Origin of the sequence: Chryseobacterium soldanellicola (assembly GCF_900100115.1) — a bacterium.
Taxonomy (GTDB): Bacteria; Bacteroidota; Bacteroidia; order Flavobacteriales; family Weeksellaceae; genus Chryseobacterium; species Chryseobacterium soldanellicola.
On the sequence record NZ_FNKL01000001.1, the window covers coordinates 1 to 57671 of the forward strand.

Below are 57671 nucleotides of genomic sequence, written 5' to 3' on the forward strand. Positions count from 1 at the left end.
GTTGCAATTTCTCCCAGTCTTTTAGTTTCCCATTTTTCAATCCCAAATTCAGTAAATCTGAGCTTTGGAATCCCTAAGTCACCTGAATTAGGAAAATTCTTTACACTTTTATTTTCTTCTGTCATCTTGATAATTTATTTGTTAAAATTCTAAACCTTGAGGATTTTACTAAGTCAAAAAAAATTAGCTTACTAATCCCAATTCTTTTAAATAAATTTCAATTTCAGAATCCAGTTGAGAACGCTTAGCTTCAAGTTCCTTAATTTCAGCCATTACCGCCTGAATATCAATTTCCTCTTCTTCCTCAAAAGTGTCAACGTAGCGAGGAATATTTAAGTTGTAATCATTATCTGCGACTTCCTGCAACGTCGCTTTATGACTGAACTTTTCAATAACAGTGCGGTTTTGGTAAGTATCAACAATTTTATTGATATGAGTGTTGAGCAAGACATTTTGGTTTTTCTGCTTTTCAAACTCTTTGCTCGCATCAACAAACAAAATATCTTCATCCGCTTCACGACATTTTTTAAATATTAAAATACAGGTCGGAATGCTTGTTCCGAAGAAAATATTGGCAGGCAATCCAATTACAGCATCTAAATAATTCTTCTCTTTAATCAGATATTTTCGGATGACTAGTTCAGCTGCTCCACGGAACAGAACACCATGAGGCATTACGACAGCCATAATTCCGTTTTCATCCAAATGATGAATCATATGCTGGATAAAAGCAAAATCTGCTTTTGAAGAAGGAGCTAATTTTCCGTATTGTGAAAATCTTTCATCCAATAAAAGAAGTTCATTAGAGCTCCATTTCGCTGAGAAAGGAGGATTGGCAACAATGGCATCGAATGTCTTGTCAAGATGTTGGGGCTTCTCAAGCGTATCTTCCTGACGAATATCAAAATTACTGTAATTGACCCCGTGAAGAATCATATTCATTCTTGCTAAGTTGTAAGTAGTACGGTTCATTTCCTGGCCGTAGAAATCGTTTACTTTCGCTTCTCTCGCTACACGCAAAAGTAAAGATCCGCTTCCGCACGTGGGATCATATACGGACTTTAATTGAGATTTTCGGCTGGTTACAATTCTCGCCAAAATAGTAGAAACCTGTTGCGGCGTATAGAATTCTCCGGCTTTTTTTCCTGCTCCACTGGCAAACTGTGCAATCAGATATTCATAGGCATCTCCCAGAACATCAGCATTGGTATCTGATAAATTGAAATCAATATCATCCAGATGGTACAGAACTTTTGAGATCAATGTATTTTTTTCATCTTCTGTTCGTCCTAGTTTGGAAGAAGTAAGATCCAGATCGTCAAAAAGACCTTCGAAATCATCTTCACTGTTTGTTCCTAATGTAGATTGCTCAATATTATTAAGGATTTTTGTAAGTTCAGCTAAGATAAAATTGGATTTACCTTCCTGTTTCTGATGTCCTTTTTTAGCAATATTACTGAAAAGTTCCGAAGGTTTCAGGAAATATCCTAAATCTTCAACAACTTCCTCATAAATGGCTTCTACAATTTCTTTTCCTTCTTCAGTATTTTCATCAACATCATTGTAATCAACATCTTCCCCTGAATCTAATAAAATTTTGTTAGCCGTAAAATGTATTTTCTCTGAAAGGTATTTATAGAAAATAAATCCTAGGATATAATCACGGAATTCATCCGCATCCATTTTACCACGTAAAGTATTTGCTATATTCCAAAGTTGCTGTTGCAACTGACGTTTCTGTTCTTCTGACATTTAATTATCCTTAAGGTTAATTCCCAAAGATAAAAAATGTTAAATGTATAGACCCTAAAAATAGCTGTAAATATTAAATTAAATGTTAGAAAACTAATAAAGATTATTTTTTTCTTATTTGTTTAGCGACAGGCTCCAATTCCCAGCAAAATCCAATATAAAAACCGACTTAAATCTAAACTGCTTGGGACCGATATTTACACACGAAGGCTCATCCTTATTTTTCAAGATCACAATGACAGGGTGGAAATACTATTAACACAAAAAAAACGCTGTAAATATCAATGTTTACAGCGTTTTAGCTTATTTTGGTTTCCCAACTGGCGGAGAGTGAGGGATTCGAACCCCCGGACCTGTTACAGTCAACAGTTTTCAAGACTGCCGCAATCGACCACTCTGCCAACTCTCCTGAGCTCGACGTTGCCGTCGTTTTCAGTGGTGCAAATATAGAAAGTTTTTTGTTTCCGGCAAAATGTTTTTTTACCTAGCTTAATTTTTTTAAATTTTATTAGATTTAAATTTCTTCAATAACTTCTTCTTCATAAACTACAGGATCAACAATTTCCTGATAATGTTCCCATTCTGCCTCAAGCTGTTTATTGTTTTTCATCTCTTCTTCAAGTTTTAAAGTTTCACGATACTGTCTTGCTTCTGCTATCATTGTCCATTTGCATTCTATTTCCATTGATTCCATATAATTTTTAACATCATTTATTTTTAATCTGAAAAATTCTTTTCTAGGATTAATTTTATTAAGCTGATTCTTTAAAAACCTTTTATGAAGTTGTCTTTCCAAGGCAGGAGCATCGGCAGAATAAATCATTGCATGTACGTCAAATTCAAACGGAACACTCGCATCTCCTAACTCACGAACACGATCTAAGGGCTCCAAACGTCTTGTCATGCCAATTTTATAAACATCTTCACCGAATGATCCTATATTTGAAATGACATAGACATTACCGGTTCTGGTTTGCTGTGCCATAGAAATTGCACGTTGATTTTTTTCTTCTGCCTGTTCAAGTTTCCCTTGTAATTCTTCCAATTTTTGTTGGAAAATCAATTTTTGTTCTTCAGTTGCTCTTGCAACCTGGGATTCTGCCTTTTCAATTAGCTTTTTTAAAGTTTGTTCCTCTTTTTCGGCTTCCTTGATAGCTCTTTCAAATTCTCTTCGAGCCTTTTCTTCTTCTCTAATCTGTTCTCTGATTTGCCTTTGCTCTTCCTGTTCTTGTGATCTTAATTCTTGTGCTACAACTGCCCATTTCAGTTCTTCTAATCTTGCATTATGATACACTTCAGAAATTCTTGCATTTCTAAATGCTTTTCCATTAAAATTCACCAATTGAAAAGCGTCTTCCATTTTCTGCTTTAAAATTCCATAATTATCTTTCTTAACGGTAGATAAAATAGAATCTACTTTGCCATTATAGGCGTCAATGACGAAATCAACAGCGGTAACTCTTCTCTGCTCATCCATATATTCACAAATTCCTGCCTGCCTGTTAACAATCATTATTTTATTATTCTGACGAAGCTTTTTAAGATTTTCTCCAGCTTCTTTATGACTGAAATCTTCCGCAAGACTGTCCAGCAAGGTATAACTTGGTATTAAATATTCATTACCATATCCTTTGATAACATTTTTCATAGCCTTAATTCTTTCTGCAATCTCATCAGCCTCTCTTAAGCTTCTATAAGCGTCCCCTCCTATTGTTTCGGCTTTATTTTCTGCGTTTTCTAGGATTCTTCTTGACTCGTTTAAGGCATTCTCATAAAGCAATTCTATTTCTCTCTGTTTCTTTTCGACAAATTCTTTTATATTTTTTCGGGATTCTCTTGCATTTTCCTGTGCATTGATCAGTTCTTGGTTAGCTTTTTCTCTTAATTTCAGACCGTCTCTTTCAGCCTTTTTCAAAAGATATTCGCATTCTATCTGCACATTAAGAATATCCTGGTATTTGCTTAATGCATCATTGTGATTTTTTAATTGGAGTATTTTATCGTCTGAGGTTCTTTTATCGATTTGAAGATTAGACAATTCACTTCTCAATTTTTGAATTTTATCGTTTAAAGATTTTTTATCAGACTGATAATTAAGTAATTCAGATTTTAATTGATTGATTTCTTGATTTAAACTGATGATCTGGGCATTTTTTTGAGCCAGCTCTTTTTTGATTTTGTTTAATTTAATAAAAGCATAAAGCGTCAAACAAATCAATAAAATAATTAATAAAGATTGCATGGTATGTTTTAAATTAGTTTTAAAGTTAAAGTACACAATATTATTTAAAAGCATACATATTTCTTTATGGGAAACCATAATTATAATAAATATTTATTTTCCACTAATCAATTCTTGTTAATAATTCCTTAAAGCAATCGTAACCTTCACTTCAAGTAATTTTCTTCTTAAGCCTTTAATTTTGTTCGAATTTAAATCTAAGAAAAGAAAGTGAAGAAAATTTTTACATCCGTTTTGCTTTGTGCATCAATTTATTTTTATGCTCAATCAGGTACCGTTTCAGGAAATATCAATGATGATTCTAAAATTGCATTGCCCGGAGCGAAAATTTCTCTGGCACCGGGAAATATTTATACAACTTCTGATGAACACGGAAATTTTGTTTTCCTCAATGTTCCTGCTGGAAGTTACACCATGAAAATAGATTATTTAGGTTATGGAACCCATGAATATGCCGTTTCTGTAGAACCTGATAAAAACACCAGGCAAAATATCGTTTTTGCAAGAAAAGAAACAACCATTGAAGAAGTTGTGGTTGCAGGAGCAACGCTCAGAAATCAGGCAAGAGCTTTAAATAAACAAAAGAATAACGCGAATATTACCAACGTCATTTCATCCGATCAGATCGGGCGTTTTCCGGATGCCAATATCGGCGATGCCTTGAAGCGCGTTCCCGGAATTACCATTCAAAATGATCAGGGTGAAGCGAGAAATTTAATCATTCGTGGTCTTGCTCCAAACTTAAATTCTGTAACATTGAACGGCGACAGAATTCCATCCGCTGAGGGTGATAACCGTAATGTTCAGATGGACTTGATTCCTTCCGATATGATCTCTACGATTGAGGTAAACAAAACGTTGACACCCGATATGGATGCTGATGCCATCGGAGGTTCCGTGAATTTGATTACAAGAGCTTCCCCGAACGGACAAAGAATTTCTGCTACTTTGGCAGGAGGTTACAGTCCGATCCGTGAAAAAGGAAATTATACAGCAGGATTGGTCTATGGAGACCGTTTTTTAAACAAAAAATTGGGTGCTGTATTCAGTTTTTCATATAACAACAACAATTTTGGTTCGGATAATATCGAGCCGACATGGGAAATTGCCGATGATGCCGCAAAAACTGCTTACATCAGCAAAATGGGAATCCGTTATTACAACGAGCACCGTATCAGACATAGTTTTGACTTGAATTTGGATTATGAATTTAATTCTAAAAACAAAATCTACGCTTCTGCAATGTACAATTTCAGAAATGATAAGGAAAACCGCTATGCTTTAGGTTACAAAATAAAGCCCGTTTACAGTGATGATGAAAGCGAAATTACAGGTTGGGAAGGCAACATCACAAGACAGAACAAAGGGGGAGATTTCAACAACGACAATACCCGTCTTGAAAGACAAAAAGTGCAGAATTATGCTTTAAGAGGTGAACATCTTCTGGGAACTAAAATTGATTTGGACTGGTCAATGAACTACGCAACAGCGAGCGAAAAAAAGCCTCACGAGCGTTACATCGAATTTGAAAATGAAGATCTTGCTTTTTCTTCCAATTTCAGCGATCCGAGAAGACCGATGATTACGCCGCTTACACCTGATAATCTTGGAAATTATGAATTAAGTGATCTTTCTGATGCGAATAGTTTTACTCAGGAAAAGGAATTTGGAGCTAAAGTTAATCTGCGTTTCCCGTTTTCTGTAATTGATGATCAAAAAGGGAGAATCCGTGTGGGAGCGCGTTTGCGTCTGAAGGAAAAAGAAAGAGAAAATGATTATTTTGCTTTTGAACCGATCAATGACATGGGAAGCTTGCTTTCTGTTCCGACGACTTATTTTGACGGACACAACTTCCAGCCGGGAAATTATGTCCCTGGAACCTTTGCAGCAGCTCCGTTTTTGGGTGGATTAGATTTATTTAATCCAAATTTATTTAATTCAGAATCAAAACCTGAAGAATTTCTTTCCGGAAATTACAAGGCAAAAGAAAATATTTACGCAGGATATATCCGTTGGGATCAGGATTTTAGTGACAAATTTTCAATGATCGTCGGAGCCCGTATCGAAAGCACAAAAATCGATTACACAGGAAATTACGTGATGGATGAGGAAGATTTGGTAGGAAAAATCAACAATACCAATACGTACACGAATATTCTTCCGAATTTGTCTTTTAAATATGTTCCCGTTCAGAATTTGGTGCTTCGTGCAGCATTTACAACCGCTTTGGCGCGTCCGAATTATTACGCTTTGGTTCCTTATTTAAATGTAATTTCTGGTGATGAAGCCGTTTCTGCAGGAAATCCGAATCTGAAGGCAACATACGCTTACAATTTCGATTTTATGGCAGAAAAATATTTTAAATCTGTCGGAATCCTTTCCGGAGGTGTATTTTACAAGAATTTAAAGGATTTTATATACACATATTCAAGAAGAAATTATTCTGCAAATGATTTTGCCAATGACTTTGCAGGACAAAACAACCCGATTCCTGCGGGAGAAAATAACTGGACCTTCACTCAACAAAGAAATGGAGATAATGTAGATATTTACGGTTTTGAAGTTGCTTTACAAAGACAATTAGACTTCATTCCGGGAGCGTTTTGGAAAGGTTTGGGAGTATATATAAATTACACTTACACGCATTCAAAAGCCAAAGGTATCACCAATGAAGACGGTGTTGAAAGAACCGATGTCGGACTTCCGGGAACGGCCCCAAATATGTTTAACGGATCGCTTTCCTGGGAAAATAAGCGTTTTTCGGCAAGAGTTTCCATGAATTATGCTTCTCATTATATTGATGAATTGGGCGGAAATGCTTTTGAAGACCGTTATTACGATAATCAATTATTCCTTGATGCCAATGCTTCTTATAAAATTACAAGTCAGTTGAGAATTTTTGCTGAAGCGAATAATTTAACGAATCAGCCGTTGAGATATTATCAGGGAATTTCGGACAGAACTGCGCAGGTTGAATACTACAGGCCGAAATTTAACCTGGGTGTGAAGTTTGATTTTTAATTAAACTTAAAGAAAAATATATCCATTATTTAAATGAAAAAAATAAAGTATATCATAGCTCTTTCCATTTTGCCGTTTGTGGTAAATTGTGTCGGGCAACACCAATTAGGAAAAAAATTACAGCCGACTGCAATTACAGAACCGGTTTTGCATGATACCGACGATCCCGCCATCTGGATCAATCCTCAGGATGCTTCCAAAAGCATCATCATCGGAACAGATAAAGATACGGATGGCGGTTTGTATGCTTTCGATTTGGACGGAAAAATCATTAATAAAGTTTTAGGGTTAAAACGCCCGAATAATGTTGATCTGGAATATGGATTTAATTTAAACGGAAAGAAAATCGACTTTGCAGCTGTGACTGAAAGGGAAACCAACAAGATAAAATTATATTCGCTTCCCGATTTAAAAGAAGTGGGAGAATTTACCGTTTTTGATGGCGAAACTGAGCGCGGACCGATGGGAATTTCAATCTATAAAAATCCGCAAACAGAAGAAATTTTCGTGATTGCAGGAAGAAAATCCGGACCGAGTGACGGCTATCTCTGGCAGTATAAATTATCTGAAAAAGATGGAAAAATTACTGGTAAAGTTGTCCGTAAATTCGGAAAATACAGTGGTTTGAAAGAAATTGAAAGCATTGCTGTAGATGATGAAATGGGCTATATTTATTATTCTGATGAAATGTTTGGTGTCCATCAATATTATGCAGATCCGGCAAAAGGAAATGAAGAGCTTTCAGTTTTCGGAAAAGGCGAATTTAAATCTGATGTGGAAGGTATTTCCATCTACCCTACGTCTGTAAACACCGGATATATCTTTGTTTCCAATCAGCAGAAAGATACCTTTAATGTGTATTTAAGAGAAAATCCGGCAAAAGGAAAAATTGCTGAAATTCCTGTTTCCACAAAGGAAAGTGACGGCTCGGAAGTCACCAACGCTAATCTCGGACCAAAATTTCCCAAAGGAATATTTGTAGCCATGAGCAACGGCAGGGTTTTCCATATCTATGATTGGCGGGCAGTTGAAGAAAAAATTAAAGCAAATATGAAATAACAAAAATACAGGATGCCTACACGTCCTGTTTTTTTATCTTTAAAATTTTCGTTAAAAAGTAAAAAAAGGGGTAATTCATTTCATATAATTAAAAAATGATAACAGTAAAAATTGTTCAGCAATAGCAGCTCTAGTTAAAATATAATTCATTACTAAAAGAATTTTATTTATTTTTATTAAAGGTTTTGCATATACTGCCTCAACACATTTATGAAGATCAATAAAATTTCAAAAATCATTAAACAGGTCGGCTGGAAAGAAGTTTTAGCCGTTATTATTTTACTGTTGGCATTTGTATTTTTCAGGAGCGAAAGACATGAAATGGCTTCCATTGGTCCGGAACTCAAAAATGCTGATGTATGGTGGATAATATCAGGAGTTGCATTAACATTTATATATGTTGCATTGCAGGGATTAATGTATGTAACAAGCTTTCGAAGCACAGGACTGGATATAAAATTACCCGACTCCATCGGATTATTTTTAAAGCGAAATTTTTTAAGCATTTTTCTCCCGGCCGGCGGTGTGAGCTCTCTGGCGTATCTTCCGAGAAATATAAGAACAAAAGGCTATAAATCATCTAAAATTCATCAGGCAAGTGCAGTGTATGGCTTTGTGGGATTGTTAACGGTGCTCATTGTAGGAATTCCGCTTATCGCTTATGCTGTATTTATCAATAAAAATTTTGGTGACAGCTGGATCAGTATTGCGGTGTTGACGGGCGTTCTTCTGCTTTGCTATTTTATTTTTATTTCATTCCGAAGAAAAAACGCTGTTTATCGGTTTTTTGAGAAAAAATTCCCTAAAATCATTCGTTCTGCTGAAGAAATTTTTAACAGTGAAATTGACAAAAAATATTTCTGGCTCACCGTTCTTGTTTCAATTGCTATTGAATGTTGCGGTGTTTTTCACCTTTTGATTGCGATGTACGCGTTTGGTGTCCCGGCTTCATTTTCTGCGGCGGCGATTTCGTATGTTGTTTCTGTTTTGCTTATGATTGTTTCTCCATTTCTCCGTGGCTTGGGAGCGGTAGAATTTTCCCTTACTTTTATTCTGGCTAATTTCGGATACAGTCATTCCAGCGGGTTGGGTGTTACGCTGGTCTATCGTTTTTTTGAGTTCTGGCTTCCTCTTGTATTAGGAATTCTTTCCTATCTCTGGAGCGGCAGAAAGCTTTTTGCGAGGGTGTTGCCTGTTTTTATGATCTTTTTATTAGGCATTATTAATATCCTTTCTGTGATCACTCCCGCGCTTGCCGACAGGATTCATATTTTAAAAAATTATCTGCCGCTGGAAGCGATTCATCTTTCTAAAATATTGACGCTAATTTCCGGCATCCTGCTTTTGGTAACTTCTGCAAACCTTTTCCGGGGTTCTAAAAGAGCCTGGTATTTTGCTGTTATTCTTACCATTACCTCTATTATTTTCAACCTTACAAAAGCTCTGGATTATGAAGAGGCTTTATTTGCAGTGTTTACGTTGGGGCTTTTGTTATACAGCAGAAAGGAATATATTTTAAGAGCAAAAAAAATGTCAATTCACAGAGGTTTCAGCAGATTTTTAGGAATTTTTGCCATTATTTTTATCTTTGACTGTCTCGCATTTTATTTTATCAGTGAAAATCATTTTGGAATTAATTTTACCAAAGAACAGGCGGTTTATTATACTTTGCATACTTTTTTGTTATTTAAAGATTCAGGGCTTATTTCAAATACTCCATTTGCCAGAGATTTTCAAAATCTTAATTATATTTTAGGTGCGGCTTTCTGGCTTGTCCTTATTTTTTCATTTTACAGAATGAATATTCATAAAGAAAAAGGCGATGCCGAAAACTCCATTAATGCAGAAAATCTCGTTAAAGAATACGGAAACTCTTCGCTGGATTATTTTAAGCTTACTCAGGAAAAGCAGTTTTATTTTTCGGAAGATTTCCAGGGTTTTGTGTCTTTCAGAACTGCCAACGGATTTGCAGTTGTGCTGGAAGAGCCAGTAGGTCCCGAAAATGATAAAACAGACCTCATCAAAGAATTTGATCTTTATTGTCAGAAAAATAATTTGAAAACCTGCTATTATCGTGTTGATGAAAGCGGATTGGTGCATTTTAATCCTTTAAAAAAACAAAAGCTTTTTATCGGGCAGGATGCGATATTGGATACTGAAAAATTCAGTCTGACCGGGAAAGACAGAAAGTCAATACGAAACAGCATCAACAGCTTGGAGAAATCAGGATATAAAGCCGAAATATTGTATGCACCACATTCAGAGGATATTATTGAGCAGATCAAAAAAGTATCTGATCTGTGGCTGACAGAATCTGATAAAAAAGAAATCGTTTTTGCAGAAGGAATGTTCGACCCCGAAACGGTAAAATCTCAGGATCTTATCCTTATTTTTGATGCTGATCGTAAGTGCGTGGCTTTCCTCAACATCATACCTTACTGTGCGCCAGACGAATGCAGTTATGACATGATCCGGAAAACAGAAGATGCTCCAGGCGGCAGCATAGATCTGCTTATCGTAAAATTAGTGGAATATGCCAAAGCCAAAGATCTGAAATATATTAATCTGGGAATGACCCCGATGGCTGGAATGCAGGAACCGAGCAATACAGCGGAAGACGTCTTACAATTTGTTTACCAGAGAGTTGGAAGCTTCAAATCGTATCAAACCCTGAGAAATTTCAAGGAAAAATATGCCGATACGTGGGAAAACAAATATTTGGTGTACAACAGTGATTTTGATTTAATACAAATTCCTGCTTCTCTTAATAAAGTTATGAAACCATGAAAGATTCATTCAAATTCATTTTGAAAATACTTTCTTTAACGGTATTTTTTCAATTTAATTCCTGTACATCATCCAAAGATGATTTCAACATCACTTCTTGGAATTCGAATACAGATAAGCCTATTATCTTTTATCTCAGCGGTGACGCGGGCTTTAATTCGTTCTCAAAAGGGCTTGCCAATGATTTTCATGCCATGGGTTATGATGTTTTCGGTTTAAATACAAAAAATTATTTCTGGAATAAAAAAACGCCGGAACAGACTTCTGCAGCGATTGAGAATTATATCAATAAACAGCTTCAGGGACGAAAAAATCAAAAAGTTATTCTGATCGGCTATTCTTTTGGGGCTGATGTCACGCCTTTTATTTACAATCATTTTACGGATGATCTTAAAAATAAAATTCAGCATGTTTTTATCATCGGGCCTTCAAAAACGACTGATTTTAAAATCCATCTTAATGAATATTTCGGGATGGAGCCAAAAGGCAGCTTATTGGTAACTCCTGAGATCAACAAAATGAATGGTGTTCCGGTAACATTGATTTTAAGTGATTTTGAATATGCTCATTTTCCATACAAAGAAATCAGTTTGCACCATAATTATCAGATGAAACATATTCCTGGAAACCATCATTACAGCGGAAATACGAAAATATTGTCCGGGTATATTCTGCAGGTTCTTAAAAAGTAAAAATTCAACTCAACAAACAAATTGTAAGAAATAAAATCTTACTTCACAAACAAATAATCAAATAGAAAACAAAAAGAAATACATCAGCATTCTTTATTATTTTAATAATATCTGGAAAATATTTAAATATTTTTCTATAAATACCAGTCTTTATATCTTTTTAATGCTTCTAAAAAATAATAATCGGCGTAGATCAACGGAACATCAATTTCAGAATTCAATGGAAGCCCGCCCGTGCTGTGCATCAATATAAAACCTCCGTTTTCACCCAATTTTGCATGATATTTTTCTCCGGACAGGTTGATTAACATTTGTTGGGCCGTTTCTACATAATTTTTCTTTTCATCACCTTTTGTGTATTGACCCAATTCCAGTAAAGCGGAAGAAATAATGGCTGCTGCCGAAGCATCTCTCGGAACATTCGGAATTTTAGGATCATTAAAATCCCAATACGGAATTTTATCTTCCGGTAAAGTAGGATTATTGAGAATAAATTTCGCTATATTTCGAGCCTGATTTAAATATTTTTCATCTTTCGTGAATCGATACATCATTGTGTAACCGTACAAAGCCCACCCCTGACCTCTCGCCCAAGCCGAAGAATCAGCATATCCCTGAAAGGTCTTTTTTCCTAAAACTTTGCCCGTATTTACATCATAATCAATTACATGATACGAACTGTAATCTGGTCTAAAATGATTTTTAATCGTTGTATTGGCGTGAGCAATGGCGATTTCTTCTGTCTTTTTGTTTCCTCCGTTTTGTGACGCCCAAACCAGCATTTCAAGATTCATCATGTTATCAATAATAACCGGACCTTTGAAATCTGCCATTTTATCCCAAGACAAAATCGCCTGCATTCCCGGACGAAATCTTGTGGAAAGCGACTCCGCAGAAGTAAGAATAATCTCTTTGTATTTTGGATCTTTCGTGATTCTGTACGCATTTCCAAAGCTGCAAAACATCATAAAACCTAAGTCGTGATCTCTTGTAAAAGTCTTGTTGGGTTCTATTAAACTCAAAGTTCGTTCCGCTTCTTTTCTGATGTCCGGATCTTTGGTCTGTTCATAAATCATCCACAACGAACCCGGATAAAAACCTGAGCACCACCAACTTATATCTTTCGTAATGACCTTTCCTTCCGAGGCTTTATATGATTGTGGCATTTTGTCTTCCGGAATGGCTTTCATTAAATATTTATATTGATTTTCAGCAAATTGAAACTCATTCTGAATCAATTCTGACATTTTTTTTTCGCTGTTTTGAGCATTAAATCCAATACTTAAAACCGTAAAACCGACAATGATTAGTTGTTGTAAAGCCATGTGAATTAAATTATAAACAATTTAACAAAATTTCTTGAAATCCTAATGTAGAGAAATATTATTTAGTCTAAAATAAAAAATTAATCAATATAAATTTTTTCCCATATTAGTGATAAAATATGTAAATTTAAAAGAGAAAAATTCATCTCAGCCATTATCTAGATTCATTTTAAATAACATTAAAGAAGCATAATTAAGTATAAATACTGAAATTAAAATAATTCCGTCTAATTACTTTTGAATAAACAAAAAACCGATAATTATGGGCAATTAATATAAATGATAATCTCATTTTAAAAACTTTAACCATCAAACTTAAACGATATGATTATTAACAAAATCCTCAACGTCGATGATTATTATTACGACGTGTTTATGTCGATTTCAGAATCACTTACGGGTTTTTCTGTAAACGAACTGCAATCTACCGGCCTGGCAGATATCTATTACAAACACATTTTAGGTCAGATAGAAGCCGCCACTTTCATTGAATTTCTGAATACTTCAAAAACGATCCTTGAAAATTCTTACAGTCAGGATCAGTTGAATAATGCAATTAATGCAGAGATCATAGCCGATCCCGGAATGCAGGATATGGCCAATAACATCATCACCATGTGGTATCTCGGCACTTGGGAAGGCGCCTATGTAAACGATTTATCGTACAAAGAAGGTCTTGTCTGGAACATCATGCATGCTCATCCACCAGGAGCAAAACAGCCAGGCTTCAAATCGTGGGGCGTTAAACCTGTAAACAGCAACTCATGAGCCAGCAAAACAACAGCCTACCGAAAAAAGACGTGATCATTGTAGGAACGGGGATCGCAGGATCATTGATCGCCAAACTTTTGACCGATCATGTATTTGATACAAAAAAAGGTAAAATGGTTTATCGCGCGGAAGTCGATCAACCTGAAGATGCCAAAGAATTGTCTGTTTTAATGTTTGAAGCTGGCCTGGAAGCTGGATTGGAACTGGATTCAGCGTCATCATTGACGACTTACAACGAATACATCCGTAAATTTTATATGGAGGAAGCCAAAGTCCCGAATTCTCCTTACCCGAACCTGAAACAGGCTCCATCACCGGACGTTTTGGATATGACGCCGATTATCCCGCCGTTTCCGGATAAAAAAGGATATTTGGTGCAGTTTGGCCCGATGCCGTTTGCAAGTGATGCAATCAGAATCGGTGGCGGAACTACCCTTCACTGGCTGGGAACAACGCCGAGAATGCTTCCCAATGACTTTTATTTAAAGGAAAAATACGGAAGAGCGATGGATTGGCCCATCAATTACGACATTTTAAAACCGTATTATGAAATGGCTGAATTTGAAATCGGTGTTTCAGGAAATGTTGCAGCACAGGAATATCCGATCTCGGAAAGCATGGAAGAATATTATGGCAAAGATTATGTTTTTCCGATGGAAGAAATTCCGCAAAGTTATATGGATCAAAGGATTATTGACGGACTTGCAGGAACCAGTGTTCAGTTAAATTTTGAAAACTTTCCTTTAACGATGGTTCCTTCTCCTCAGGGAAGAAATTCTACGCCAAATCCTCTTTATGGCAAATCAAAAATAATTAAGGCTGAAAATACAGATTCAGGTTATAAGTTATCATTGAAAAACATTGAAAAAGAAGAATATAAAGCGCTGGGCTCTATCTGGAATCCTTATATGGGAGAACGTTGCGAAGGAAATGCTTCCTGCGTTCCGATCTGTCCGGTTCAGGCGAAATATAACGCTTTGAAAACGCTGAAAAAAGCACTTTATAAAGTTAATAAAAACGATAATCTTCAGAGAAATCCGCATATTCAGGTTCAGGCACAAAGTGTGGTGTACAAACTGAGTGTTGATCAGGCAGATCAGGAGAAAATTTCAAAAGTTCATTTAAGAAGATATATTTCCAAAGAAAGCACAGACTTTATTGAAGAAGTTATTGATACGTCAGATTCTATCGTCATTCTTGCAGCCAATGCTTTTGAAAATCCAAAGATTTTATTGAATTCAAAATATTCGGTTATCGAAAACGGACAAAAAGTAGAAAAAACCGTTGCCAACCGAAGCGATCAGGTAGGAAGAAACCTAATGGATCACATGGTGATGCTGACTTGGGGATTGTTCCCGGAACCGATCTATTCGTACAGAGGTCCGGGTTCTACGACCAATATTTCGTCTTTCCGTGACGGGAATTTCAGAAGTGAATTTTCTGCATGGATCTCTCCGCTTGATAATTGGGGATGGAGCTGGCCGGCATTTTCTCCGGGATCAGATATTTCGGAATTTTTGGGACAAGGCTATTTCGGAGCAGAATTAAAAGAAGCGTTACAGGAAAGACTGACCAGACAGGTTTTATTCCATTTTGAAATTGAACAATTGCCCAATCCGAACAACAGAGTAACGATCAATGATCAATATCTGGACGCCTTGGGAATTCCTCGTCCTGTCATTAATTATGAACTGACAGAATACGAAATGAGAGCCATGGAACAAGCAAAAATGGCTTCCGATCAGATGTTTGCAAGGCTTGGCGTTGAAGATTTTACAACCTACAATGCTACAGACAACAATACATTTGTGTACAACAACGTAAGATATTCCTACAACGGAGCCGGACACATCGTCGGAACCCATAGAATGGGCACAACGCCGGATGATTCTGTGACCAACAGCTATTGTAAATCCTGGGATCACCCTAATTTATACATCGTCGGTGCAGGAAATATGACGACTTTGGGAACTTCAAACCCTACTTTAACCCTATCAGCATTCACGATCCGTTCGGTAGAATCTATTTTGGCTGATCTGGAAACTAAATTAAAAAACTAAACCATGAGACAAAGATTAATCAATAAAACAGAGCCTCAAGCTTTATTACAAGGCAAAAATACCATCGTTGCAGAAGCCATTTCATTACAATCCTTATTATTTGATTCAAAAATCAGCAAAGAAGATTGGCTGGAAGGTGTAAAATACCATAGTAAAACGCTGACCAGCTTATTATTAAACAATCAGATTCAAGAATTTAATCAATATCTGAGCTCGCAGTTTGGTTCTGAAGTCGTGCAGCCAGCCAGTCTTGAAAAAATTGATGCAAAATCTTCTCCGTCAGTTGCAAAAAAAGGTTTAGTTGATCTGGATTATCGCCCTATTTTACAGGATCTTTTGCAAACGGCAATTCTTATCGAGCATTCTACAATTCCGCCTTATCTGACAGCTTTGTATTCAATTAAAGACGGCACAAATGCATCAGCTTCACAAATTATCCGAAGCGTTGCCGTTGAAGAAATGCTACACATGATCATGGTTTGCAACGTGATGAATGCCGTAAGTATTCAGCCTTCTGTCAACAGACCGCAAAACTACCCTACTTACCCGATGAAATTACCGATGAATGTTGATTTCTTCGTAGGTCTTGAAACTTTTTCGACGAACAGTATCGCGACATTTATCGCTATTGAAAGTCCGAGCAGCCCTTTGGTAAAAGCTCCGAAATCTGATTATATCGAAGAAAATCCTTCATTACTTTCAAAAAATACTGCAGAGCAAAATAATTTCTGGACGTTGGAGAATATGAAAGATTTTATCATGAAAAATGTTCATACGATTGGTGAATATTATGACGTTTTATTCTTTTATATCGTTGTTTTTCAAATTATTGCTTATTACAAAGCCAACGGAAAATTGCCACAAACTTTTGAAGAGTTAAATACGGGCGGAATTTTCACAGGAGATCCTGCAAAACAGATCCGTCCGGAACAATATTACGGAAGCGGCGGGAAATTATATCCGGTTGAAGCTTTGATTGGAGTGATCGAGGTTTTCCAGGAAATTAAGGGCCAGGGTGAAGGTGCAGATGATTCAATTTTTGATGTTGATCCGTCGCAGTTTGAAGAAGGGGCAGAATTGGCGCATTATTTCAGATTTAAGGAAGTTTTTCATGAGCATTATTATTTAGGTGGAAATTATGCACCTTTTACCGATGAAAACGGAATGATGCCTGTCACGACTCCACCAGTCGGAAAACCATTGCCTGTAGACTGGAACGCGGCTTATCCGATGAAACCAAATCCGAAAATGGCAGATTATCAGTCAAATCCGCAATTATATGCGCAGGGAAAAGCATTTAATCAAACCTATAAAAACTTATTAGATGCGATTCAGGCGGCTGTAGAAGGCAACGCGAAAGAACTGGAAAAATCAATAATGTATATGTATGCGCTGAAAGAACAGGCTATTGGGCTGATGAGCCAACCGTTGGATTCTCAATACAATGCAGGACCAACTTTTGAATATCCTGCCAATTAATTATTAATCATAAAAACGATATACCATGCTTAAAAGAAAAAAAGAAATCATTCAAGATCTTAATGCGAGATTATTAAAAGCTTCTCCTGAAGAAAAGAAAGGTTATTTAGCACAATTGATGGATGGCTATTCAAAGCTTCTGATCGATGATCCCGTAAGACCTTTTAGAGAAGAAAATCTAAACGACATAGCAAACAATGTAGATTATGGCGTTTTGGCCGCATTGAATGGCACATGGGTAAGTTACAATGCCAATTACAATAAAAACATAGACAGACCGTCATTAGGAAGCGGAATCCATACGACGATTATGCCTTCTCCGGGTACTAATCCGGGAACAATTCCCGGGAAATTCAGCTTTGACAGCGAAGAATATATTGAGAAATTAACATTCGAAATCGTTCCCGGCGGTGTCCGTAACCGTGGCGGTGCAACGGAATTATTCTGTGGTGCTGTAAAATATGATCAAACCATTAAAAGTGTAAATAAAGTAGAAGGAAATCCTGATTTACAGTACGCCGGAATTCACGAAGAAAACGGAATGTATCTTTGGTTAAGTGACGTTTACAATTATGCTGCGACTGAAGAAACCATCAAAAAAGACCGCGGAATTCACGCTTTTTCTGATGAAGACTACAAAGATTATGGCTACAAAGGAGAATACAGAAACGAGCCATTGGTGGAAGTAAAAGACGAAAACGGTAATTCTTCATACATCCTTTTAAGCCAATTAAAAGAAGGGCAACAATATTATGAAATTATTCCTGCACAGGAAATAAAACCAATGGATGGCATCACAGGACCTTATTTTATTCCTGATTATTCTATTTCAAGAAGTGGCGTTATTCCTCACGGAAGTACAATTACATTACTGGGAGATATTGCGCCAAGCGGTTCAAATTATTTGATTCCGGGTGCTCCTCAATTCCCTTATGGAAATGCAACCTGGGATCCTCCTTATCTTGCCATTTCACCTACAATGGGCGGCGCAGGGGCAAGTGTTACAAATCCTATCAATCTTGACGAGCCCGCGCCGGCATGGGTTCATGAAACATTAAATGACCAAAACGATCCTGGCTCAAATAAAATCTATACACAGAGAATACTTGCTGATGATTTGTATCCGTATTCCGTACGTCCGGATATGCGATTGAGAGACACATTGAGCGGACAAAATGTTGCCAACTACGTTCTTATTCAAATGTCATCAAAAATGAAAACCGGAGCCCAGGGAGGAATTTTAAATGTTCCTTTTGTGAATCGTTTTGTTCCTACCGTTGAAGTGGATTTCCGTCTGTGGATTGAAACTGTAATTGAAGACGGAAAAGAAATTCTACAGCTGCAATACGAGCAGATTATATTTTTTGAATTTGATTTTGGAAATGACGGTGGTACGACAAGCTGGCCACACATTCAAGTCAATACGCTTCGTAAAATCGAGGATATTCCTGCAGACCAGAGAAAAATAATCGAAGAGCAGTTCTTCAACGCTCCTTCTGCAATGAGCATGACGACGCCTGCTTCCATTACTGACGGCGCTGTAAATCCACCTTCCGGATGCCCTTACCATAAAGGTTAAGATGAATTAAACATGCAGAATTATTAAGCTGAGACAAATAGTATTAAACCTTATAGGTTCCAGAAGCCTGTAAGGTTTTAAAATTCTAAAAACTAAAACCAATTAACCATAAAAACTAATCATTATGAATTTAGAAAGCAAATTAAGAGGCTTAACATTAGGAGCGCAGGTCCTTCCTCTAAGCAAAGTTTCCTCTTCGGATCTTGGCGCTTTGGCACCACTTGTAGGAACCTGGAAGAATGTTGCGGTTCCTGAAACAGCAATTTCAGCGGGATGGAACACCATTTCGGTTCCCGGACAGGATAAAGGATTTGTATTTGAAGTTATTCCTTACACAGAAACACTTACTTTCAATCCGGTTGTGGTACAGGCTGGAAATCGGGGGCCTGTAGTCAACGGACAGCAAGTTGAGCAAATGATTTTCGGATTGCTGTACGAACAGCAAATTGTAAGTGCCTGTACAAGCGATTTTTGCAACGAACGCGGTTTTCCTTCAGGATCTACCATTCACGTGGAGACAGGATTATTTTTAAATTTAGGTCAGCCAAACGGAGGTTACACGATTGCACGTATGTCGACCATTCCTCACGGAAATTCATTACTGGCTCTTGGAAGCTCTGTTGAAGTGGGCAATCCGGGGACCGATTTTTTCAGTCCGGCTTCCTCCATTCCTACTTTATTGAATGGTGACAGAATCAATCAGCTTGGTTATTCGGATCAGATTATCGGAAATCCGCAGTTTGCGCCATTCAATCAGGTAAATCCAAATGCATTTCTTCAATCTACACTGGAAGGTTTAGTCGGAACAGGCGGAGTCAGCAATATGACCGTCATTCAAATGTCTACCGACACACCGGATGCCAACGGAGGAATTTTGAATATTCCGTTTATCCAGACCAATGTAAATGCCACAAAAATGGACGCCACCTTCTGGATTGAAGATATTACAGACAGTGCAGGAAATCCCAGCCAGGTTTTACAGTATTCGCAAACGATCAATCTGGTTTTTCCGGCTACAGGATCTGCACAACCCATTAACTGGCCACACGTTACGATTAATTCCATGGTAAAAATACCCGAAACACAACAGTTTCAACAAGAATTTAAGAGTTTAGATGTGACCGAAGGGCTTACCCCAACTGAATTTTAATTTTTAAATACTAAACCTCCGAATAATTTTGGAGGTTTTTTTATTTAATTAACTTAAATCAAGATAAATTATTACGTGCTTCTTTAATTTTGCTTAAAACTAAACTTTATGATCAATCTGACTGAAGGCAGAAAAGGTTTTGAAACCATCAGCAACTACTCCATTTCTGAAAAGGTTACTCTTGAAAATATTATTATTGCAGATGTTCCGTGCGCCTGGGTAATTCCTGATGAAATTGTTGGAAACGATATTGTCATTTATATTCACGGTGGAGCTTTTATTTATGGTTCGATCAATTCTCATGCGCCAATGGTGAGTTATATTGCCAGTCAGTTAAAGAAAAAAGTCTTGATGATTGATTATCGTCTTGCTCCTGAATATCCGTTTCCGGCAGGAATTGATGATTGTGTTGCGGTGATTAATTTTTTACATAAAAATAACTCTAATTTTAGCTTTGGAATTATTGCCGACAGCGCGGGCGGAAATATTGCGATGTCAACCAATTTACAATTAAATGAAACGAACGGACCAAAACCAATGTATACCGTTGTAATCTCACCTTGGGTTGACCTTGAATGTAAAAATCCGAGCTACGAACGCAACCAATTGACGGATACAATTTTAGCCAAAGAATATTTAATTGAAGCAACGAAGCTTTATGCTCCCGATCAGGATTTGTCTGCTCCGTTTTTATCGCCAGTTCATGGTAGTTTCAAGAATCAATCGCCTATTTTGATATTATGCGGAACCAATGAAATTCTGGAAGATGATTCGATTAATCTGCATCAACAATTATTAAATCAAAACATTGAAGCAGAATTAATTCTTTTTGAAAACGAACTTCACGTCTGGCCTTTCATGGAAATTGATACAGAAGCGTCAAAGAAAGCATTACTTAGAATTGCTGATTTTGTGGAAAAATATTCAGTTTAAGTTATTTAAACATTTGATTTTCAATATACATATAGTTTGTCATTCCGTAGGAATCTCGACTATACAATGAAAAAAAATTGTATAGATTCCTACGGAATGACAAAGATGATATTTTGAAGGCACTATTTCGGTAATTCCGGAGGGATAATTCTCTCCGTTTTCGTTGTCAATGTTCTTAAAAATGCTTCCAATTGGGCGACTTCAATGTCTGATAATTCCAGTAATCTCAACATTTCGGATTTTTGAGAATTTAATGTAATTCCTTCATGAATTGTTGTGCGTTTTGCATACGGCTCAGGATTTCCTTTATTGTAAAACTGGATGATTTCTTCTAATGTTTCAAAGCTTCCGTTGTGCATCCAGGGTTGTGTTCTCGTTACTTCCCGTAAGCTCGGAACACGGAATTTTCCTACATCTTCAGCCTTTTTTGTGATTAAATATCTTCCTAAATCTTCATCTTTCAAACTTAATGAAGCGGTTCCGATATTTTCAAAACGATTATTAGAAAAATACCCTGAATTATGACAATTAATGCATTGCGCTTTCGTCCTAAATAGATGCAATCCCATCACCTCATCATCCGTGTAAATCTCTCGTTTTCCGTCGATAAACTGATCAAATTTACTTTGGGAACTTCTGACAGTTCGTTCAAAAGTCGCTATGGCTTTGGCAATTTTATCTTTCGTCACGGTTTTGTTTCCGAAAGCTTTTTCAAATAAAATTTCATAGCCTTTTATTTTGGCTATTTTTCCGGCTACAATCTCGATGTGCTCGCCCATTTCTCTTTTATCTTCGATCGGCATTTGAGATTGCTGTTCCAGAGATTCGGCGCGGCCATCCCAAAATAAAGGTTTTGCAAAACCGGAATTGAGAATACTCATCGCATTTCTCACGCCGAGCTGCCTGTCGTGACCGAAAGAAAATTTTCTGTTGTCACACCAACCGAGTTCAGGATCATGGCAGGAAGCACATGCAATTTGATTTGAAACCGAAAGACGGGGATCAAAAAAGAGAATTTTTCCGAGATTTGCTTTATCTACAGAATACTGATTATCAGCAGGAAAATCCATTTTGGGTAAATGCCCGATTTCAGAAAAATAAGGTTTTGCTTCAGGATCCAGAAGCGGTTTCGGCCAGCTTGAAGAATCCCCTGAAGAGTATAATTTCCTCAGGTTTGAGATAAAAGACTGTTGGTTAATCTCCTGGTGAATTTTACTGTTTAAACAATTATTTAAAAATAAAACTGCTACAGACAACAAAAAAATCCAGCTTACAGCATTCTTCATGGTTTGGGTGAAGTTTCCGCAAAATTATGGATTCTTACTTTACTTTGCACTGCCTAATACGTATTATTCAGTCCGCCATCCAAAGGAATGCTTGTTCCTGTGATGTAAGCTGCATATTCAGAAGCCAGAAAAGCAACCAGATGACCGTATTCTTCAGGTTTTCCCAATCTTTTCATAGGAATTTTATTTTCTCTTCCTTTTTTAATCTCTTCAATTGATGTATTGCTTTTTTGAGCTTCATTTTCGATCATACTTTTAATTCTTTCCGTATCAAAATATCCGGTCAGAACGTTATTAATCGTAACATTATGTTTTGCAACTTCAATGGAAAGTGTTTTCGACCAGGCAATTACCGCCGAACGGATAGAATTTGAAAGCACCAAATTATTGATCGGTTCTTTCACCGACAAAGAAGAAACATTGATGATGCGTCCTTTTTTCTGATCAATCATATAAGGTAAAGCCAGCATTGTTGTTTCACAAACGGTCTTAAAAAGAAGGTCAAATGCTTTTTGATAGTCTTCAACATCTTTTTCCAAGGCCATTCCCGGTTCCGGGCCGTTGGTGTTATTGACTAAAATATCAACAGAATTATTTTTAAAATATTCAGTAATAATGTTTTTATAATTTTCAAAATCAGAGAAATCAGCCACCAGATACTGATGCTTTTGTTCATCACTAATAACGGGTAAAGAAGCTGCAAAAGCTTTCAGTTTTTCTTCATTTCGGGCCATTACGGTTACATTTGCGCCGCATTTTGCCAATTCGATGGCGATTCCCGCGCCTATTCCCTGTGTGGCGGCTCCTACTAAAGCATTTTTTGAAACCAGCTGAATATTCATATTGTATTTTTTTGATAAATCTTAGGTTAAATTTAGTGAATTAAACAATAGCTCTGTAAAATTCACCATAAGCATTCACAAGATTTTCCAATGTAAAACCACGATTCAAGCCGCTTGTATTGGGTAAAACCCAAACTTTTGCACCACAAAAATCTTCGGATTGCTTGCCCCACGGAATTTCTTTTTTACCGGAAAACGCCTTATAAGCTGCTTTACCAAGAAATCCGATATATTTTGGCTGAAAATAAGTCATTTTAGCGCTAAAAGCATCAAAAGAATTTGCAAATTCTTCCTTTAAAAGTTCGTCGGCGCGTGAAGTTGCCCTTTCTACAGCAGTTGTAAGACCATATCCAAAATCAAGCATCTTGACGGCGTCAGCAGGCTCAATCTGATACGGTGTAAATCCCGACTGATGCATGACCTTCCAAAAACGGTTGCTCCTTCCCGAAAAATGAAGTCCGTCACCGGAAGATTTTAAACCAGGATTAATTCCGCAAAAAATAACGGTGAGATTTTTAGCGATAATATCTGTTAACATTTGTTGAAATTTAAATTAAAATAAGCATTTAAGGTGAAAAAAATTAATCTTGAGGATCAAACTTATTCGGTTTGCTTACATATTTATTTCCTTTCACAAAAAACCGCCATGGCAGAAACGCATCTTCCTGAGCGTAAGCCACACCAACGCGCGGAACTGCTGCAATCTGATTTTCCGGATATCGAATCCCGTGATCTTCAAGCCAGATTTCTTCTCCTGTTAAGTCTTTTTTATTGAATGTACGGTCAATTCCCAGGGCTTTTGCAGCTGAACCCGGGCCGGCTGAAATGGCTGGTTTCGTAAAAGGCATTTTTCTTCTGGCTTCCATAACTTCTTTACCGATTAAAGGCTCTACAGCTCTTACTAAAACTGCGTGCGGCTCGTCTTTCACGGAAGTTACGATATTGAAAAGATGATGAATTCCGTAGCATAAATAGACATAGGAAATGCCGCCTTCGCTGTATAACGTCTCGGTTCGGTCTGTACGCCGGTTTCCGTAGGCGTGGGAAGCTTTATCATGAGCTCCAAAATAAGCTTCGGTTTCTACGATTATTCCTGCGGTTGTTTCGCCTTCTATTTCGGTAAAAAGTACTTTCCCTAAAAGGTCTTTAGCTAAAAAAATGACGTCGGGATTCTGATAATAAGAAAATGGCAGCTTCAACTTGTAAAGTTTATTATTTTATACAAAGTTAACGGAATTTAGAAATTTTATTTTCCGGTAACGATAAACTTTACTCCTCTTTTTCAAATTATACCATTATTTTTTTTCTTTTCTTCTTTTAAGCTCCCGCAATTTTGGAGTTAATATTTTTCGTAAATCGTTGTGATACTGTTTATAATTTTTTATGCTTTTTTCGAGCTGCTTTTTGTTATTTAAATAATCTTCATAAAGCTCAAGCAGCTCTGAGGTGTGGGAAATAATATCAAAACCGTGACTCTGCGGATCATCTGTCGTTTCTTTTAATAAATAACGATAATATTCCATACGTTCGGTGAGGCTGTTGTGAAATTTCGGTTCTATTCCCTGCATCTTTATAATGTATTGAAAAACTTACCTAAATCATTTTCTGATATCAACAAAAGGATTATCACTTTCAAATAAAATTTTCACGTTTTGATCTGAATTCGATGTAAATATTGCAGATTTTGAATAAATTTTATTTAAAGCTGATGAAAGCAAAGTTTCATTAGAATCGCCCAACGGTAAAAGAGGCAACATCATATATTCATTGACTGTAATTTGTGGAGAAATCCCATTGCTGTACCCTCCTTCCCCATTGGCATTTAACACTTTATAAATAACGGGATGAATCTGCCATGAGATTTTTTTTGGTTTCCGCTTATCTTCAATAGGAAATCCTGCCATGTCTTTTCCCAGCGTAGCTTCGCCAATCTGAGTGACCTGCAGATAGGGCTTTAAATTATTTACGACAATTTCTGAAGCTGAAGCGGTGCTTTTTGAAGTAAGAATATAGACTTTATTCAACCCTAAAGCATTGGCATGAAGCGTATTAAAATCAAGCGCATTGGGATCATAATCAATCTGCTGTGCAAATGTTCTTTTCACTTCTCCCCCGTTTTTATTTCCTTTATAGGTAATAAATTGTGAATTGGCTGTAATCCCAGACGGGATCAGCGAGCAAAGCGCGGCGGCAGATGAAACCGAGCCGCCATAATTGTACCGGAGATCAAGAATTAATTCCTGCACTCCGGCAGCTTTAAACTCGATAAACTTCTGATTTAAAGCCTGCGTCATTCCATCCGGAAAATCGTAGATATAAAGATATCCTGTTTTTTTGCCATTTTCCTCAAAAATTTTAGCTGTAACAGATTGTTCGAAAGAATATCCGTAATAAACGGTTATGTTTTTTTCATTAACAATCGTATTATTTTGCCATTCTCCTACTGTAATTTCAAAAACAGTCTGTTCGGGAATAGACGAGGTTAATTGTTGTGCATTCGCTGCTGTGATAAGAGTTCCGTTGATTTTTTTAATCATCATTCCTCTTTGTAATCCGGCATTCATGGCTGGTGAATTATTAAGAACGAGCTTTATGACTGTAACAACTTCGCCGCTGCCCAATTGTAAAACAGCATAATCAAAGCCATACATATTGCGTACAGAACGCGGATAGGTGGAAGAATCCTGTGTATCAACAATATAAGAAAAACGATCCTGGGGTGACAACAAGCTCTGAAAAAAGTCTTTAACGGGAAGATGATAATCCGGTTTTGCAGGCATCTGATCTGCCCAGTAATAATAGCGTCTCATGCTGTCCTGAACCCAGACATTTTTATATTCTGTGCTGCCTTCGGGAAAATCGGGAATGCTCTCATCGGCATCTCTGCATGACACAAAATTAATGCATACTGCCAATATCACCAATATGCGAAATTTAATAAAATTTCTCATTTTTTTCATCGTTTATAAATAATCGGCTACGTCTATATCTCCTTTTACAACCAATACCCCGTTCTCCATTTTTTCCTGAAGGACAATCATATTGGCGCCAATATCCTGCTTTACTTTCACCTGAATAAGACCGGAACCTGAGTAAGGCTCTGTTGTTCCCGGTTTGTATAATTCCAAATACACAGGAGCCGTCGCACTGAAAAAGTTATAAATTTTTACGGTGGTAAAATTATCTTTCCCAATGCTTTCAAATTCTCCCAGAATCACTCCGTTTTCCCTTTTCAGAACTCCTTTAACATCATGTAAAGAAGAGCCTGAAAATTCACCCAGATTCGGGAAGATAAATTCAAATCCTACTTTTCCAAGATTGACCTGAGGCTTCACGGCGTACGTTTTAAGGAAAATCCCGGGAAGATTAAAGAAATTCACATTTTTATAATCATTTATGTTATCGTAAGTTATACTGTATTTTGCGATTTGGGCACCTGTTTCGTTATTATAAACTCCAAGCTCGTCAGTTTCACCTTTATCCAGCACAAACTGAAGCTGAGTTTCGATTTTATCGGTGTAAGAAGTTTTTCCGCTGATTGATATTGGCGATCCATTTAGCCTTAACTGAAGAATATCCGGTTTGGAATATCCTTTAATATTGACTTCCGCAGGTTTTTGGGCTTTATCATATACCTCCAATGCATCATTATCGGTACAGGAAAATAGTAATGTAAATAGTACCAGTGCTATGATCTTTTTCATCTATATTATTTTAAACTTGAAAAATTTAAACTTAAAAAATATTGCCCTTCCCCGAGGAGCAGGGCAATCATTATAAAAAAAACTAAATTGGATGTTTGAATAAATTTTATATATAAGCTGTTTGATATATTATTTTAAAATTTTCATGGTCTTTTTCAAAACATCTTAGCGTTTAAAGGAAAATTGGTTATTTCTTGATAAATTTCAGTTTTTCTGATACGTTTCCATCAGAAACATCAGCAACATAAATACCTGCAGAAAGTGCTGAAACATTGATATTTTCTGAATATTTAGCCATCAAGACTTTTTGCCCGGACATGTTGTAAACAGCAATTGTGGTGTTGTTTTCTTTTAATTTAGGATTAAGCTGTAGCTGAAGAGAATTTGTTACAGGATTTTCCATTATTTTGGTTACGTTTTTAACTTCTTTTACATCTTTTGTGTTTAAAACTGAAGAATAAATAGCAATTTCATCAATATTAATGTTCTGAGAATTAATAGGTGCGGCTACTATTCTGTTTGACCATAAGCCGATGTAAATCTTTTTTCCTGCAAAAGCGGAAATATTGACTAAAGATTCCGCAAACTGGGTAAGATCGGTCGGCAGAGTTGTACTGGCACTGAATTTATAGGTTGCACCACCTGCATTTTGTGCATCTGTTGCCAATTGTTGGAAATCAGACAATTCTGGTACCTGTTTTTGAGGTGTGCTTACGAAAATATAGATATCCCTTCCCACAGTTGTATGGGTAGATCGCTGTCTTCCGATATAACCGGCTAAAGTGATGGTTCCGCCTGCTCCTGTAAGATCTATCTCAGGGGAAATGATCCAGTCGTTTTCGGTTGCAAATCCGGTTGCATTTCCCGTAGGGACCAGGTTGATTGAATGACGCAGAACTCCTGATGTTCCGTACGTTAAAGCGGTGCCGTTGTGATAAATGTTCTGTCCCTGAACCCATCCGTTTCCGTTTCCGTTCAGATCATAGAAAGTCCATCCCTGTAATGAAGCAGGGGTATCGAATGTGTTACTCCAAACAGGATATTGTGCAAATATTGCTTGTGATAACAATAGAATAGATAATAAAATTAATTTTTTCATAATACCAATTAGTAAAGTTTTTTTGTTTTTGTAATAAAAGCAGGGAATGGCAATAATTGCCAACCCTGCATTTTAAGTAAGATTATTCTACAATTGAGAAATCATATTTTGTCCAGATACCCTGGAAGTTTCCACAGTTTCTTGGAGATACGTTCCAGCTGATAGAGAAGAATGGGCTAGACATACCGAAAGCATCTGCAGAAGTTCCGCTAGATAAATTTGCCGCAGGGATTCCCGCTGTACCAGTACCGGTAACAACCGTTGTAAATCCGTGTACTTTGATTGATCCGTAAGTAGATGCAGAAGATAATTCAGAACCTGAACCTTCTACTCTGATCCCTGTAGGATAACCTGTAATTACAGCATCATTTAACGTTAATCTACCGTTTCTTCTGATGTGGATCCCGTTTTCGTAAGCTGATCCTACTCCTGAGATCGGAGAAACCACATTTGTACTTGTTCCTACGATTGTAAGGTTATTAATAACAGGGTGTGTAAGCAACGTAGTAGCTGTACCCGTTGCGTTGTTATCCAACTCGATCCCATTCGTATCAGAAACTCCACCACTTATAGTGTGAGAAGAATTAGCATCTGCCAAAGCCAATGCACAAGTGATAGTTCCTGTATAACCATTGTCAAAGTCGAAGTTATCATCTTCTGCTGCAAAAGATACTAAATTAGTAGCATTTACAGTACCTCCGAAGAATTCGAAAGAATCGTCCTGACCGTAAGAAACCTGGATATGATCTAAAGTAGTACCATTTCCAACACCTCCTAAAGATAACGCATTCACCTCGTTACCAGAGTTAGCCCCTACGAAATCGTAACCTGCAAACTCGATACGAACATATTTCATTGTTCCTGCATTATGAGAAGCATTTGAACCACCAAATTGATAATCAACACCTGTTAAACCTTCGATTGTAGTTGTTGTAGGTACGTTTGTCGGAGCATCTCCTAATAAAACTACCCCACCGAAATCTCCGGGAACTGCAGTTGTATCTTCGTTTCCGTCCAACAATCTGTAGCTTGTGAAGACAATTGGCTGAGATTCTGTACCGGTAGCATTAATATGACCTGTTTTTGTGATTACCAGGATTCCTGAACCTTCTCCGATAGCATTAGGTTTAGCTTTAATGAATGTTCCCGGCTGTATAGTTAATGTAGCCCCGTTTTTAACAGTTACAATACCATCAATTTCTACAACTCCGCTCCAAGTCGTGTTAGAAGTGATCGCACCGCTAACCGTAGTTACAGGAAGAGCTGAAGCCGTGATATACTCAGCAGAAGCTGATTGCATACCAAATGGAGATGAAGAATCTGCTAATGAATCATGTTGACAAGCTGTAAGTGATAAAGCAGCTGCTGCAATTAGAGTTAATTTTTTCATTGTTATAAATTTTTGTGATCAGACCGGTTGTTTATGTTTCGGGCCCGATGTTTTTTATATTAGAAATACCCACCTCTGTATTCCTGCGATTTGGTTAATTTTTTTTAAGCTTCTGCAATACATGAGGTGACATATTGCGAAGTTTTCCGGTTTTTTTTATCTGAATCTTACTGTTGTTGCGCACCAGCAGTATTCATTCTGATTCATCTTCAGGTTACCGAAGCCTGTACGTTGCATGAGCTCTTTTCTTCTATTTTTTTAATGGTTTAAAATGTATAATTCACACTTAAGCCAAATATTCTTCCGCTGTAGGCACGAAACAAGATCTTATCAATATTCTTGTCGTATTTATCGGTAGCGCCGGGCAAAAGCTCCCACATTTCCCTGTCTGTCTGTGAAGCACCGCCACCTTTCGCCACTGAATAAGAATTAAAATTGTTATAATATTCTTTCACCCTGTTAAAAAGGTTTCTGACATTGAATTTTACTTCTAAATTCTTATCTCTTAATAATTTATAGGATATCTGGGCATCTGCCACTGCGTAAGCACGCTGTATTTCTTCTCCGTTGTAGGCATATCCTACTGTGATGTACTGATCGCCTTTGGCATTGTATAAAAAGCTTGCCCCTAAACGTGCTCCGTCATATATTAATCCTACATTATAAGCATAAGGAGTCTGCCCGTAAAGGGGTCTGTCGACTTCATAGGTTTCGTCCGCGTCGGTTGTTTTTTCTCTGTTTTTAAAAGAAATGACTTTGGTATCGTTGTAGGTAAAATTTCCGCTTATAAAAAGCTTTTCAAGGAAAGAATCTATTGCAATGAAGCCTAAATTTTTCCTTACTTCTGCTTCAAACCCTTTCAGTTTTGCATTTTTTGAATTTCCATTATAAAGGAATAAGTTTCCTTCATTTGAAATAAATCCTTCACGCTCAATCGGCCGGTCGATATTTTTATAGTATAACCCCGCTGAAAAAATTTCACCTAACCCCGGAAACCATTCAAATTTAAAATCATAATTATTGACTATAGATGACACCATTTCCGTATTGTATATCAATCCGTTCGCTACCGGATCAAAATAAGGCAACCCTGTTCTTTCATTAAACTGAGGGCGGATTACGGTTTTGCTATACGCCAGTCTTACATTGATTTTGCTGGTCGGACTGTACGTAAAGTTGGCGGAAGGCATAAACTGCCAGGGTTTATCTTCAACTGGCACTTTATTAACATTCTGCGGGTCGCTGGGATCTGTTTGCTGGGAAATCAGCTTATATTTAAAATATTCTGCCCTCAATCCCCAGACTATCCTGAATTTACTTTTCCAACGATTATCAAACATAACATATCCGACATGCTGATCGACCTCGCCTTCATATTTTTCATTTTCATAAAGCGGTCTTGTCTGCCATCCGATTCCGCCGGGTACGTAATGTGAACCATCGAACCAGTCAGCAAGCGCTCCATCCAATGTCAGTATATTATTTCCGGTTGTCTTTTCATCCACTCTCAGCAAAAATTTCTGCTGTACATTCGTGTTAGTCTTTGAGGCACCGGCATACCCTACTTTTATATCATTTTTAAAATTTTCACCATTGATATTCCATTTAAATGATGCTCCGTAGTTGTAATCTGTCTGCCTGTTTTCGATATAACCTCTTGCAAAATCACTCGATGAATTATATATCTGATGATAGGCCTGGATTTCGTTTCCGATAAAATTATAAAGTGTAGGATGCATCGTATAATCTTTGGTGTCGGATGAAACTCCTGTGCGCGCAAAAAACCAATCGATATCTGCGTTTCCTATTTTGTGGTTTCCTTCCAGCTTATTTTGCAAAAGGGTCTGATAAATAGGATAATCCGTATTATCTGTATAAGGTCTGTCTAAAGATTTGATTTGTGAAGGATCATTATTTGGGATAACTCCGTTGTAAAAATAATTGTAAGCCAATTCTGCGTTGCTCGGCAACCCGCTTCCACCTGTATATTCATTCCAGCCTGTAATTCTTGTTAAGGTATTATCATAAATGTGGGTGTAAGAATTCCGGAAAGAGAGTCTGTTTTTTCCCAATTGCAATCCGAAGTTCAACATTCCCGCCAAAGTTGAGTTATAAGTGTAAGAAGCTCCCTGATTTTTAAAATTGTAAAATTTCACGGGTGCTTCACCGGTTGTCTGCCAATCATTAATAAGTTGGGTGGTATCCAGCCAGTTTCCCCTTCCTGTATGGTCGATATCTAATTTATTCTGTTCGTTTCTTATGGTTAAAGCTCCGGCTAACCCCCATTTATTGTTATTTTTAAGCTGAAAAGTCCTTCCAAAAGCCAGCTGCATATTTGAGCCTAAATCTGCTTTTGTGGCATAATTGGTAAAATTATCATTCACAAACTGTTTCGACTGCTCAAAAAACAGAGGATTCTCCCAATTCATTGCTCCAAGACCTTTTGGGAAATCTCTTGTTCCGTCATCATATCCGAAATAATCATATTTTCCGCGCTGACGGGTCAGGAATTCTTTAAAAGTCGAAATATCATTATAAGAAGTCCCGACAGTTACCGTCGTAAAATTTTCATTGGGAATATCTTTCGTTTTTACCTCAACATAACCTCCCGCAAAGCTGGCATTCATGTCCGGTGTAGCAGTTTTGCTTACGATCACGCTTTCCACCATTGCGGTAGGAATAATATCAAATGAGAAATTCTGGTTGTACGCTTCCGTGCTTGGAAGGCTGATTCCGTCCATTGCTGCGGTATTCCAACGCTCTCCCATCGAACGCACCACCACATATTTATTATCAATGGTTGTAATTCCTGTCACTCTTTTCAGGGTTCCTCCAACGTCGCTGTCGGGTGTTTTGGAGATTTGTTCGGCAGAAATACCGTCACTCATTTGCGCGGCTTTTTTCTGCAGAGCGAGTAATCCGGCCTGGGTATCAGCTTTACGAACTCCCGTAATGACCACTTCTTTGATGTCTGTTATTTTATCTGAAATCGGCTTCATCGCAAATGAAACATTATTTGTTTCGTTATTGCTTACCGACAATTTTTCTACTCTTAATGTGTTGAATTTTGGTGCTTTAACCGAAAGCGTATAAATTCCGGAAGGCAAATCAACTGCAAAATCACCATTATTATCTGTCGTAATGGTTTTTCCGGCTACCGTTATTTCTGCGCCAACTACGGGATTTCCCACTTCGTCAACGATTTTTCCGGAAATTCGCCCGTTTCCCATGACAGAAACATTGGACCCTTCATATTTTATTGAAATAAGATCTCCGCGCAAACGAAAAACCACAGGAAGACCTTCTGTAATGTCTTTCAGGCAAGTGCTTACGGGAACATTTTCACATTTTATGCCTTTTACTTTTAATTCTTTAATATCCGCTTTAGAATAGGCGAGCCTTGTGCCTGTTTTTGTGGCAAATTCTTCCAAAACTTCAATCAACGGCTTGCTTGCCGGAACAGAAAATGATACTTTTTGTACTAATTCCTGCGCCTCCACTGCTGTTACAGTAAAAAACATCGCCGCGATTGTAAAACTACATTTCAAACTTTTCATCCTCTTTTTTTAATTAAAATTTTTCTAGTTATTTGTTTTTTGATATAATATTTTGCGGATTTTTATTTTTTCAGAATATACGTACGGTTGTCTTTTTCCACTTCCAGGCCTAGTATAAATGCCAGTGCTTCTATATTTTCATCGGTAGTTCCACCTGTAAAGTCTGCCGTGATTTTTTTATCTGAAACTTCTTTAGGATATCTGATATTGATGTCGTGATTTTTCTGTAAAATCTCAACTACTTCTTTTAAAGAGACATCATTAAAGCTTAAAGACAACAAAGCGGAAACTTTCTTCCCTGAATTTTTCTCAGTTGAAAAAGAAATAACTGCAGCCGTTCTAGGAACTCCGAAATTGGTCCATTTCTGATGAGGTTTAAGAAAAAACACAGGAACTCCGGCTGAGGAAACAGCAACTTTACCTTCATAAAGATCAACCGCCTTATCATTTCCTGATTGTGAGATTTTAAAAACTGTTCCTAATACTTTCGTGCTGAAACCCTCGGCATTAACAATAAACGGATGCTTTTTTGATTTTGCCACGGAAAATATTGCATCTCCTTTTAAAGCCACCACCCTCGTGTCTGCGGGAAAAGATTTTTCTACCGTAAGCTCGGCACCCGGAAATAAGTTCACCAATGAGCCGTCAGCCAAATGGATTTTTTTATTCCCTAAATCTGCAACATACACATCCGACTTAAAGAAAGTCTGATAAGTGAAAATTCCACCTAATGATAATAACAGAATGATGACCGCCGCAGCCTGATAGATATATTTTTTAAAGCTAATTTTATGATTAACAATTGTAGACTCTACAAAATAAGGCTCCAAAGCGAATAAAATTCTTTCCCTCGATTCTTTAATATGATTTTTATCCAGGTCATTTTCAACATGAGCTTTCCATTTTTCCAACACTTCAGTTTCTTTCTGGGAAATCGTTTCTCCAGAAACTTCTCTTTGCCAAAGCCTGAAAACAAAAGCTTCAGCATTTTTATATTTAAGACTCTTCATAAATTGTCAATTCACAAGTATTACTATCTGTAAAACTGTGAAAATGGAAAACTTCCCCAGCCCGCTTTTAATATTGGATTAACATTAAGGCCAACTTGTTAACAGTTTTAGATGATTCTTAATGCTTTCTCAACATTTGCTTGATATTATAAAGGAGTTTTTCAGAAATAATTAATGTTGGATTTGCTAAAGTTCACAAAAAGTTAATTTTGCATTAGGTAATTTTGTCGTGTAATTATGAACCCGACAGACCATACTTTAATAAAGAAAATAAAATCAGGTGACAGACCTTCTTTTATGCTGTTGTACGAACGGTATTTGGACAGTCTGTACCGTTTTGTTTTCGTCAGAACCCGGGATAAGGAGATTTCGGAAGAGCTCCTGCAGAATCTTTGGGTAAAAATACTTGAGGACACAGCCGTGATCCAGACCGATGAATCAGAAAGTGCAAAAGGCTATTTACTGCGCTACCTTCACTATAGAATTATTGATTATTACAACAGCTACAAAAAAATTCCGCCCACGGTAAGCATTGATGAATCTGATTTCCCGATTGAAATAACGGATACGGAATATTTTGAAATTCTTGAAGAAAATGATATTTCGGCCTTATTTATCATGATCGATGAGGTGGTTTCTCAGCTTCCGGTTACCGAACAAAAGGTTTATGACATGAGAATCCGGAAAAATATGTCTGTTGATGAAACTGCTGAAGCTTTAGGACTGAGCAATAAAACCGTGAGCAACAAATTAAGTAAGGCTTTAGGTGAAATCCGCGAACAGCTGAATCCCGATTATCAGTCTTCCAAAAAGCTAATTTCTTTATTAATGCTGATGGAATTACTGGCAGGCTAATTTTAACCATAATGAATTATAATTTTATTTAATTGCATTAAAAGATCACTTTCTGACTGTAATTACCTATGTTGTAAAAAATAATCAACCTGATTTTAAGGGAATTATTATGTTTTACTACAATTTCTATTAAAAATATTTTGGCACCAATGAAAATCTTTCTATATTTGCACCACTGAAAACGACGGTAAGGTCGAGCTCAGGAGAGTTGGCAGAGTGGTCGATTGCGGCAGTCTTGAAAACTGTTGACTGTAATAGGTCCGGGGGTTCGAATCCCTCACTCTCCGCTGAATACGGAAGAGAATTTCTTCAAATCGCATTAAAGCTTAAAGCCTGCATTTTTTAAAAAGTGCAGGCTTTTTCTTTTTGTATAACTTCTCGGGATTCTGGATGTTGAAATACAATGTTTCAGAAAAAAACGACAGAACTTTGATTGATCTACTGTTTTTCGGATTTTGCACATGCCGACAGAATAATGTTTTTCAAGATAATTGCCCAACAGAAACCGTTTTTTTTCAGCAAAACCGGTCAGAATCTAATAAAAAATTAAAAAGCAGCAAATTGACAGTGGTAAAATAAATAAAAATATTATATTTAATTTCAAAAAAAATACTGTTTATGCCGACTGAAAGGTTTCACAAGCTGATTCCGATGACAACTTTTGTTATTGAATACTATTCAAATGAAGGATATGCTGATCTTCAAACATTGCGTTTGATGAATAATTATGCTAATTTCCTGAAACAACCTTTAACTCTCGGTATGTTTGTCCCCGTAGATCCGCAGGGAAATGTTCTCAAAGAACCCAAAAATTATCCAATCTGGAAAACGCTCGAGCATAACGACGGAAAAGAAAATAATGGTGTTGGATTTAATGAATACAAAATATATCAAAAGGCAGAAAAAAATTGTCTTTTTGAAGGTTTTAAGTTGGATTATAATGGCTACTCCCGCGTTAGGATTGTTGCATCATACAATCCTTCTATTGAATTGTCCTTCAACAAAAATGACTTGATGTGTCCCTTATTTAAGGATATTGAAGCATTTACTCATCTTGATGATATATATCTTACATCCAATGCTTTAAAGGTTATTGGAATTGAGAAATAAATGCACCGTAATTTTAAGTTTTAATAATTAATCTGAAATCTGACACATTTTGAGAATTACCCTCTATCACAAAAAATTACCTTCCGGGGCAGTGGAAGGTAATTGTGTAAATTTCAAAATAAAATATATTTATGTGATGGTATATTTTAAATTTCAAATTTTGTGCCAGTCAATTATTTAAATCATTAAATCGTGAGTTTTGTGGTATCTTTTTATTTTATTTAAAGATTTGCAGTTATTAATTTTAATAATGCAGGAATATTAGAATAATTTGGCTTTATTTTAGCTTAAGAAAATCAGGAAAATGCCGAACAGGTTTTCACTGGATCCTGATTTAACAATAATAAACTAATAATAATGACTATAAATAATAATTTCTTTATTGCTGCCTTTTGCTTTATCTCCTTTCCTTTTGTATGTTCCGGACAACAAGCTCAAGATCAGAATTATACATTATTTAATCCTGTTCCGAGAGCACTCATGAGAGAAATGGAAACAGACCGGCCGGATGTCACCGAGTCTCCTTATACCGTGGATGCGGGACATTTTCAGTATGAAACAGATATAATAAGGATCATTCACGAAAAATCTGAATCAAAGCAAACCAATACCTTATTGGTAAACCAGGCTAATCTTAAGATTGGAATTACCCGTACAACCGCCATACAGATTGGTTTCCAGACATTTGGAAGGCAAAAAGAGAAAGAATTGAGCTCAGGAGCCGTGACAACTCAAAGCGGTTTTGGTGATATAAACCTGAGAATTAAGCAAAACTTAATCGGCAATGATCATGGTAATTTTGTTTTGGCATTATTGCCCTATATAAAGTTCCCGACTTCAAAATTTGAGGATGACAGCCGTTTTGAAGGTGGACTGATTGTGCCCATGCTCTATAAATTACCCGGAGAATGGACTCTGGGGCTTCAGGTGGAAGCAGACAGGTTAAAGGATAAAGATGAGCAGGCCATGCACACAGAATTTCTGCAGTCTCTTACTCTCAGCCATCCCATTGTAAAAGGGGTCGACGGTATCGTAGAAACTTATTATACATATGATTTTAAGGCCCACCAATTATCTAATTTTATCAATGCAGCGGTGCAGGTGGATGTAATTAAGGACTTTAAACTCGACGCCGGCCTTAATTACGGAATACAGAATGAAGCAGGAAAACACTATTTCATTGGTGCCTCTTATCGCTATTAAACGATATATATTTCATATAGCATTTCACACGATAAATCTTTTTTTCCATTTTGTAACTGTATTTCTGCTTAATTTAAAATGCCTTGCAAGCTGGCTGTTATTGAGTCTGTTTTTTTTCTGATAATCTAAAATCTGCAAAATAGTAGATTTATTATAAAATCTGTGCTTTTGATTAAAATCTGAAATATCAGAGGAAACGGTTCCGAATATCATCGTATTGATCTGTATCACATCGAGATGAGAGATATTTTTCTTATTCAGTATATCCCGGCACTGTTCCTTTTTATCAGGAAACATTTTATCTAATATATCAGAATAAATTCTTTTGTAATCAGGCTGTTTACTTTCTAAGTTCATTTTTCTTTAAAATTGATGATTCACTTATTATTTTTTATACTTAACGATCCATCTGTGGAGGGTAGATTTGGGAATCCTGTATTGATTCATAACTTCCACCTTTGATTTTTCTTTTTTTTCAATAAGATCCAGAATAAAATCGATCACTTCTTTCGTATAAAGGTTTTTACGGAATTCCGGTAAGACTGATTTTATTGTTTTATTGTAATTCACGCTCGACGGCGGTGCGTACAGAATAAGATGCTGGGAAAAAAAACGGAAGAAATCATACTCTAAAAGCTTGCTCCATCGCAAAAGAATATCTGTATCAAGGCTTTTTGAAGCATACATTTTTTCTATATCTTCTTCCTCCTGCTTCATGAAGCTGCAGATCCGGTCAATATGAATGTCTTTTTCCATCACCCGCGTATAGATAATTTCTCCTATATGTACATCTTTAAAGTTTACTTTCATTGGTATCTTAAGAATATTTAATTATTTGCTCTAAGCTGTTTCGTAGTTTTTTAAGCTGTCCGCGTGTTATGCCCTGTAAATAAACAGAAATATCGGCTGGCCCGCCCTCTTCTTTATTTATAGACAACATCAGCATTGATCCTGTAATCGAGAATCCCTGAAGCGTTACAGCCGGAAATTCGATCAATGTGCCCTGCCAGAATTTCTGAAAAGGATGATAACATTTTATACTTATTATTTCCCTTGAGATTTCAAATTCAATTGCACGGATTGCTGAAAGAGCAATTAAAAACCCGCACAAAAGGACAATTCCCGCAGCCAGCATCATTATTTTGTATTGGAAGGATAAGGTGAGGCAGCCGATGATCATTAATACATCAAAACCGGATAACAGCAAAACAGCATACAAAAACAGCTTCACATACTTTCTGTTATTTAGTTTTACCATATTCCGCTCGATCATTAATGGCTCGATTTGTTTTTGGATCTGCTGTAATAAAAAATAAGGGCAATTGCAATCATAAGTAGCAGAGGGACATAATTATCGATTTCAGCGGTATATACTTCTTTTTCAGGAACTGGAAGATGCTGATTTTCAGCGCTGTTTTCTAATGCTATAACCTTTGCTTTTTTTGACCGGTCTGCTTGTAGGCTGTCTTTCGGCTTATCTTTATCGGCATTATTTTTTTGTACGGTTTTAGGCCCGGCAGCATCAGCAAAACATAGGTTATATTCTTTATTTGCCTTCTCTGAACTACGGATGATGTATGCGGTATTTGAAATAATCACGATGGCAATGAGCAACGTAATTAACTGCGTCATGTTAAATTTATTTTTTTTCATGGTTTTCGGATTTTTGATAAAAATTTTTAATCGTTTTTAAATAATTAATTATCATATTTAATCAAAACATAGTCCTACATAGACTACTTTTAATTTTAACTATTTAAATATCTGAATACCCTGAAAAAAAATTGCTTTATTGCATTACAAATCAGCTCTGCATGCTTTATTCATAATCTTTAAAATCTATCATCTCTCATTAATCTATATATTTGGATAATAATTAATTATAATGTATTTGTTTTTAGATTTAATTTATTTACATTTGCATTAAATAGTAGTCTATGTAGGACTACTTTTTTTGCCTTAAATTCGTTGGATAATAAGCGTTTAAAAATCCAACAATGACAATTCAGTTTTTTCTTTCCAAAAATGGAACTGCAAGAAATATCAATCTAAAACTTACCGATGAATCAGGCTTCAGCAATTTTGTTGCCCATATGCCTTTACGCATCTCAGAAGAGGAATGGGATCATGAAAAACAACGCCCAAAAAATATATACCTTAAAAAATATAAAAACCTTAATAACAAAATAAATCTCCTGAAAATAGAGCTTAGCGAGTATTACGGCCAGATAAAAAACAAAGAAAAAACGATCAGCCAGAGACAGTTTTCAAAAAAAGTAAAAAATGTATGTCTGCAAAAAGATACTTTTTATCCGGAGATGACATTACTGCACTTTATGGAGCAGTACATTCATATAAAGAAGGAAATAATCTGCAATTCTACTTATAAAAGATATAAGGTTTTCTTTAATTTAATACAAAGATTTGAAGGGCATGTATCGGAAAGATTATATGTTGAGCACATCAGCTCAGAATTTATCAGAGATTTTTTAATATTTGGAAAACAGGAAGATTATAGCGAAAATACAATCTACAGAACGATTCATTTTGTAAAAACAATCTTAAATTTTGTAGAAAGAAGAGGAATTAAAACACGCGTCAGGGAACTTGAAATCCGAAGAGAAAAACAGAATAAAGAAATCATAACTTTAAGCGAATCTGAAATATTAAAAATAAAATATACGAACGTTCCCGATCGACTCCAAGACTCCAAAGAATGGCTTCTGATCAGCTGCTACACAGGCCAGAGGGTTTCTGATTTTATGAAATTCACCTCAAGGCAGCTCGTCGAAATAAACAAAAAAAAGTGCCTCAATTTTGTCCAGCAAAAAACACAGAAGGAAATAACAATTCCCCTGCATCCGATTGTACAGAATATCCTCCACAGAAACGGTAAAAATTTTCCTAACGAAATAAGCATACAGCAGTACAATGAAGATATAAAGGAAATAGCCAAACTAGCAGGACTTACAGAAATGATTAATGCGCGAAAAAGATTAGGACACAGAACAAAGCTTTTAAGGATCGAAAAATGGAAGGTAATATCAAGCCATATCGGCAGGCGGAGCTTTGCATCCAACTTTTACGGAAAAATACCCACTCCCCTTTTAATGGAGGCTACCGGGCACAGCACTGAGGTGATGTTCTTAAAATATATCAATTCTTTCGACAAAGACAGAATGGTAAAGCTCAGCAATTATTTTGATAAAATGTACGAGGAAAGATTTCTCAGCGCATAAGCTTAAATTATTTTTTAATTTTTTTAATTTTTTAATTTTTATTAATAAATTATCATATTATTAATATTATGAAGTTTTAAATACTATCAATATTGAAATATATTTGATATATTTAAGTATAAAATGATGGATAAGCTATTTTCACAATATTAAAAAGCGTAAGGAAGGAATATATTATGGTACAAAATACAGAGATTTTACAGCAATTTGATGCCCTGGCTGCAGTGCCCGAAAAACAGCTGCAATGGCTGGAAGAACACAGTAAGATCGTAGATTATGAAGATGGAGAATTTATCAGCATTGAGCACAATAAAATAGACGGCCCTCATTTTATTCTTGACGGCCGCGTTGCCCTTTTTATCAAGCAGGGAAACGAAAACAGGGAAATCGGATTGCTTGCAAAAGGCAGTATTTTCGGATATCTTCCTTATTCAAGAAGCGTCAATGCGGGAGTAAACAGCCAAGCCATCGGAAAGGTAAAAATCATGTCTTTTAATACTGATGAGATCCGGATCATGATACGCGATCATTTTGAGCTTACCCAGGCGTTGGTGCATATTATGAATAACAGAGTCCGTGAATTTACCGCCCTTCAGCAGCAAAATGATAAAATGGCAGCCCTGGGAAAACTGGCGGCAGGCCTGGCTCATGAAATTAACAATCCCGCTGCCGCACTGGTAAGTGATTCCCTGTCGCTCCGGCAACATTTGCAACTAGATCCTGCGTTGTTTAAAGAACTCACTTCCCTGCATTTAGAAGCTTTTCAGATTGATGGCGTACTTGATGAGTTAATGAAAATTTTAGCGGCAACCGATAAGCCAACATTAACTCTTAAAGAAAAATCTAAAAAGGAAGAGCTGATTACCGACTGGCTGGAAACTCAAAATATTGATAACGCAGAAGAAATTGCTGAAGTTTTTGTGGATTTTAATTTCACTTTAGAAAACCTGAAAACATTTGAAGATTTGCTTCCGGTACATGCCAGATCTCCTATTTTTAATTGGTTATTAAATATTTTAGTGACCGAAAAAATGATCCAGGACATACAGGTTTCATCCAAAAGAATCTCCGAGCTCATAAAATCCATCAAAATCTATACACATATGGATCGCGGATCAGAAAAGATGTCTTCCGATATTCACGACAGCATCCGGAATACACTCAGCATTCTGGGTTACAAATTGCGCAAAGGAAATGTTGAGGTAGATGAGAGATATGAGGAAAACCTTCCACAGGTCATGGCCTACACAGGCCAATTAAACCAGGTCTGGACCAATCTGATCGATAATGCCCTTGACAGCATGGAAATCAATCAAAAAGGAAAAATTATCATCACCACAGAAAGAGACCGCGAATTTGTAAAAGTAACCATCAATGATAACGGTCCGGGAATCCCCGAGGATATAAAGCCTAATATATTTGATCCTTTTTTCACCACCAAAGATGTCGGAAAAGGCACCGGAATGGGATTGGAGACCGTTCAGAGGATCATTTTAAAACATAAAGGTTCTGTGAAAGTGCAATCGGTTCCCGGCAGCACAACTTTTACCGTATGCATCCCGATTAACAGCAATAATATCAACAATCTGTAAAATAAAAAACATGGAAAAACCTATTATTTTCTCAATAGACGACGACCAACAGGTATTAAATGCCATTGCCAGAGATCTTAAAGTAAAATATAGCAGCCAATATAAAATTATCAGCACCGCTTCCGCAAAAGAAGCACTTGAAAGAATTACCGAGCTTAAAAATGAATCCCGCGCGATAGCAATGTTCATCTGCGATCAGCGTATGCCCGAAATGCAGGGAATAGAATTTTTTGAAGAAGCTTTAAAAATATACCCTGAAGCAAAACGAGTTCTTCTTACCGCTTACTCCGATACCGAAGCAGCAATAAATGCCATTAATAAAGTACAGCTGGATTATTATCTGATGAAGCCGTGGGATCCCGCAGAAGACAGATTATACCCCGTAATTGATGATCTGCTGACCGACTGGCAAAGCAATTATAAGCCTGATTTTAAAGGGTTACGTGTTATCGGCTATCAATACTCTCCTCTTTCACATAATATTAAAGATTATCTCGCCGGCAACCTCATCCCGTATTTATGGCTCGATATTGAAAAAAATCCTGAAGCACAGCATCTTTTAGAGATCAATAAACTGGATAAAGAACAGCTTCCCGTTGTGCTCCTTGAAGATGGAATGATTCTGAAACGCCCCGATGTTGCAACACTCGCCGACAGCATAGGCTCAAATCCTGAAATTACCGCTGAAATGTATGACGTCGTAATTATCGGCGCCGGACCCGCAGGATTGGCAGCAGCTGTATATGGAGCCTCTGAAGGATTAAGGACATTGGTAATCGAACGAAAAGCGCCCGGCGGACAGGCAGGAACGAGCTCGCGAATTGAAAATTATCTTGGCTTTCCGTCGGGATTAACAGGTGCTGATCTCACGCGTCGCGCCATAAGCCAGGCCCGTCGTCTGGGTGCCGAATTTTTATCGCCCAAAGAAGTAATTGATATCAAACAAGTTGACAATTATAAAGTCATTACATTGGGAGACGGACAGGAAATTAATTGCCGTTCCATAATCATTACAACAGGTGTTGATTACAGAAAGCTTGAGACAAAAGGTATTGAAGATTTTACAGGTGCAGGAATATATTACGGTGCTGCCATCACGGAAGCTTCTGCCTGTAAAGATAAAAGCGTTTACATCGTTGGCGGCGGAAATTCTGCAGGTCAATCAGCCGTTTACCTTTCTAAATTTGCAAACAAAGTATATATTATCGTCCGTAAAGACAGCCTGTCTTATACGATGTCTTCTTATCTGATCCAGCAGATTTCCGATTTGCCTAATATAGAGGTTTTAATTGACACCGAAATCAGGGAGGCCAAAGGAGATACCCATCTGGAAAACCTTATTATTGAACATCTTCCGACCGGTAAAATCACAACCGGAGATGCCGCCGCCTTATACATTTTTATAGGCGCTAAACCTTTTACAGACTGGCTCGGAACTGCCGTGCAAAGGGATCAGAAAGGCTTTATAGAAACCGGAAGAGATCTGACAGCTTATCCAGAATTTACCAAGCAGTGGAAACTCAAAAGGGATCCTTTTTTACTTGAAACAAGCCTTCCCGGGATTTTTGCGGCTGGAGATGTGCGTTCCGGGGCGATGAACAGGGTGGCTTCAGCGGTAGGTGAAGGTTCTATGGCGATCTCTTTCGTGCATAAATACCTTGCAGAAAACTAAAATCAACAATTATTTTAATTATATATGGCACAGGAAAATAAAATATGCGAGCACATAGAAGCAATTAAAGAATTAAAGCTTCCTCTAAAGCACGAATGCTCAGAATGCGTCAAAAACGGCGGTCAATGGGTGCATCTCCGTACTTGTCAAACCTGCGGAGAAACCCTTTGCTGCGATTCTTCGCCAAACCAGCACATGACTAAGCATGCACATAAAACAGGGCATCCTGTTGTTATTTCAGCTGAACCCGGTGAACGCTGGCTTTGGTGTTATAAGGATGAGTCTTTTGCAGAATATTAGAAATTAATAAACTTCAGTTATTCTTCAATAGTAAGAAGTTAGGAAATCAATACATTGAATTTGATTAAGTAATATTAAGCATAATTCACTTAAAATCTTAACTTCTTACTTTTAAAAATTATTTTTCATTAAATTTAAACAGCCTTTTATTATAAAGAAAATTATAATCATTTAGAAGAAGGAATAATAAAATTTTTACCGGACTCCACAAAATGACTGTTTCCCCGATACTGAATTGTTTTAGGATATTTGGGTGATGACGCAACATGGGCTTTTACAATTTCAAAAATAAAGAAATTGTAGCTGTTAACTAGTTTGCTATTATAAAGCCGGCATTCAAAATTAGCATAACAATTCACTAATAATGGTGCTTTTACAATATCCCCGTCTTTTATATCTAAATTGAATGCATCAAATTTATTTATCTCTGAACCGGTACAATTTCCTATGGCAACAACCGTTTTTGCCAGTTCTTTTGTTGGAAGATTGATAACGCATTCTTTACTTTTTCTGATAAGCTCAAAACTGTGATTTCCACTGGAAATCATACATCCTATTAATGAAGGAGTAAACTCCATGATAGTGTACCAGCCCATTGTCATGATGTTTTTTTCTTCCTTGTACGCAGAGGTCACAAGAACTGCAGGACTCGGTTCTAGAAAATGACGGGCATCTTCCACCGGATATGGTTTTTTAGTGTACTTTTTCATGCTTAATTTCATGCTATTATAATACCATTTTTATGATTAGTAAAGAAAAAATCCTTTCAGACAATTGCTGAAAGGATTTCTTTTTAATATGAATGAATTAAAGTGTGCTCTCTATTTTTATTTAACAATAATTTTAAAATTACTGTTCAGATTTTCCCCTGAAACATTAAGTATATAATTTCCTGATACTTTTTTATCGCCAATATTTAAATTAAAAACTCCGTTTCCGTTAGCATTAATTTTTTCTTTAACAATAATTTTTCCCGTCATGTCGAATATTGTCGCTGTTAAACTGGATTTTTTATATTCCGGAAGTTTAATGGAAACCTGATCTTTTACAGGATTCGGATATACAAAACCTACATTTTTGCTGATGCTGAATTCTGCATTACCCAATACTTGCTGGTTATACAAAGCCGCAATTTCCGTTGGAGATAATGCATAATTGTACATTTTCAGCTCATCAAACGCGCCTTTATAAGGAGCCGGCGCATTGGCGGTTGATAAAAACTCAAGCTCACCAATATTCCCGATGATCAGATCGCTTGCTTCACCAATACCGGTAACTGCTGTTTCGTCTCCTTCAGAGCTTAAAACGCCGTTTGTATAAATTCTCATTTTATGTGTAACAACATCTCTCTGAATCACAACGTGTACCCAGTTATTGGTAAAATAATTGGCAATTGGGGATGTAATTTCCTTTTTTGTAACGTCATCATCGATGGCAAATCGGAGCTGACCGCCTTTGATCTCTACATTAAAACGTTTACCGGTAGCGCCTGTTGCCGTATTTTTGGTGAACGAACCTTTACACAATACATAAAGACTGGTTGACGAAGAAGCCGGTATCATGCTTACCGGAGTTTTCATCCAGTAAGAAACCGTAAAAGAATTTGTATTAAATAAAATCTGATCCTGATGCGGGATTCTCGCTATATACATATTGCTTGGCGCGGTGGCCAGGTCAAGAGCATAATTTTCTTTTCCGGGTACTCTTACGCTTGCATTATCATAAGCTACATCTAATATTCCATTATTGGCAAATGATGTGAAATCTGCAATCTGTTCCCCTGAGGAAGGAGCTTCGGCGAATGGCCAGTTTCCTACGAGACTTTGTGTGATCGCTTTGAAATTCCAGACATTTCCTGTTGCAAGGCCGAGAGCATTAGAAGCATCAATTCTCCAATAATAATTCGTTGCCGGATTTAAATTGGTCAGCTGATACGATGGTGTCGCAGAATAAGGTACAGTCGCTATATTGCTTAAATTCTGAGGATTCGTTCCAAAATAAACGGTATAAGTTGTTGTATTTGAACTGCCCGTCCATTTTAAAAGTAAATTCCCGCTGTTCAACTCTACATTAACATTACCATTTGCGGGAGTAGGGTTAGCTGCCTGTGTAGGCGCTGCCGGAATTGGCGGTGTCGTGACAGACGCATTTGCGGTATATACCGAAGAATCTGTTGCATTTACAGCTTTAACCCGATAATAATATTGAGTGTTTGGTGCTAAACCAGCTTCATTATAGCTTGTTGTATTAGCCGGAAGGGTTGCAATAACTGTAAAAGTAGTACCGTCGGTAGAACGTTCTACTACATAATTCGTTTCATTAGAAGCATTATCATCCCAGTTAACCGTTAATGAACTTGCAGGCGTAGCTCCCGCTGTGAGGGCATTAGTAAAATTCAAATTCGATGGCGGAATAATAAAATCCGGTGCAGGTGTATTGGTTAAATTATTAATATAAACCTCAATATTTAAATATGGTACATGTGTTGTGCTTACTGCCAAAGCATCAAAAACATTCGGATTCAGTCCGTTTGCTGTTTCCCATGCATCCGGCATTCCATCATTGTCAGTATCCAGAGGAGCCGGAGCACCGTAAACGTGTCCTGCGCCGCCATTCGTAAAACCAAATTGTGTCGTTAGATCAGTTTGTACATACACATAAGTAGCGGTTGTTCCTTTCGACTGTAAATCTGAAATCATCAATTGATCTACCTGATCCCGTCTCGGATACGATGCGCCGGCGCCGGCAATAATATGATCGAATGCAGTCTGCGCCGTTACGGTTGTGTTTTTCATCGGATAATCATACGGAGTTGACATAATTGCTGCCACATCTCCTACAGGATATCCTGTTAAATTCTGAGGAACTAAAGTGCCGTCTAAAACCCCGTTTCTATTATTATCAAAATAATTTCCGGAACCATATAAATTGAAGTTCGCATTTCCCACGCTAAAAGGTGTGGTAACTGTAGTGCTTGTATTCGGGCCTCCGATAAAATAATTGTTGATGATATTCGCATAGGAAGCTCCTGCCGAATCTCCTCCCATAATGTACGCTTCCCCGGATTGGGTGTGCCCGTAAGTATTTCCATAATTACCCCAATTGTAAACAACGTTGTTTACAAATTCATTAATCCCTTTTATTTTATTATTACGGGTTTTATTACAGATATATAAATTTCCGATCAGGCTTATTTTACCACCCGGTGGCGGCTGCATCAATCCTCCTGCAGAGTGATTATGGCGGTGCATTCCCTGTCCTATAATAGAATTCTGGATCGTTATATTATCGGGGCTTGTCCCATTACCATCCCAGTTCACCGAAAAAACTTCGTCTGTACCCCAGGTAAAAGTCATGTGGTCTAAAATAATATTGGCGCCATTGGCGATCCCTGATGCATCCTGATTTTGAGAAGTTCCGCCATAGCGAAGGCGAAGATACCTCGCAATCGTATTATTGGCCCCTGTAAATGATACCCTCGGCCCCAAAAATACAATCCCTTCCCCAGGAGCGGTCTGCCCCGCAATCGTAGTATTGGCAGCTACCGCAACAACAGACTGTAAATTAACGATACCTCCTACCTTAAAGATGACAAATCTACCAGGCTGGCTCACCGCATCACGGAAGGAACCCGGACCACTATCATTCAAATTGGTTACTAAATAAATTTGAGGATTTACCGCTCCCCTTGCTCCTGTAGTATATCTGCCAAAGCCGGTAGCTTCCGGAAATGCCAATGTCTGAGCATTCAAATCTACAGTGGATAATGTTAATCCACAAAACAATAAAGATTTAAGAGCGTGCTTAAATAGTAAAGTTCTATTTTTCATAAGTATTAATTTTGTGTTAACCAATCTACCTACAAACACAAATATGAGCATCCTGCTCCATCCTGTTTATTTTCTATATATCAGCTCATTACAATGAAATTTTAACAGCAGTACACTTTATTTTATCCCACTTGCGGGAGAATTTACATATCATCTGCATCAGGAAAAGTTTATGGGATGTAATAATGATCCTGAAATCCTTTCCCTGAATTAATTGTATATAAGCCAGAAGATCATTATTTTAAATATAATGTTCTGATAATGATCTATGCTTTTTGTACAACAGCTTATATTCAGTCATGAATATCGAAATTATTCTATGCCCATCTGGAATTCTTTCTATAACTTTTGGTTGTGCCGAATAAAAAGAAAGAATAATTTTGCTCAACAATGTTTTAGAATGAGATGAAGATAAAATTATTGATTTCGAAGCCCTCTTAAAAATTGTTCCCAAACTTTTTTATACATCATGATGAGAAAAAAAGAGGGCTTCTTATCATTGCTTTTCCTGCAGTTTTTGATTAAATTATTGATAATTATTTTGCCACATCAGTCGTCATTTTTTGTTTATTTGGTTTACGTATTAAAAACTTAACAATAAAAATGATTATTAATTAAAATAATTTTCCTTTTTTAGCGTTTGTTAAAATATTTACTCTCTATACACTAACAATTTAATCCTATTAACGCTCCTGTTTTAGTTTACGGTAATTCCTTACACAAATAACAATTGATTACTGCACGGATCGTAAAAAATCAACAACTTATGAAATCATTTTCAGCATTAGAAATCAATACGTTATTAAAGGGCTTTATCGTAGGCAGCACCTCGCATTCTGTTTCCTCACCGGAGCAGATAGAGCTCGCCGGAAATCATCAAATTACATTCATAGGCAATAAAAAGTACGAAAAGCTTTGGGCGGGTAGCAAAGCATCAGTAGCTGTTGTTAATAACGATATATCTATTGAGCCGGGCGAAAACAGGGCATTTATAAAAGTAAATAATGCAGACCTTGCCATGTCTCAGATACTGGAATTGTTTGCGCCCCTTCATCCACAGTTTGACACGGAAATCCACCCGTCTGCCTCAGTACACCTTACCGCTGTGATCGGAGCCGGAACCCGCATTGGTGCAGGCACATACATCGGCCCGAATGTGAAAATAAGCGATAATGTAACAATTTATCCTAATGCTACAATCCTAGATAACAGCACGATAGGTAAAAACAGCACCATTTGGAGCGGCGTCGTTATTCGGGAAAACTGCCATATTGGAAATCATACGATCTTGCATCCCAACGCAACTATCGGTGCCGATGGCTTTGGCTTCAGGCCTTGTCCTGAGAGAGGATTGGCAAAAATCCCGCAAATTGGCAATGTTATCATTGGTGACTGGGTAGAAATTGGTGCCGGAGCGTGTGTAGACCGTGGTAAATTCAGCTCTACCATTATCGGCGACGGGTGCAAGATTGATAATCTTGTGCAAATAGGCCATAACAGTGTATTGGGCAAATTTTGTATAATGGCGGGTAACAGCGGCCTTGCGGGCAGCGTTACTTTGGGTAATGGTGTTATTATCGGCGGAAGTGCTTCCATTAAAGATCACACCACGATTGGTGATGGTGCTATTATTGGTGCTGGCTCTGGCGTTGTGGGCGATGTCCCTGCAGGCAAAACCTATCTTGGCTATCCCGCCGCTGAAGCGCGTACCACCTTAAAACAATGGGCTATTCTTAAAAAGCTTACAAACGGCTAATTATATTTAAATTATATATCCAATTGAATATTATAAACCTTTAGTGGTTAATAATTAAAGGCCGGACCTGAAAACTTTCATCAGTCCGGTTTGCTCTATTATTTCATTTTCTGCAGGCCAGATCAAGAGATGGTTTCCTTATCAAAATACTTTTAAAATAAATTTTCTTATCTTTTTCAACACAAAAGCAGAAAAATTTTAACTTTGTGATATTAAAATATTTAACTAAATATCACCTGCGCATTCGGCGTAACTTTCATGGCTTTTACAATAAAGCCAAAGGTGATTATTTCCCTAAATTTAGATTGTTATTATTTATCATATTGTATATTCAATATTTATTTTTTTCAAAATTTGTCCTACAAGCTGATTTTGACCATTAATTATAAACTTTTAACAAAAAATATTTTTTTTACATGAAAACACCTATTTTATTAATCACACTATTAATATTCAGCTCACTGAGCTTTGGGCAGTCGGTCATTAAACGGCTGGACGGTACAATCATTACTGAAGAAGAACTCACGCAAAAAGTCGATACGCTTATGGCTAAAGCCAAAGTCACCGGCCTTGAAATTGCAGTTTTTAACCAAAGGAACCCTGTTTATCAACGCGCTTTCGGGACATCCAATAATAAAACGGGTAAGCCTTTGCAGATAACAACCAATATGTACGGAGCCTCTTTAAGCAAAGCCATATTTGCTGTTCTTGTCATGAAACTTGTTGAAGAGAATGTCATTAGCCTCGACAAACCCTTACAGGAATATCTTCCGAAACCAATTTATGAATATCCTCATAAAGTATGGCATGAAGATTTTACCCCACTCAAGGATGATCCTCGGTATAAAAAAATTACCGCCCGCATGTGCCTGAGCCATACTGCAGGATTTCCTAACTGGAGATGGTTTGAACCTGATGAAAAGCTTCGCATTAAATACGAGCCCGGTACTCGTTACAGCTATTCCGGGGAAGGGCTCACTTATCTTCAGGTTGTTCTGGAAAAAATTACGGGAAGATCACTTGAAGACCTTGCGCAGGAAAAAATTTTCAAGCCATTGCAGATGTTTTCATCAAGCTACCGATGGCAGACGGCCTTTGAAGCGGATTTTGCCAACGGGCATGACAAGGACGGAAAAATTTATCCAAAAGATAAAGATAATGCACCACGCGGTGCAGGAACATTAGAGACAACATTTGAAGATTACAACCGGTTTATTACCGCTGTATTGAATAAAAAAATCCTAAAAAACAGCTCATATAAAGAAATATTTTCACCCCAGGTCCGAATAAGATCTAAAAATCAATTCGGGCCCGGAGCTACCGTTGACGGAGATTATAATGATACTATTCAGCTGTCTTACGGATTAGGATGGGGACTGTTGAAATCGCCCTATGGCTGGGCGGCTTTTAAAGAAGGAGGCGGTGACGGGTTTCATCATTATGGCATTATTTTCCCGGATAAAGGTATTGGTATGGTGATAATGTCTAATAGTGAACATGCGGAAGGAATCTTCAAATATCTGCTCGAATACGGTATTGGCGATACTTTTACCCCATGGAAATGGGATCAGTATATTCCTTATGACCAGAAATAATTTATGTCATTCAGAGATCTGAATTAAAATTTTTAAGTTATATATTTTAATGTACCAAAAGTTAATTTACTATAATGTGATATATGGTAATTCAGTTTATATTATTTTACTTTATTTTATTTAAAAATTGACTGTATGGTACATTAAAATATAACTAAAGTTTAACTGATTTTTTGTTGCGCCAGACAGGTAATAATGTTAAAGCATCATAGAACCTAATGGCTGAAAGGGTTTACATAATTCATGAAAATTATCAATGTTAAAAGTATTTATATCTGATATTGGATTTGAAGAATTTATCTTTTGCATTATTAATTTTTTTTAACCTTTAAAACAAACTTGGTATTGTAAAACTTTTTTCGAAATCAAGCAAATTAATTTATTAGCTAGTTAAAAATCAACGCTTAAACTTACAACATTTTAACCCGCATTTTCAGCTCTTTCATTGCTTTCCCTTTGCTGTTTCTGAATGCTGCAACTTCACTTTTAGGTCTGCAGGAAGAGGTATGTTTCTCGCTCCAGGCAGCCAATTGCAATAATAAAGGAACAAGATCTATGGCTTTTTCTGTCGGATAATATAAAAATTTTGACTTGTTATCGGGAGAAACTTCTTTGATAATAAATTTTCTTTCTGTTAAATCATTTAATCTGTCCGCCAGAATATTTCTCGCAATTTTCTCATCTGAAACAAGAAATCCGCCAAACGAATTTATATTAAAAAACAGGAGATCCCGCATAATTAGCAGGCTCCATTTGTCACCCAACACATCAAGAGTACAGCTAATCGGGCAATCTGATCTCATAACAGATTTTTCCATAACGCATTGATTTTATTCACATTTATCAAATTAAAAGAAGTTAATCTTATAACTTAATTAAAATTACTGATACAAATTTACTAAAAAAAGTAGTAGCAATTTGCTACCAAATTTATAAATTTGCGTATCTTTTCACAAATAAATTATCAATACCAAAAAAAAGTAAATCATGTATATTGTAGCAGCAAAAAGAACTCCTGTAGGAGGTTTTCTGGGTTCACTTTCCCATTATTCGGCGCCAAAGCTGGGCGCTATAGCCATAGAAGCGGCCATTGAGCAGGCAGCCATTCCTAAAACAGCCATTAATGAGGTTATATTGGGAAATGTGCTTTCTGCAAACATTGGCCAGTCCCCCGCAAGGCAGGCTTCAAAATTTGCGGGAATTCCGGATGAGGTGGATGCCACGACCATCAATAAAGTCTGCTCATCAGGATTGAAATCTGTTGTATTCGCAGCCCAGTCGATTGACGCGAACCAGTTTGATTTTGTTATTGCCGGCGGGATGGAAAGTATGTCAAACGCTCCTTTTTACATAGAAAATCACCGTAAAGGCAACAAATCAGGAAACGGATTATTGATCGACGGAATGATAAAAGACGGTTTGTGGGATCCTTACAATAATTTCCATATGGGATCTGCTGCCGAACTTGTTAACAAAAAATACGGAATTACCCGAGCCGAGCAGGATGAATATGCAATTTCTTCTTATAATAAAGCTAAAGCAGCACATGAATCCGGATTTTTTGACCGCGAAATAGTTGCTGTAAACGGAATTACAAAAGATGAGGATATTGATAAATTAAAAGAAGAAAAAGTTCCGAACCTTAAGCCTATTTTCGAAGAAGACGGATCAATAACTGCCGCCAATGCTTCCAATTTAAATGACGGTGCAGCCGCACTAATTATCGCATCGGAAGAATCCCTCAAAAAATACAACATCCAGCCTCTTGCCAAAATAATCGCTTATGCAGATGCGGCACAGGCCCCAGAATGGTTTACGACCTCTCCTATTCTTGCCATTCAAAAAGTGCTTGCAAAAGCAAATCTCGAGACATCGGACATCGATTTTTTTGAAATAAATGAAGCCTATGCCAATGTTGCCATTATCAATGCGAGGCTCGGTAATCTTGACCTTGAAAAGATAAATATTCATGGCGGCGGTGTTTCCATCGGGCACCCGATCGGTGCATCAGGTGCACGCATTTTAACTACATTGATTTATACTTTAATGGATAAAAATGCAAAATACGGTATTGCGGCTTTATGTAATGGCGGCGGCGGCTCTACAGCTTTATTGATTGAAAATACTCAGCTTAAATAATCTGGAGCTTAAAGCTTATTTAATTATAGAAGCGCATTCATTTTTTTATGATGCGCTTTTTTTAATTAAATAGTAATAATTTGATCGTTTTTATAGGTATAAACTTTTCAATTTAGAATTAATTTAAATCTTTAATAATTAAAATTTGTTTAAGCCTGATTTTTATTCTCCTTTTTATCGGGAAGTACATATAACATCAAACCGACGAGCGCTACACAAATCAATAACCCGGTAACACCGGCATGGTATGCGGCCTGCCAATTGTATTTCGAGAAATAGAAAAATACTCCTCCAATGATGCTCACCCCTAAAGCAGAAGCGGTTTGCTGAAACGTTGAATATATTCCTGCCGCTGCACCCGCATATTGTGAAGGAACATTTTTAAGCGCAACATTTAATAATGAAGGAAGAACCAAGCCGTTTCCAAATCCCCATAATCCCATTAATCCGATAATGAGCCACGGACTGATGCCCGGTTTCCAAAGCGTCATCTGTAAATAAAATGCTATCGCCAGAATAACAATCCCGACCTGCAAAACCCGTTTTCCAAATGTAATAATCATTCGGGAAGCCAAAACAGAAGATCCTATAAATAAAACTCCCGGAACGACAAAATATAAGCCGCAATCCAAGGCAGAAACACCGAGACCGTTTTGAAGATAAACCGCGCTCAGCAATAAGTAAGCCGTATGCAGCATGAAGTGAAACAGCACGGCAGCCAAGCCTATATTAAAAGATTTTATTGTAAATAATCGTATGTCTATTAAAGGATTTTTATTTTTAGAAAGCTTCATTTTCTGGTTAAATATGAAAAATACAAAAAGAATAACTGACAAAATCATCAGTCCAAAGCTCCACAAAGGCCATCCCGCTTCACGACCCTGAATTAATGGATAAATAAGGCTGAATAAAGCCAATGTTAAAATTAATATCCCCGAATAATCAAATTTTGTACTTTGATGTTTTACCGTTTCAGTAATGTATTTATTTGTTGCCCAAAGCGTTACAATGCCGATCGGAAGATTAATAAAGAAAATAAGCCTCCAGCCATCAATAACCCAATGAGTATCTGATAAATAGCCACCCAATATCTGCCCGATTACAGCGGCGGTCCCCAGGGTAATTCCATACAGCCCGAATGCTTTTGCCCGTTCTTTGGTGTCTGTAAAAAGAACCTGGATAAAAGCTATGGTCTGCGGGACCATAAACGATGCGCTTAATCCCTGAAAAAACCTTGTGACATTAAGCTGAAACGCCGATTGCGACAGACCGCATAAGCAGGAAGCAACGGTAAAAGCAAACATTCCCCAGAAGAAAACTTTCTTCCTTCCGAAATGATCTCCCGCGCGGCCTCCGGTTATTAAAAAAGCAGCGTATCCTAGAAGGTATCCGGCGATAACAAGCTGCATCTCGGCGTCTGTGGCATGAACGCCTTTCTTGATTGTCGGGATTGCTACGTTAATGATAAATACATCAATAACAGAAAGTAAAGGTGCTGATAATACAATGATCAGCTCCAGCCATTTATTTGTAATTTCTTTCATTTACATCAGTTTTTTAATGATTTTTTTCGCAGACTGTATCGCGTCGGGGCTTTTAAAAACGGAAGCTGTAACGATTGAGCCTTCCAGCATCACATAAATTGTTTCTGACAATTCTTCGTCTGTCATTATTTTTTTATGTTCTGATTTTGCTACAAGCTCTTTTATGAATTTTTTGCTGTGCAGTTTTGCAGCCTGTATTTCAGCAAGCACGCGCGGATCATCCGTACCTGCTTCATCATTCGCTTTTATAAAAGGGCAGCCTCCAAACTGCCTTACTTCCTGGCGTTCAAGATGATGATCAAACATTGCAAGCAGCTTTTCTTTTGGATCGGTGACATTATTTATTGCCTCTTCAAGCCTGCTGATCCAGCGTTCATGCGCGCGCTGAATATAAGCAACCAATAAATCGGTTTTTGTTTCAAAATGTTTGTATAAAGATGCTTTTGCAATATCGGCCTCTTCTATAATCTGATTAATCCCTGTATTATTGTATCCCTGGGCATAAAATAATCGCCCGGCGGTATCTAGTATTTTATCAGTGACGGCCTGTCCTCTCTGTTTCATGGGACAAAGATACATATTAAATAGACAATTCTGTCTACTTAACCATTTATTTTTTAATTTTTTCCAGAACTAAACCGGCGGCATACCCTTTGAATAGTTAAGTCAGAGCTGTTTTTCAATTATTAAAAAAAATTTAATGCAAACAAATGCAGCAATATGCGAGAAAGATTTAGCAAAAACATCAAAATATGAGGATGAAAAAAATATTGACTACTTTTATAGCAGGAACTTCAGCCCTAGCTGCTGTTATTTATCTTTCGGGGTACGGATATATTTTTAAGGCGCTTGCCGTTAATTTAAAAAAAGGTCCGCTAACGCCTTCTACGGATGATGAGGAAAAATTCCCGTCTCATCCTGTACCCAACTTTCATCCTAAAGTATGGGAAAAAGAAGCTGGTTACAACAAAAAAATCCTTCCTGAAAATATTATTAAAGAGTTAAAAAAAACACGGGCTTCGTCACTTATTGTCGTGCATGACAGCAAGCTTTTACATGAGCAATACTGGAAGGATCATGATTCTTCTTCATTAATGAATTCTTTTTCGATGGCTAAAGGAATTCTTGCCGTTTTAGTGGGTTGTGCTATTGATGATGGCTACCTGGAATCTGAAGATCAACTGATTTCTTCTGTATTTCCTTCATATAAAAACAGCTATTACGGAAAATTTCTCACTTTCCGACATTTGATGACCATGCAGTCGGGGATGGACTGGAAAGAGGAATATCATCATCCTTTTGCAGAAAATTCTAAGCAATATTTTGTGGATGACCTTGCGCAGCAGGCTTTTGGAATAGAAATAACTCAAATGCCGGGTCAAAAATATGAATATCAGAGCGTTTCGGCGCAACTTTTAGGCCTTGCGCTGAAAAAAGCGATAGGAAAAGAGCTTGCAGCTTATCTTTCCGAAAAAATCTGGAAGCCTTTGGGAATGGAATTTCCCGCAAAATGGAGCATCGATGAAAAAGGTATGGAAAAAGCCTTTTGCTGTATTCATGCGACTCCGAGAGATTTTGCGAAAATCGGTCAGCTTATTATGCAAAACGGTAGCTGGGACGGCAGATCGCTTATCAGCAAAGACTATTGCGAAAGACTCCTGACTCCGACAAAAGAAAATGATGCATTTTGCTACACAATATGGGCAAATAATGAAAGCGACATAAAATACCGTTTTTTCTACGGATTTCTGGGTCAGTTTATCATTATGATTCCGGAAAAAAAGATGGTTATTGTAAAAACCGGATTTTATAACCGGCTGGAGGTGGATGAAAAATTAAGACCACTTCAGGTAAAGCTTCTTGTGGAAGAATTAACTAAAATGGTCTGAATTATTTACTATAAATTACTGTGAAACAGAATATTTTTTCTTATTTGAAAAAACTTCTATCATCACTTCTGCAATTCTTTCTCTTTCATCATCCGAAAGATTAGATCCGGAAGGAAGACATAAACTGTTCCCGAATAAATCTTCGGCTACTTTTCCTCCATAATAAGGCGCATCTTTGAATACCGGCTGCAAATGCATTGGCTTCCAGATTGGTCGGGATTCAATATTTTCTTTTAAAAATGCAAGACGCAGATCTTCCCGTGTTTTCAATGATTTTGATTCATCAATGGTGATCACAGACAACCAGTGATTGCTGTAAAAATCAGAATCCGGCTCCGAAAACAACTCTATCCCATCCATATTTTTACAGATTTCAGCATAAAAGTCGTGCATTTTTCTGCGGCCTTCAATTCTTTCATTCAAAACCTCCATTTGTCCGCGCCCGATTCCTGCGCTGATGTTACTCATTCTGTAATTATACCCGATGTGAGAATGCTGGTAATGTGGAGCATTGTCCCTAGCCTGGGTAGAAAGAAATACAGCCTGGTCTTTGTCTGCCTGAGAATGGCATATCAAGGCACCACCACCGGAAGTTGTAATGATTTTATTGCCATTAAATGACAAAATCCCGAAAGTCCCGAAAGTCCCGCAGGCTTTTCCTTTGTATTTTGAGCCGAGAGATTCTGCAGCATCTTCAATTAAAGGAATATTGTATTTTGCGGCAATTGCCAGAATTTCATCCATTTTTGCGGGCATTCCGTAAAGATTAACGACAATAATGGCTTTCGGTTTTTTACCTTTTGCAATCCGGTCTTCTATTGCTTCCTGTAAAGCTGCAGGGCACATATTCCAGGTATCTTTTTCAGAATCTATAAAAACGGGAGTAGCTCCCAGATAAGCGATAGGATTTGCAGAGGCGGAAAATGTCATCGACTGACAGATTACCTCATCACCCGGATTAACGTCACATTCGATTAACGCCAGGTGTAAAGCGGCAGTTCCCGTGGAAAGTGCGGCTACTTTTACGTTTTCATTTAAGAATATTTCCAAATCTTTTTCAAAGCCATCAACATTGGGACCCAGTGGAGCTATCCAGTTTGTGTCAAAAGCTTCTTCAATGTACTTTAATTCGTTTCCGCCCATGTGGGGAGAGGACAACCATACTTTTGATTTCATATTTTACTATTCTAAATTTTACTATTCTAAATT

The 57671-nt window shown here is 37.2% G+C and carries 46 protein-coding genes and 2 tRNA genes (1 of these 48 running past the window's edge); 22 read left to right on the forward strand and 26 right to left on the reverse strand.

What is annotated here, in order from left to right; genetic code table 11:
* Positions 1-183: 183 nt before the first annotated feature.
* The 3 genes from BLT04_RS00005 to BLT04_RS00015 form a co-directional block, all read right to left on the reverse strand.
* Positions 184-1752, reverse strand: a complete 1569-nt coding sequence (locus BLT04_RS00005) for a type I restriction-modification system subunit M (protein ID WP_089752443.1) — start codon at positions 1750-1752, stop codon at positions 184-186.
* Positions 1753-2073: 321 nt separating this feature from the next.
* Positions 2074-2161 (reverse strand) — tRNA-Ser (locus BLT04_RS00010).
* A gap of 105 nt (positions 2162-2266) precedes the next feature.
* A complete protein-coding gene (locus BLT04_RS00015; protein WP_089752445.1) occupies positions 2267-3994 on the reverse strand; it encodes an SNIPE associated domain-containing protein in 1728 nt (575 codons plus the stop codon).
* A 210-nt stretch (positions 3995-4204) separates the two neighbouring features.
* On the opposite strand from BLT04_RS00015, the gene BLT04_RS00020 reads away from it, so the two are divergent.
* The 4 genes from BLT04_RS00020 to BLT04_RS00035 all read left to right on the forward strand — a co-directional run bounded on the left by BLT04_RS00020 (position 4205) and on the right by BLT04_RS00035 (position 11553).
* Positions 4205-7015 carry a TonB-dependent receptor gene (locus BLT04_RS00020; RefSeq protein WP_089752447.1) on the forward strand — a complete coding sequence of 937 codons (2811 nt, stop codon included), beginning with the start codon at positions 4205-4207 and terminating at the stop codon, positions 7013-7015.
* A 33-nt stretch (positions 7016-7048) separates the two neighbouring features.
* Positions 7049-8074, forward strand: a complete 1026-nt coding sequence (locus tag BLT04_RS00025) for a phytase (RefSeq protein ID WP_089752449.1) — start codon at positions 7049-7051, stop codon at positions 8072-8074.
* Positions 8075-8284: 210 nt separating this feature from the next.
* The gene (locus tag BLT04_RS00030; protein WP_089752451.1) at positions 8285-10861 is read left to right on the forward strand and encodes a phosphatidylglycerol lysyltransferase domain-containing protein; all 2577 of its coding nucleotides are present in this window, start codon (positions 8285-8287) and stop codon (positions 10859-10861) included.
* Positions 10858-11553, forward strand: coding sequence for an AcvB/VirJ family lysyl-phosphatidylglycerol hydrolase (locus BLT04_RS00035; protein WP_089752453.1), 696 nt, complete (start codon positions 10858-10860; stop codon positions 11551-11553). Before BLT04_RS00030 ends, BLT04_RS00035 begins: the two co-directional genes overlap by 4 nt.
* Positions 11554-11687: 134 nt before the next feature.
* On the opposite strand, the gene BLT04_RS00040 is transcribed toward BLT04_RS00035, so the two are convergent.
* Positions 11688-12800, reverse strand: coding sequence for a glycoside hydrolase family 88 protein (locus BLT04_RS00040; RefSeq protein ID WP_394331106.1), 1113 nt, complete (start codon positions 12798-12800; stop codon positions 11688-11690).
* Positions 12801-13202: 402 nt separating this feature from the next.
* Here BLT04_RS00040 and BLT04_RS00045 point away from each other — a divergent pair, with 402 nt between their 5' ends.
* From BLT04_RS00045 to BLT04_RS00070, 6 genes are all read left to right on the forward strand, one after another.
* Positions 13203-13646, forward strand: coding sequence for a sugar dehydrogenase complex small subunit (locus tag BLT04_RS00045; RefSeq protein WP_089752457.1), 444 nt, complete (start codon positions 13203-13205; stop codon positions 13644-13646).
* The gene (locus BLT04_RS00050; RefSeq protein ID WP_089752459.1) at positions 13643-15709 is read left to right on the forward strand and encodes a GMC oxidoreductase; all 2067 of its coding nucleotides are present in this window, start codon (positions 13643-13645) and stop codon (positions 15707-15709) included. The genes BLT04_RS00045 and BLT04_RS00050 overlap by 4 nt, the downstream gene beginning before the upstream one ends.
* Before the next feature lie 3 nt (positions 15710-15712).
* Positions 15713-17188: a ferritin-like domain-containing protein gene (locus BLT04_RS00055; protein ID WP_089752461.1), complete on the forward strand. Its 1476-nt coding sequence runs from the start codon at positions 15713-15715 to the stop codon at positions 17186-17188.
* Between the two features lie 25 nt (positions 17189-17213).
* Positions 17214-18767: a peroxidase, FMP-type gene (locus tag BLT04_RS00060; protein ID WP_228421878.1), complete on the forward strand. Its 1554-nt coding sequence runs from the start codon at positions 17214-17216 to the stop codon at positions 18765-18767.
* A 124-nt stretch (positions 18768-18891) separates the two neighbouring features.
* Positions 18892-19917: a heme-binding protein gene (locus BLT04_RS00065; protein WP_089752463.1), complete on the forward strand. Its 1026-nt coding sequence runs from the start codon at positions 18892-18894 to the stop codon at positions 19915-19917.
* Positions 19918-20025: 108 nt separating this feature from the next.
* On the forward strand, positions 20026-20850 hold the full coding sequence (locus tag BLT04_RS00070) for an alpha/beta hydrolase (RefSeq protein ID WP_089752465.1): 825 nt from the start codon (positions 20026-20028) through the stop codon (positions 20848-20850).
* 122 nt (positions 20851-20972) lie between these two features.
* Here BLT04_RS00070 and BLT04_RS00075 read toward each other — a convergent pair whose 3' ends face one another.
* From BLT04_RS00075 to BLT04_RS00125, 11 genes are all read right to left on the reverse strand, one after another.
* On the reverse strand, positions 20973-22136 hold the full coding sequence (locus BLT04_RS00075) for a cytochrome-c peroxidase (RefSeq protein ID WP_089752466.1): 1164 nt from the start codon (positions 22134-22136) through the stop codon (positions 20973-20975).
* Positions 22137-22189: 53 nt separating this feature from the next.
* Positions 22190-22978: an SDR family oxidoreductase gene (locus BLT04_RS00080; RefSeq protein WP_089752469.1), complete on the reverse strand. Its 789-nt coding sequence runs from the start codon at positions 22976-22978 to the stop codon at positions 22190-22192.
* 40 nt (positions 22979-23018) lie between these two features.
* Positions 23019-23516, reverse strand: a complete 498-nt coding sequence (gene mug / locus BLT04_RS00085) for a G/U mismatch-specific DNA glycosylase (RefSeq protein WP_089752471.1) — start codon at positions 23514-23516, stop codon at positions 23019-23021.
* A 43-nt stretch (positions 23517-23559) separates the two neighbouring features.
* A complete protein-coding gene (locus BLT04_RS00090; protein ID WP_089752473.1) occupies positions 23560-24177 on the reverse strand; it encodes a DNA-3-methyladenine glycosylase in 618 nt (205 codons plus the stop codon).
* Between the two features lie 96 nt (positions 24178-24273).
* The gene (locus BLT04_RS00095) at positions 24274-24546 is read right to left on the reverse strand and encodes a hypothetical protein (protein WP_089752475.1); all 273 of its coding nucleotides are present in this window, start codon (positions 24544-24546) and stop codon (positions 24274-24276) included.
* 30 nt (positions 24547-24576) lie between these two features.
* The gene (locus tag BLT04_RS00100; RefSeq protein ID WP_089754136.1) at positions 24577-25929 is read right to left on the reverse strand and encodes a S41 family peptidase; all 1353 of its coding nucleotides are present in this window, start codon (positions 25927-25929) and stop codon (positions 24577-24579) included.
* A gap of 12 nt (positions 25930-25941) precedes the next feature.
* Positions 25942-26682, reverse strand: coding sequence for a hypothetical protein (locus BLT04_RS00105; RefSeq protein WP_228421879.1), 741 nt, complete (start codon positions 26680-26682; stop codon positions 25942-25944).
* Between the two features lie 187 nt (positions 26683-26869).
* Positions 26870-27781: a T9SS-dependent choice-of-anchor J family protein gene (locus BLT04_RS00110; RefSeq protein WP_089754140.1), complete on the reverse strand. Its 912-nt coding sequence runs from the start codon at positions 27779-27781 to the stop codon at positions 26870-26872.
* An 82-nt stretch (positions 27782-27863) separates the two neighbouring features.
* Positions 27864-29171 (reverse strand): hypothetical protein, encoded by a 1308-nt coding sequence (locus BLT04_RS00115; protein ID WP_089752477.1) that lies wholly within the window; start codon positions 29169-29171, stop codon positions 27864-27866.
* A 266-nt stretch (positions 29172-29437) separates the two neighbouring features.
* Entirely contained in the window at positions 29438-32728 is a 3291-nt protein-coding gene (locus BLT04_RS00120) for a TonB-dependent receptor (protein ID WP_089752479.1), read from the reverse strand.
* Positions 32729-32790: 62 nt separating this feature from the next.
* On the reverse strand, positions 32791-33738 hold the full coding sequence (locus BLT04_RS00125) for a FecR family protein (RefSeq protein WP_089752481.1): 948 nt from the start codon (positions 33736-33738) through the stop codon (positions 32791-32793).
* 237 nt (positions 33739-33975) lie between these two features.
* Between BLT04_RS00125 and BLT04_RS00130 the strand changes: the two genes are divergently transcribed.
* The 4 genes from BLT04_RS00130 to BLT04_RS00150 all read left to right on the forward strand — a co-directional run bounded on the left by BLT04_RS00130 (position 33976) and on the right by BLT04_RS00150 (position 36906).
* Positions 33976-34593, forward strand: coding sequence for an RNA polymerase sigma factor (locus tag BLT04_RS00130; protein WP_089752483.1), 618 nt, complete (start codon positions 33976-33978; stop codon positions 34591-34593).
* Between the two features lie 202 nt (positions 34594-34795).
* Positions 34796-34880: transfer RNA gene (locus BLT04_RS00135), tRNA-Ser, on the forward strand.
* Positions 34881-35211: 331 nt separating this feature from the next.
* A complete protein-coding gene (locus BLT04_RS00145) occupies positions 35212-35703 on the forward strand; it encodes a hypothetical protein (RefSeq protein WP_089752487.1) in 492 nt (163 codons plus the stop codon).
* A 357-nt stretch (positions 35704-36060) separates the two neighbouring features.
* Positions 36061-36906, forward strand: coding sequence for a transporter (locus BLT04_RS00150; RefSeq protein ID WP_089752489.1), 846 nt, complete (start codon positions 36061-36063; stop codon positions 36904-36906).
* Positions 36907-36930: 24 nt separating this feature from the next.
* Here the strand turns inward: BLT04_RS00150 and BLT04_RS00155 are convergent, their stop codons facing one another.
* The 4 genes from BLT04_RS00155 to BLT04_RS00170 are packed head-to-tail and all read right to left on the reverse strand — an operon-like array spanning position 36931 to position 38559.
* Positions 36931-37263, reverse strand: a complete 333-nt coding sequence (locus BLT04_RS00155; protein ID WP_089752491.1) for a helix-turn-helix domain-containing protein — start codon at positions 37261-37263, stop codon at positions 36931-36933.
* 27 nt (positions 37264-37290) lie between these two features.
* The gene (locus BLT04_RS00160; RefSeq protein WP_089752492.1) at positions 37291-37716 is read right to left on the reverse strand and encodes a transposase; all 426 of its coding nucleotides are present in this window, start codon (positions 37714-37716) and stop codon (positions 37291-37293) included.
* Between the two features lie 7 nt (positions 37717-37723).
* The gene (locus BLT04_RS00165) at positions 37724-38179 is read right to left on the reverse strand and encodes a hypothetical protein (protein ID WP_089752494.1); all 456 of its coding nucleotides are present in this window, start codon (positions 38177-38179) and stop codon (positions 37724-37726) included.
* Positions 38179-38559, reverse strand: coding sequence for a hypothetical protein (locus BLT04_RS00170; RefSeq protein WP_089752496.1), 381 nt, complete (start codon positions 38557-38559; stop codon positions 38179-38181). Before BLT04_RS00170 ends, BLT04_RS00165 begins: the two co-directional genes overlap by 1 nt.
* Before the next feature lie 344 nt (positions 38560-38903).
* Here BLT04_RS00170 and BLT04_RS00175 point away from each other — a divergent pair, with 344 nt between their 5' ends.
* The 4 genes from BLT04_RS00175 (at position 38904) to BLT04_RS00190 (ending at position 43709) form a co-directional block, all read left to right on the forward strand.
* Entirely contained in the window at positions 38904-40145 is a 1242-nt protein-coding gene (locus tag BLT04_RS00175) for a phage integrase SAM-like domain-containing protein (RefSeq protein ID WP_089752498.1), read from the forward strand.
* 176 nt (positions 40146-40321) lie between these two features.
* The gene (locus BLT04_RS00180) at positions 40322-41737 is read left to right on the forward strand and encodes an ATP-binding protein (RefSeq protein ID WP_089752500.1); all 1416 of its coding nucleotides are present in this window, start codon (positions 40322-40324) and stop codon (positions 41735-41737) included.
* Positions 41738-41747: 10 nt separating this feature from the next.
* On the forward strand, positions 41748-43409 hold the full coding sequence (locus BLT04_RS00185) for an NAD(P)/FAD-dependent oxidoreductase (RefSeq protein WP_089752502.1): 1662 nt from the start codon (positions 41748-41750) through the stop codon (positions 43407-43409).
* 24 nt (positions 43410-43433) lie between these two features.
* Positions 43434-43709: a UBP-type zinc finger domain-containing protein gene (locus BLT04_RS00190; RefSeq protein WP_089752504.1), complete on the forward strand. Its 276-nt coding sequence runs from the start codon at positions 43434-43436 to the stop codon at positions 43707-43709.
* Positions 43710-43876: 167 nt separating this feature from the next.
* On the opposite strand, the gene BLT04_RS00195 is transcribed toward BLT04_RS00190, so the two are convergent.
* Positions 43877-44419, reverse strand: a complete 543-nt coding sequence (locus BLT04_RS00195; protein ID WP_089754142.1) for a flavin reductase family protein — start codon at positions 44417-44419, stop codon at positions 43877-43879.
* Positions 44420-44536: 117 nt separating this feature from the next.
* Positions 44537-47539: a LamG-like jellyroll fold domain-containing protein gene (locus BLT04_RS00200; RefSeq protein WP_089752506.1), complete on the reverse strand. Its 3003-nt coding sequence runs from the start codon at positions 47537-47539 to the stop codon at positions 44537-44539.
* 766 nt (positions 47540-48305) lie between these two features.
* Between BLT04_RS00200 and lpxD the strand changes: the two genes are divergently transcribed.
* Together lpxD and BLT04_RS00210 are read left to right on the forward strand one after the other, a co-directional pair.
* Positions 48306-49295: a UDP-3-O-(3-hydroxymyristoyl)glucosamine N-acyltransferase gene (lpxD, locus tag BLT04_RS00205; protein WP_089752508.1), complete on the forward strand. Its 990-nt coding sequence runs from the start codon at positions 48306-48308 to the stop codon at positions 49293-49295.
* 416 nt (positions 49296-49711) lie between these two features.
* A complete protein-coding gene (locus tag BLT04_RS00210; protein WP_089752510.1) occupies positions 49712-50890 on the forward strand; it encodes a serine hydrolase domain-containing protein in 1179 nt (392 codons plus the stop codon).
* Positions 50891-51300: 410 nt separating this feature from the next.
* Here the strand turns inward: BLT04_RS00210 and BLT04_RS00215 are convergent, their stop codons facing one another.
* The gene (locus tag BLT04_RS00215) at positions 51301-51708 is read right to left on the reverse strand and encodes a winged helix-turn-helix transcriptional regulator (RefSeq protein ID WP_089752512.1); all 408 of its coding nucleotides are present in this window, start codon (positions 51706-51708) and stop codon (positions 51301-51303) included.
* 169 nt (positions 51709-51877) lie between these two features.
* Here BLT04_RS00215 and BLT04_RS00220 point away from each other — a divergent pair, with 169 nt between their 5' ends.
* Positions 51878-53029, forward strand: coding sequence for an acetyl-CoA C-acyltransferase (locus BLT04_RS00220; protein WP_089752514.1), 1152 nt, complete (start codon positions 51878-51880; stop codon positions 53027-53029).
* 149 nt (positions 53030-53178) lie between these two features.
* On the opposite strand, the gene BLT04_RS00225 is transcribed toward BLT04_RS00220, so the two are convergent.
* Together BLT04_RS00225 and BLT04_RS00230 are read right to left on the reverse strand one after the other, a co-directional pair.
* Positions 53179-54573 (reverse strand): MFS transporter, encoded by a 1395-nt coding sequence (locus BLT04_RS00225; protein WP_089752516.1) that lies wholly within the window; start codon positions 54571-54573, stop codon positions 53179-53181.
* Complete coding sequence (locus BLT04_RS00230; RefSeq protein WP_170828398.1) at positions 54574-55137, reverse strand: TetR/AcrR family transcriptional regulator; 564 nt, start codon at positions 55135-55137, stop codon at positions 54574-54576.
* 194 nt (positions 55138-55331) lie between these two features.
* Between BLT04_RS00230 and BLT04_RS00235 the strand changes: the two genes are divergently transcribed.
* Positions 55332-56462 (forward strand): serine hydrolase domain-containing protein, encoded by a 1131-nt coding sequence (locus tag BLT04_RS00235; protein ID WP_170828399.1) that lies wholly within the window; start codon positions 55332-55334, stop codon positions 56460-56462.
* Positions 56463-56477: 15 nt separating this feature from the next.
* Here the strand turns inward: BLT04_RS00235 and BLT04_RS00240 are convergent, their stop codons facing one another.
* Positions 56478-57638, reverse strand: a complete 1161-nt coding sequence (locus BLT04_RS00240) for a DegT/DnrJ/EryC1/StrS family aminotransferase (protein WP_089752521.1) — start codon at positions 57636-57638, stop codon at positions 56478-56480.
* A gap of 26 nt (positions 57639-57664) precedes the next feature.
* On the reverse strand, positions 57665-57671 hold the final stretch of the coding sequence (locus BLT04_RS00245) for an acetyltransferase (protein ID WP_089752522.1). 596 nt of this gene lie beyond the right edge of the window; 7 of the gene's 603 nt are visible here — the last part of the coding sequence; its start codon lies beyond the right edge, outside the window; it ends in the stop codon at positions 57665-57667.

Coding starts and splice junctions, on each gene's coding strand:
- BLT04_RS00070 (WP_089752465.1), top strand. CDS start 20,026: ATGATCAATCTGACTGAAGGCAGAAAAGGTTTTGAAACCATCAGCAAC.
- BLT04_RS00230 (WP_170828398.1), bottom strand. CDS start 55,137: ATGAAACAGAGAGGACAGGCCGTCACTGATAAAATACTAGATACCGCC.
- BLT04_RS00005 (WP_089752443.1), bottom strand. CDS start 1,752: ATGTCAGAAGAACAGAAACGTCAGTTGCAACAGCAACTTTGGAATATA.
- BLT04_RS00115 (WP_089752477.1), bottom strand. CDS start 29,171: ATGAAAAAATTAACTCTAATTGCAGCAGCTGCTTTATCACTTACAGCT.
- BLT04_RS00015 (WP_089752445.1), bottom strand. CDS start 3,994: ATGCAATCTTTATTAATTATTTTATTGATTTGTTTGACGCTTTATGCT.
- BLT04_RS00120 (WP_089752479.1), bottom strand. CDS start 32,728: ATGAAAAGTTTGAAATGTAGTTTTACAATCGCGGCGATGTTTTTTACT.
- BLT04_RS00235 (WP_170828399.1), top strand. CDS start 55,332: ATGAAAAAAATATTGACTACTTTTATAGCAGGAACTTCAGCCCTAGCT.
- BLT04_RS00200 (WP_089752506.1), bottom strand. CDS start 47,539: ATGAAAAATAGAACTTTACTATTTAAGCACGCTCTTAAATCTTTATTG.
- lpxD (WP_089752508.1), top strand. CDS start 48,306: ATGAAATCATTTTCAGCATTAGAAATCAATACGTTATTAAAGGGCTTT.
- BLT04_RS00185 (WP_089752502.1), top strand. CDS start 41,748: ATGGAAAAACCTATTATTTTCTCAATAGACGACGACCAACAGGTATTA.
- BLT04_RS00195 (WP_089754142.1), bottom strand. CDS start 44,419: ATGAAAAAGTACACTAAAAAACCATATCCGGTGGAAGATGCCCGTCAT.
- BLT04_RS00155 (WP_089752491.1), bottom strand. CDS start 37,263: ATGAACTTAGAAAGTAAACAGCCTGATTACAAAAGAATTTATTCTGAT.
- BLT04_RS00095 (WP_089752475.1), bottom strand. CDS start 24,546: ATGCAGGGAATAGAACCGAAATTTCACAACAGCCTCACCGAACGTATG.
- BLT04_RS00060 (WP_228421878.1), top strand. CDS start 17,214: ATGCTTAAAAGAAAAAAAGAAATCATTCAAGATCTTAATGCGAGATTA.
- BLT04_RS00240 (WP_089752521.1), bottom strand. CDS start 57,638: ATGAAATCAAAAGTATGGTTGTCCTCTCCCCACATGGGCGGAAACGAA.
- BLT04_RS00035 (WP_089752453.1), top strand. CDS start 10,858: ATGAAAGATTCATTCAAATTCATTTTGAAAATACTTTCTTTAACGGTA.
- BLT04_RS00225 (WP_089752516.1), bottom strand. CDS start 54,573: ATGAAAGAAATTACAAATAAATGGCTGGAGCTGATCATTGTATTATCA.
- BLT04_RS00130 (WP_089752483.1), top strand. CDS start 33,976: ATGAACCCGACAGACCATACTTTAATAAAGAAAATAAAATCAGGTGAC.
- BLT04_RS00050 (WP_089752459.1), top strand. CDS start 13,643: ATGAGCCAGCAAAACAACAGCCTACCGAAAAAAGACGTGATCATTGTA.
- mug (WP_089752471.1), bottom strand. CDS start 23,516: ATGTTAACAGATATTATCGCTAAAAATCTCACCGTTATTTTTTGCGGA.
- BLT04_RS00055 (WP_089752461.1), top strand. CDS start 15,713: ATGAGACAAAGATTAATCAATAAAACAGAGCCTCAAGCTTTATTACAA.
- BLT04_RS00210 (WP_089752510.1), top strand. CDS start 49,712: ATGAAAACACCTATTTTATTAATCACACTATTAATATTCAGCTCACTG.
- BLT04_RS00160 (WP_089752492.1), bottom strand. CDS start 37,716: ATGAAAGTAAACTTTAAAGATGTACATATAGGAGAAATTATCTATACG.
- BLT04_RS00215 (WP_089752512.1), bottom strand. CDS start 51,708: ATGGAAAAATCTGTTATGAGATCAGATTGCCCGATTAGCTGTACTCTT.
- BLT04_RS00150 (WP_089752489.1), top strand. CDS start 36,061: ATGACTATAAATAATAATTTCTTTATTGCTGCCTTTTGCTTTATCTCC.
- BLT04_RS00025 (WP_089752449.1), top strand. CDS start 7,049: ATGAAAAAAATAAAGTATATCATAGCTCTTTCCATTTTGCCGTTTGTG.
- BLT04_RS00075 (WP_089752466.1), bottom strand. CDS start 22,136: ATGAAGAATGCTGTAAGCTGGATTTTTTTGTTGTCTGTAGCAGTTTTA.
- BLT04_RS00180 (WP_089752500.1), top strand. CDS start 40,322: ATGGTACAAAATACAGAGATTTTACAGCAATTTGATGCCCTGGCTGCA.
- BLT04_RS00065 (WP_089752463.1), top strand. CDS start 18,892: ATGAATTTAGAAAGCAAATTAAGAGGCTTAACATTAGGAGCGCAGGTC.
- BLT04_RS00110 (WP_089754140.1), bottom strand. CDS start 27,781: ATGAAAAAATTAATTTTATTATCTATTCTATTGTTATCACAAGCAATA.
- BLT04_RS00045 (WP_089752457.1), top strand. CDS start 13,203: ATGATTATTAACAAAATCCTCAACGTCGATGATTATTATTACGACGTG.
- BLT04_RS00100 (WP_089754136.1), bottom strand. CDS start 25,929: ATGAGAAATTTTATTAAATTTCGCATATTGGTGATATTGGCAGTATGC.
- BLT04_RS00175 (WP_089752498.1), top strand. CDS start 38,904: ATGACAATTCAGTTTTTTCTTTCCAAAAATGGAACTGCAAGAAATATC.
- BLT04_RS00030 (WP_089752451.1), top strand. CDS start 8,285: ATGAAGATCAATAAAATTTCAAAAATCATTAAACAGGTCGGCTGGAAA.
- BLT04_RS00170 (WP_089752496.1), bottom strand. CDS start 38,559: ATGAAAAAAAATAAATTTAACATGACGCAGTTAATTACGTTGCTCATT.
- BLT04_RS00125 (WP_089752481.1), bottom strand. CDS start 33,738: ATGAAGAGTCTTAAATATAAAAATGCTGAAGCTTTTGTTTTCAGGCTT.
- BLT04_RS00080 (WP_089752469.1), bottom strand. CDS start 22,978: ATGAATATTCAGCTGGTTTCAAAAAATGCTTTAGTAGGAGCCGCCACA.
- BLT04_RS00105 (WP_228421879.1), bottom strand. CDS start 26,682: ATGAAAAAGATCATAGCACTGGTACTATTTACATTACTATTTTCCTGT.
- BLT04_RS00220 (WP_089752514.1), top strand. CDS start 51,878: ATGTATATTGTAGCAGCAAAAAGAACTCCTGTAGGAGGTTTTCTGGGT.
- BLT04_RS00145 (WP_089752487.1), top strand. CDS start 35,212: ATGCCGACTGAAAGGTTTCACAAGCTGATTCCGATGACAACTTTTGTT.
- BLT04_RS00040 (WP_394331106.1), bottom strand. CDS start 12,800: ATGTCAGAATTGATTCAGAATGAGTTTCAATTTGCTGAAAATCAATAT.
- BLT04_RS00190 (WP_089752504.1), top strand. CDS start 43,434: ATGGCACAGGAAAATAAAATATGCGAGCACATAGAAGCAATTAAAGAA.
- BLT04_RS00165 (WP_089752494.1), bottom strand. CDS start 38,179: ATGATCGAGCGGAATATGGTAAAACTAAATAACAGAAAGTATGTGAAG.